Origin of the sequence: Nonomuraea ferruginea (assembly GCF_039540635.1) — a bacterium.
Classification (GTDB): Bacteria; Actinomycetota; Actinomycetes; order Streptosporangiales; family Streptosporangiaceae; genus Nonomuraea; species Nonomuraea ferruginea.
Genome location: NZ_BAABFD010000001.1, coordinates 683,808 through 740,146, shown reverse-complemented (window position 1 = coordinate 740,146; position 56,339 = coordinate 683,808). Strand labels below are relative to the sequence as shown.

Here is a 56,339-nt window from a genome sequence, read left to right as displayed (position 1 = left end):
GTCCACCGCAGAACCAACCGACGGACGCTCCCCCGCCGCCGCGCCACCGCCAGAAATCACCGGCGGACGCTCATCCCCCGCTGCGGCTGCCTGGTCCCCCGCCGAACCGAGCGACGGACGTTCCCCCGCCGCCGGACCACTCCCGGATCCTGTGGGGGGATGCTGGCCGACTTGGGCTGGGCGGTGCTTTGGCGCTGGGCGGTTGTGTGCGTGGACTACCGCGAGGCGTTCGTGGACTACCGCTTCCCTCAGGGGGTCGCCCGCTGCCAGGCCGAGGGCGGCTCGGAGCCGGTCGAGTGCGTCGTCCGGGTGGCCGGTGCGGAGGTCGGCGGTGGCGCGTACCAGGGCGATGGAGAACAGGGCGCCGATGTCGCCTTCGGCCACGGCGGGGCGCATCGCCAGGTCCAGTTCGGCCGAGGCCTCGTCGCAGCGGCCCAGCTCCACCAGGCAGGCGGCGCGCATCGTACGGGCGGCGGCCACGCGTTCGGGGGCCGCGAACGCCTCGGCGGCCGTCCCGAAGTCCTGGGTGGCCTGTTCCATCCCGGCGCCGGTGAATCCGATCACGCCGAGGTGGTAGCGCACGGCGGCGACCCCGTCCCGGTGGCCGAGCTGGTTGTAGGCGCGCTCGGCCCGCTCGAACGCCCGCCTGGCCCCGGGCACGTCGGCGCGGGAGAGACGGCGGCGGGCGATGTGGTACCACTCGTCGGCGGCCTCGCGCCGCTGGCCGCGCCGCCGGACCACGTCCACGATGGCGGCCTCGCACGCCGCCGCGTGATCCGCGTGCCCGAGCTCGTACAGCAGCACCGCGTGCCCGTCCAGCGCCTGGCAGGCGTCGTCCCACTTGCCGATGGCCTCCAGCTCGGACGCGCAGGTGCTGATCAGCTCGGCCGCGGCGGGCAGGTGGCCCAGCTCGGCACCGGCCCGCGCGCCCGGGATGAGCGCCCGCGCCGCCCGCTCGGCGTCGCCGCGGGTCAGGTGCAGCTCGCGGGCGCGGCCCGCACGTTCCAGCGCCTCCGCCCGGTCGCCCGCGTCGAGGTACGCCGCGGCGGCCCTTTCCTGGTACGTGGCCTCGTCCGCGTGCAGGCCCGCTTCCCGGCACAGTTCGGCGGCCCGCCGGTAGCAGGCGGCGGCCCGGCGTGGCTCCCCTGCTTGGGCGCAGGCGTTCCCCATGGCGGCCCGCTGAGCCGCCTCCTCCCGGGGGTGTCCGAGGGCTCCGTAGCCGTCGGCGGCGTGTTCGAACGCCCGTAACGCGGCCTCCCAGGCGCCGAGTTCCTCGTGCTCGTTCCCGATCCTGGAGTACGTGTCGGCTGCCTGGACCGGTTCACCCGCCTCGGCGAAGGCCCTTCCGGCCCGCTCCAGCAGTTCGATCGCCATTCTCCGGCGCCCACGTCCGGCCAGGCCCGTTGCGGCCCTCACCAGATACGTCGCGGCGCGTACCTTCTTGCGTTCGTCGCCGGGGCCTTCCTCCGCGGCTCTCCCGCCGATCCCGGCAGCGCGACCGGGATCGGCGCTGTCGCCGGTTCCGGCCTCGTCCCCGCTTCTGACGGCGACGTAAGTGGGTCCGGCAATGACGTCGGCGGGGCCAGGGATGACCTCGGGGGGGCTGGCGGTGACATCGGCGGGGCCGGTGACGACGTCGGGGGGTCCGGCGGTTCCGGCGACGTTCCAGGAACCGGCGCCGTCGTCGGTCCCGGAAACAGCGCCGTCGTGGGTCCGGGAAACGCCTCCGGCTCCAGCGACGTGGGCAGTAGCAGTGGTGTCGACGGAACTGTCGCTGTCGTCCGTTCTGGCGACGCCCTCGGTTCCGGCGGAGATGTCGGCGGTACCGGCAACGTCGGTGGTTGTGCTGGTATCGGTGGTGGCTCGTGACTGCGATGCGCCCGGGGTGTTGGTCTGGCCGCCGGTTCGGGAGTCTCTGGCTGCCTTGGCGTGGCGTTCGCCGAGGCGGAGCAGGTCTCGGGTGGTTGCCTCGTCGTCGCAGACCATGGCGAGCCGGGTCGCTGCCTCGGCCAGCGGCTTGTCCGGCGTCCCTGTCAGGGTGCCGAGCGCCAGGCGGAGCAGCGAGGTGAGCTCGGGATCGCCGCCGGGCACGTTCCCGGCGAGTTCCAGCGCCTCGACCAGGTCCTGCTCGTCACCTCGTACGGTGAACCGCACCAGCAACCCCTTGACCAGCGCAAGCGGTACGGGCGACGCTCCCGCCCCCGTGGGCGGCGGTGCTTCGGGGGTGCGTGGCCGAGGCGACGGCTCTCGCGCCGCACTCGCCGGGGTGCCTTGCGCCGAAGGCAAGCCGCCGAACGGGTCCCTCGGGGTTACCGTCTGCGATGCCAGTGGTTCGCCGGGCAGTGGTACTGCTGAGCGAGGGCCGGACGGAGGCGCGGTGGTTCCGGTGGCGAGGTAAGCCAGCTCTGCGGCTTTGCGAGCCGCCTGAACGGCAGCGTCCAGGTCCGCGATCTGACGGGCCGCCTGAACGGCACCCCCCGCGTCGGCGGAGCTGCGAGCCGGCTGGATCGAACCATCCCAGTCCGCAGAGCGCCCGGCCGCCTGCACCGCCACACCCGACTCGGCGGGTCCGCGTACCTCCCGAGCCGCAGGATCCCAGTCCGCAGGGCGCTCGACCGCCTCCACGGCATCCCAATCGGCGGGTCGGCGTCCCGCCGGGGCCGCAGCGTCCCAATCGGCGGGCTGGTGTCCTACCAGGGCCTCAGCGTCCCAATCCGCAGGGCGCCCGGCGGCCTGCACCGCCTCGTCCCAGGCGGCCGGCCGGCGTCCCGCCAGGGCCTCAGCGTCCCAATCCGCAGGGCGCCCGGTCGTCTGCACCGTCACGTCCGGCTCGGCGGGTTCGCGTACCTGCTGGGCTGCGCCGACGAGGGTGGCGCGGTGGCGTAGTACGTCGGAGAGGACTGTGTGCGCTTCCGCCTGGAAGCGCGGGTCCGTATGCGCCGCGAGTGCCTTCCGGAGGGTTGTCACGGCCTCGGCGGCGGTGTGCGCGGTGAGGTCCAGGCGTAGGGCTTGGCCGAGCAGGAGGAGGGCTCGGGGGCGCTGGGGGTGGCGGCCTGGGCAGGCCGCGACGGCGGCGCGGGCGGCGGTGATGGCGGTGCGGGCGTCTCCTGTTCGTGTGGCGCGGTGGAGGAGGGCCCCGGCCAGGCCGGTGAGGAACGCGGGCCGTTCCGGATGTCCCTCTGGTGCGCGTACCACCGCCTGCCGCAGGGTCTGTACGGCGATCTCCAGGTCAGCCAGGTCGCCGCTCCCCCGGTAGCGCCGCCAGCGGCGGCGGCCGAGCAGGTCGAGGCGGGTCGCCGCGTCGTCCAGCCTGGCGGCGGCGTTCCCCAGCGCCGATGGTCCCGAATCCTCCGGCCAGGCGGCGGTGTGACCGTACGAACCGGAAAGGCCCACCGACCAGGCGGCGGCGTAGCCGTACGATCCCGGATGGCTCGCCGGATCCTCCGGCCAGCCGTCGCTGTGACCGTACGAACCCGGATGGCTCAGCGAATCCACCGGCCAAGCGGCGCTGTGACCGTACGAACCCGGGAGGTCCACTGAATCCACCGGCAAGGCGCCGGCGTGACCGTACGGACCTGGAAGGCCCACAGGCTGGGTCGCGGAACGGTCCGGTCTCGGGGCGGTTTCCGGGGCATCCAGCGGGGCTGGGGATGCCGGGTCGTGCGGACGGGATGCGGGATGGGCGGGAGGCACCGGGAGGGTCGGAGCGGGGGGTAGGGCGGCGAGCATGTCGCGGCCGGCTTCGAGGGAGCGGAGGTCGCCCGTGACCACGTACCACTCCACCAGGGCCGTGCCGTAGCGGGACAGGACCGCCGGGTGCGCGCCGGCCTCGTGCCAGTGGTCGAGGCAGGCCTGGCCCACCCGCAGCAGCGCCAGCAGGTCGGCGTCGGCGCAGGACGCGGCGGCGCGGGTGGAGGCCAGGAAGAGGAGGTCCAGGAGCGCCGCGGAGCGTTCCGGTCCTGGAGGGCGGCCGGCGGCCAGGAGGTACGCCCTGATCAGGGGGGTGTCGCCGGCCAGCGCGTGTCCGAGCGCCGCCGCCAGGTCCGTCACGTGGCCTGGGCCGGCGAGCGCGGCCCGGAACAGGGCGTGCACCGCGTCGTCGAGCGCGCCGCCGTCGCCGGCCGTCCGGTACAGCCGCACCAGGCCGTTGCCCAGGATGGCCAGCGCCTCGGCGGCCCAGGCTGGTGCGGGCATGTCAAGGGCCTGCTCCAGCAGCACCTGCCCGAGCCGGTCACACACCTCCGCCGTGGGCGTGGCGAGCGCGCGGCGGAGTATGGCGTGCAGGAGCAGGCCCACGTGCGGGTACGCGTCCACGTCCACGTGGCGGAAGACCTGCTCCGCCAGCTCCGCCCAGGTCTCGGCGGTGGCGGAGGCCGGGACGTGCGTCCCGCGCAGCCGTTCCGGCAGCCCGTCGGGGTCGAGTACGGCGACGGCGGCGAAGAACACGCCTGCCACGGCCGCCTCGCCGTCCTCCTCGGGGGCGAGCCGGTAGCGGGCCAGGTGGAGCACCCCGGCGAGCCGCCAGACGGCGGCGTCGCGTGGCCCGCCGTCGCAGGCCAGCATGGCGTCCTCGGCGTCGTCCAGCGCCGCGTCGTCCAGCACCAGCCGGGGGTCCGCCGCCCGCTCGAACTCCTCGATTCGGGCAGCGAGCACCCTGGCCGGATCTTTCATGGGGCCTAGGCTCTCATCAGCCCGTCCTTCACGTACAGCACCGTTCCGGACGAACCGCCGCGAGCCTGGCCGATGGGGCGAACGCCACGAAGGAGGTCAACATCTCGTACAGGCCCCGGCGTGCCCGGGTGAGTGCCGGGCGCGCCGGGGTAGGTGCCTGGGCATGCTCTATGGCAAGGAACACGTCCGGCGCTACCGCGAGACCGGCGGCGCCGAAGGACACGACTGGAACGGCACCACGACCCTCCTGCTCACCACGAAGGGCCGCAAATCCGGCGAGCCGTACACGACGCCGCTCATCTACCAGCCGCACGGCGACGACTTCGTGGTGGTCGCCTCCAAGGGCGGCGACCCGTCGCATCCCGACTGGTACAAGAACCTGGCCGCCGACCCCGAGGTCGAGGTGCAGGTCAGGAGCGACCGGTTCAAGGCGCGCGCCCGCACCGCCACCGACGAGGAGCGACCGGAGCTGTGGCGGCTGATGACCGCCACGTGGCCCGACTACGACGAGTACACCAAGAAGACCGACCGCAAGATCCCGGTGGTGGTCCTGGAGCCCCAGCGCTGATCAGAACGTCACCAGCGGCTCCCCGACGAAGTCCGCGATGAAGTTCACGAAGAAGAACCCGAAGAACAGGAAGTTGAGCACCAGGATGACGTGGTGCCACCAGCGCGCCCGCGCCGGCTTGGGCAGCTTGCTGTTGAGATACATGAGCATGAACGGGTAGATCAGCGCGCCGAGGTTCGACATGTTCGCCGACCACTCCACCAGCGCCACCGGCAGTGACAGGTGGATGACGACCGCGATCACGATCAGCAGCACGATCATGAACGGGTAGTAGAAGCGTCGCGGGTCCCCCTCGATGAGCCTGCGCAGCCTGGGGCTGGTGGCATGGGCGGCGTCGGTGGTGACCCGCACCATCGCCTCGAAGATGCCCAGCTGCGTGCTGAACAGGATGAGCACGCCCATGATCAGCGCGAGGACGAACATCGCCTGCCCGTACTCGTCGCCGAGCGCGGCGGCGACGAAGGTCGGCACGGTCGCCCGGGTGGGCTGCTGTCCCGACAGGTTGACCGCGTGCGCCATGAGGATCGTCGGCAGGAGCATGCCGAGCATGGCGCCGACGAAGAACACGCCCCACATGTCGACCATGATCAGCCGGTACCACCGCCGCCACAGCCCCCGGTTGCGCTCGTCGTCGGGGAAGGTGACGCCGCTGGCCAGGATCTCCTGCCGGCCGCCGCGCAGGCCGGCGATGTAACCGGCGCGGTGGCCCATGCCGTAGCCCTTGTCGCGGTAGTGGCCCATCACGTACCAGTTCAGTCCGGAGGCCAGGGCGGTGAAGCCGGCCAGGCCGCCGAGCTGGGTGGCGGTGATCCCGGCGGGCGGCGCGGCCGGGGTGAAGAAGCCCCTGATGCCCTCCCACCACAGCTCCCACGGCACCACGAACAGGTCGATGAGCAGCAGGGCGACCAGGATGGAGCCGACCATGATCCAGTTGGCCAGCTCCAGGGCGCGGCTGACCCGCCGGGCCGCCGCGGTGATCAGGAAGACCAGCACGAGCAGCGCGATGGCCCACAGCCGGGGCTCCTCGGCCCCGGCGGGCGGGATGTCGCCGTGGACGAGCGCGTACACGCCCTGCCCCGCGGAGGCGGCCCAGCCGCCGGCGATGAATGCGAAGATGACGATGAACACCGACAGCGGGACCCACAGCTTCCAGCCCGGCGGCACCCTCCCCCAGCCGACCACCGGGGTCTCGCCGGTGGCCGTCACGTAGCGGGCGCACTCGACGTTGTAGAACGTCTGGAGCACGGCCGAGACCAGGATGACCCAGCCGACGCCGACGAAGCCGTACTGACCGACGCTGAGCGGGCCGAGCAGCCATTCGCCGCTGCCGATGGAGATGCCGAGGGCGATCAGGCTGGGCCCCACGGCGAACTTGAACAGCTCTACCTTGCCGATCCGGGGGACCTTGAAGACCTCCTCCGGCGTCGGCAGATCGGTGACTTCGAGGTCCGGGCGGCTGACTCCGAGGGGATGCGTCATCTCTGCCTCCTGCCGTTCAGGGTGATCCCGTACGGCGGGCAGGACAAGGCCCAAATGAGACCTACGTCACATAAGTGACGCGTACAGCTCCATCGTGCGGCGGGCGATCGCGGGCCAGGAGAAGTGTTCGACGGCCCGCGCCCGTCCGGCCAGCCCCATCGCGCGGGCCCGCGCCGGGTCCTCCAGCAGCGTGTTCACCCGCCCGGCGAGGTCGGCGGCGAACCGCTCGGGGTCGTGCGGAGTGCCGTCGGGGCCCTGGTCGATCGGTACGAGCAGGCCCGTCTCACCGTCGGCGACCACCTCGGGGATGCCGCCGGTGGTCGTCGCGACCACGGCGGTCTCGCAGGCCATGGCCTCCAGGTTGACGATGCCCATGGGCTCGTAGACCGACGGGCAGACGAATACCGAGGCGTGCGTGAGCAGCTGGATCACCTCGGGCTTGGGCAGCATCTCGGAGATCCAGAACACGCCCTTGCGGTCGAGGCCGCGCACCAGCCCGGCCACCTCGGCGGCGATCTCCGGCGTGTCGGGCGCGCCCGCGCAGAGCACGAGCTGCGCGTCGGGGGCGAAGGACCGCGCCGCGTGCAGAAGGTGGACCAGGCCTTTCTGGCGGGTGATCCGGCCGACGAAGATGACGTACGGTCGATCGCGGTCGATGCCGTACTTTTTCAGGATCTGATGGTCCTGGTCCGGGGCGTACTCGGCGGTGTCGATGCCGTTGTGGATCACGCTCACCTTGGCCGGGTCGATCCGCGGGTAGGCGGCCAGCACGTCGCGGCGCATGCCGGCCGACACCGAGACCACCGCGTCGGCGGCCTCCAGGGCGGTGCGCTCGGCCCACGAGGAGATCGCGTAGCCGCCGCCCAACTGCTCGGCCTTCCACGGGCGCAGCGGCTCCAGGCTGTGCGTGGTGACCACGTGCGGGATGCCGTGGAGGAGCTTGGCGGCGTGCCCGGCGAAGTTGGCGTACCAGGTGTGCGAATGGACCAGGTCGGCGCCCTCGCAGGCCGCGGCGATCTCCAGGTCGACGCCGAGCACCTGGAGCGCGGCGTTCGCGCCGGCCAGCCCGGCGGGCGTCCGGTAGGCCGACACCCCGGGCTCCTCCCTGGCGGCGCCGAAGCACCGCACCCGCACGTCGGCGAGCTCCCGCAGCTCGCGGGAGAGGTACTCCATGTGCACGCCCGCGCCGCCGTAGACCTCCGGCGGGTATTCGCGGCTGAGCAGATCCACTCGCATGACTCGACTTTACGAGGAATCGCGGGCGTCCGGACACGGTGACAGGCGCCCGAGCGGGAAACAACCGGTGCGCTGATGGCGGCACATAGAGGGATCACTCCGGACACCTCGGGAGAGGGCCGGACAGAGTTACGTCGATAGATGCGCCGATTGGGGGTAGCGTCCTGGACATGAGGTCCCGGAGGGTGCTTGCGGTCGTGCTGGCGGGTGGAGAGGGAAAGAGGCTGATGCCTCTCACGGCGGACCGGGCGAAACCGGCTGTGCCGTTCGGCGGGATGTATCGGCTGATCGACTTCGTGCTGTCCAACCTGGCCAACGGCGGCTACCTGAAGATCGTCGTGCTGACCCAGTACAAGAACCACAGCCTGGACCGCCACATCTCCCGCACCTGGCGGCTCTCGGCCATGCTGGGCAACTACGTCACCCCGGTGCCCGCGCAGCAGCGGCTGGGGCCGCGCTGGTTCTCGGGGTCGGCCGACGCCCTCTTCCAGAACCTCAACCTGATCTACGACGAGATGCCCGAGCACGTGATCGTGTTCGGCGCCGACCACATCTACCGGATGGATCCCCGGCAGATGGTCGAGCAGCACGAGCAGTCGGGCGCCGACGTGACCGTGGCGGCGATCCGCCAGCCGCTGTCGCTGGCCGACCAGTTCGGCGTGATCGAGACCGACCCGCAGGGCAAGCGCATCGTGGCCTTCCGCGAGAAGCCCAAGGACGCGGTGGGGCTGGCCGACTCCCCCGACGAGGTCTACGCCTCGATGGGCAACTACGTGTTCAAGACGCAGGCGATGATCGACGCGCTGCGCGAGGACGCGCTCGACCCGACCAGCAGACACGACCTGGGCGGCAACATCATCCCGATGATGGTCAAGTCGGGCGGGGCCGACGTCTACGACTTCGCCCACAACATGGTGCCGGGCTCCACCGAGCGCGACCGCGGCTACTGGCGCGACGTCGGCACGCTCGACGCCTACTACGAGGCCCACATGGACCTCATCTCGGCCCACCCGATCTTCAATCTCTACAACGACAAGTGGCCCATCCACACCGGTCACGACCCGCTGCCGCCGGCCAAGTTCGTGCACAACGACGGCGACCGGGTCGGGCGCGCCCTGGAGTCGCTGGTCTCCCCCGGCGTGATCGTCTCGGGCGGCACGGCCGTCCGGTCGATCCTGTCGCCCAAGGTCGTCCTCCACTCCCACTCGCTGGTGGAGGACTCGGTGCTGATGGAGAACGTCAAGGTCGGCCGGGGCGCGATCGTCCGCAAGGCCATCATCGACAAGAACGTCGTCATCCCCGACGGCGCCCGCATCGGCTTCGACCTGGAGTACGACCGCACCCGCTTCGCCCTGACCCGGAGCGGCGTGGTCGTGATCGGCAAGAACGAGATCGTCGACCGCTGAGGGCGTTCCCCTAAAGTGGGCGGCGTGCATCCTGATCTCCGCCGGTCCCTGGTCAAAGAGCTGAGCGAGTCGGAGCGGCCGCGGCGTTACTGGCGCGGCGACGACGAGCGCGGCGGGGTGTGGCTGTTCGAGAGCGTCGAGGGCGACGGCGAACACTGGGCGATCCGGCAGGCGGAGATCGACGGGGCCCGGCGGCTACGCCGCTACTGGTGGCGCCACCCGCAGGACGAGCACGGGTTCCTCACCGACCAGCCGCTCGACATCTGGGACCTGACCGAGATCGACGGGGCCGCGTTCGAGGCCGTCTGGGCCGCCGGCGAGTGACCCGCGCCGGGGCCGGCCGGTGGGCGTGGTCCCTGGTCACCCGCTAGCGTCCCAGGTCGGCGGGGTGAGCATGGTGTCGATGCGGCGCAGCTCGTCGCGGTGCAGGGCGCTCAGCAGAGCCAGGACCCGCTCCCCCTCGGCGGTCAGCAGCACGCGGACCGCCCGGCCGTCGTCGGGGTGGGCGCTCCGGCGTACGAGGCCCTGCCGCTGGGCGCGGCTGACCAGCTCGACCACGCTGTGGTGACGCAGGAGCAGCCGTTCGGCCAGCTCCCGCACGGTCGCCCAGTCGCGGCCGGGGAACCCTTTCAGCGCCAGCATGAGCTGATACTGCTGGGGGGCGAGGCCGGCCGCGCGCACCGAGTCCTCGCTGAACCGCAGGTAGCTGCGGATCCCGAAACGGAACCGGGCGAGCGCCTCGAAATCCTGCTTCGACAGCGGCTCGCTCTCTGCCGCCGCCTCCCGAATCCCCCCGTGACCATCCATGGGATCCATTTTATATCGTGCTACGATGTAAATCATTCAGGTGGGATACGAGATGAGATCGCACCTGGCGCGAGCGCCCAGGAGGTGTGTCGTGCTCGACGACCGCGAACGCGACGAGTTGCGTAGGATCCAGCGCCGGCTGCGCGACGAGGATCCGGATTTCACCGAGTCATTCCACAGCGACGCGCGGCACCTGCCCCGGCGAGCGCCCGACCTGTCCAGACGGACCTACACGGTCCTGCTCGCCATCAGCTCCACGTCCTGCCTGATCATGATGGCGGCCGGGTCGCCGTTCATCGCCCTGCTGTTCGCCGGGCTGGCCGCGTGGGTCTGGTACGCACGCGCCCACCCCTACGAGCACGACCAGTGACGACCGCGGACCTCGGCGCATGAGGATTTGAGGTCTTCGGCATCGCTCGGTGTTGTAGTACGTTGGCGGTGATTTCCTTTCATCCGCCTTTTCTGGGGGTCCGCTTGATGCGGTCGCGCCACGTCATGGTGGCTGCAACGCTCCTTCTCTCCGCCGCCTGCATGAATGACAGCTCTCCAACTCGGCCACAGCCGACCCAGGCCGCCGTCGATTCCGTCACCACGGCGCCGTGCGAGTTCCGGGCCGTCAAGGGCGAACCGCCATCCTGGGCCCGGACAGGATTCACCCCCGGCGTAGAGATGCATTATGCCTCCAGCAGCCGCGGTGACATGCTCGCCATCCTTTTCGGCTATCCGCTTTACAGCCCACCGCTGCCGGACCGGGGCAACAAAATTCTGTGGCGTTCCAGAGCGCCGCTGGTTCCGTCCGAGCCGTTGCGCATCGAGGCCCGGCTGAACGGCGTGGGCGCGCCGACGCGCATCACCGTCGAGGGCGGCCCCGGGCCTTCTGCGGTCGACCTGCCGAGCCCCGGATGCTGGCGCCTGGACCTCGCGTGGAGCTCTCACACGGACTCCATCGACCTGGAGTTCGTCAGTCGATGACCGGCTCCCCCGCCGCCGCGTCGAACAGCACCGTCCGCCAGTCCCCGACATTGGCGAAAACGGCGCCGCGGGTCCGGACACCGAACCGGCGGGTGACCCGCGCGGCCTTGATGTGCGCCGGGATCCTCCCCATCTGGTAAACCTGGCCGAGGTTGTGGAAGAGGGTGACGCTCAGCACCCTGCGTGCCGCCACGTCCGTACGGGTCGCGATGAAGACGAGCCCTTCGAGCCGCGGCGTGATGCGCGCCGAGATCCAGGCGTGCGCGATCCGGAAGGCGAGCAGCCGCCACAGCCCGCCACAGTCGAACCTGGTCACGACGACGACGCCACCGTCTGGATCCGGGGCACAGCGCCCGGCGGCGGCGGCCACTACACGATCTGGAGCAAACCCAGGCATATCAGCACTACTCCGCTCAAGGCCCGTACAGTACGGATGAACACCCGCTCTCCGCCCAGGAACGCCCGGCCGGGAACGTGGTTGAGTGCCGTCCCGATCACCGTCCCCGCCACCGAGCCGATCACCATTCCGACCAGGAACACCGGTGCCGCCATGGGGTTGAGCAGCACCGTGACCACGAGCGCGCCCCAGATGAGCGACGTGGTCTTCTGCGTGGTGAACAGCAGACCGAGGTCGACGCCCCAGAGCACACCGCGCCAGCCGGGCCGGAGCGCCCGCGCGTAGTCCTGGGGCACCTGCCGCATCACGTGCGGAGTGCGGTTCAGCACGTCCGCGACGCCCACCCCGACCAGCAGCGTGCCCGCCGCCACCTCGCGCCACCGGAGCGGGAGCACGCTCCCGAGCCCTTCCGCCACGACGGCGGCCAGCAGCGCGATGACCGTTCCGCCCACCACGAGACCCACGGAGTAGCCCGCGATGAAGCGGCGTGCTGCGCCAGGCGACCGCCTGGACAATGGACCGGCCACGCCGACCATCGAGCGGCCTCAAGGGCTCCAGTACTGCAGGACGAAGCCGGCCAGGGCCAGTGCCACGATCGCCGGGACGTCCATCAGACGAGGTCCTTTCCCGGCGCGACGCTCACGCCGCCCGCTGCGCCGGAGGGGTCGTCGAGGGAGGCGATCCAGCTCGACAGGGCGTTGAAGGAGCTGAACACCACAGCGGACCGCACGACCCCATCGGGGGAGAGCGCCACCGCCGCCGGGCTCATGCCGACGCCGAGCGCCGACATGCTGAATTGTCCTGAGACGTCCACGTAGCCGGGCAGGTCAGCCAGCCCGTACTGCGCCACGAACTCCCTCCCTGAGGCGGCCGACGCGCACGACACCACGACGCCGACGAGGTCCACGCCCGAGGAGGCGAAGAAGCCACGCGCCTCGGGAGCCAGTTCCTGGCACGCCCCGCAGGTCGTACTGAGGACGAGGAGCACGCCCGGCGGCCGGGCGAGCCCGTCGGGGAACTCGATGACCGTCGCGCCGAGCTTGGCGTCGGGCAGCGGCTGCACGGACTCGGGGCGCCTCGTCCCGCCGCCCGCGGACGACTCGGAGATCCGCGCGTTGAGCTCGCCCAGCATCGCGAAGAGGATCACGACCGCCAGGCTGAGCAGCACGAGCAGGGTGACCATCAGTGCCGTGATCATGTTTCGGTCCGTTCGCGCGCCATGGTCCCTCTCACGAAGACGATCAGATGGCGGCGGTTCGCCCAGACGGGGACGAACAGCGCCGTGTTCAGCGCGAGCAGCAGGACAGCCTGATCGTAGGCGGTCTCACGCAGCGCCGGCACCAAGGCCCAGGCCAGGATCGCGGCGCCGGCCAGCACGTTCCAGGCCCCGAACGACCGCGAACCGCTCCGGCCGAAACAGCCGCAGGGCAGTGAGCTCGCCCGCAGCCGTCCCAGGACCCCCACCACCGCGAATCCCGTTCCCAGCAGGGCCGCCAGCAGCAAGGTGAGCAGGTGCTCCTGGCCGAACACGGCCAGGACGGCCAGCGCGATCTCCGCGGCGGCGACCGCCCGGACCAGGGCCACAGGCGGCGGTCTCCGTGCGCCGGTCAGCTCACCGAGAGCCTCGGCCAGACCGTGCGGGCTGACCAGCTTGCCGGCGCCCGAGCTGAGCAGGGCCGCTGCGAGCAGCGCGCTGAGGACGGCAGGCAGCACCCCCATCGCCGGCTACGACCGGAGCCCGGCCGCGGTCAGCCCTTCGCCCACGGCTACCTTGCGGAGGTGGACCACGTGGTCCTCGCCGTAGACGGCGACGGGCGCGGTCGAGTAGCGGGCGCCCTTCTCCCCGGTCAGCTGAACGGCCGTATCGACCTTGATCTGCTTGGTACGGAAATGAATGGCGATGACGTCGACAGGCTTCTCGTCCTCGATGCGCGCGCATACCGCCACGTTCACCGAGCCTTCGTTCTCGAAGATGTAGGCGTAGCCGTGATTCGTCGGGGTGATCGACATTGCGGGCCTCCGGATCGTCCGTCCGTTGCTCAGGGATAGCAGCTGATGGAGGCCCTTCCGGAGGCCTCACAGCATTGACAGAAGGACGCCCCCGAATAGCAGCCCCAAATGTAGTACGCGTTGTTCGCGCACGTGCTGTAGGGGAAGGTCGGGCAGTAGACCAGGCGGCAGCACAGGTATTCACAGATGGCCTGTGCGGAAGCGGGCCGCGCCTGAGTGGCGACGGTCGTGGCGGCGGCCAGCGCGCTGGCGCCCATGGCCCGGGTGAAGAAGCGACGAGTCAACCGGCGGTTGCGCTGCGGGGGCTCATGAACTGCCACGGCCACTCCATCAGAGTCGATCGTTTTGAATTGATCTCTTCAGGAGAGTACAACATCATTCACCCATCAACAAGAATATCTTTTTGGAGGAGTCGGACTTTCTGTGTTAACGTAAAACACCTATTAAGGTCAGGCTGCAACGACCTTCAGGAATTCGATTCCCGCTCTTCTTCGGCCGGACAGCGGCCTCGCCAGCTGATCGGTCCGGGCGCCAGCGGTTTCACGGCGGAGCCGGGCTCGACGACCGCGAACGCGACGAGGATCTGCGTCAACCGGCGAGGCGGTGGCGGGCGAGCGCGTCGTAGAACGGCTGGTGGTGCTCGGCGACCCGGCGCAGGTGCTCGTTCGTGTCGGGCGTCTCACGTCGCTCGGGCGCCTTCCCGGCCACCAGGCCGCTGCTCTCGGCCACCTCCGCGTGCCACTGGTCGGTGCGCCGCCAGTTGTCCCGTCGACCGGGTTCCCAGCGCATCGCCTCGGGCTTGAAGTCGAGCCCGACCCGCTCGCAGTACGCCCGGACCGTCGGCTCCGGATCGGCCACGAGGTCGTCGCCGTCGATCACCAGCGGGATCTCGCCGGTGGCCGACCGCACGGCGTCGAAGATGGTGTGCAGGTACTCGAAGCCGTACTCGTCCAGGGTGGCCCCGGGGTTCATGGCGTAGTGCGAGGAGATCGCGGCCCGCGGCTCCCGGATCATGAACGTGTTGACGACGTCGCTGAACAGGCGCTTGTCCTCGAGCAGCGGCGTGTAGGTGTAGTCGGAGGTCTCCTTGGCGAACACCCGGCGCTCGCCGGCGCTGACGTCGAGCATCAGGTCGAGCATCTCGATCGGCGAGGTGACCCGCCTGCCGGCGAACTCGACGTGGCCGTCCGCCTGGAGGTACGAGAACGGCTCGTGGGCCACCTCCAGATCGCCGCGCTCGATCATGACGCGCAGGAACGCCGTGGATCGCGATCGGGGCACGGCCCACAGCAGGATGGGCTTGCGCGCGGCGCTCATTGCGACCACTCCGTGGGCCGGCGGTCCCAGCGGAATCCGCGCAACCGCGCCATCAGCTCCTCGCTCAGCGGTTCGGCGTCGCTGGTGGCGATGTTGGCGCGTACGTGCGTGAGTTTGCGCATGCCGGGGATGACGGTGGCGACGTCGGGGTTCTGGAGGATGAAGCGGAGCGCGAGTTCGGGCATGGTCATGTCCTCGGGCACGATCCGCGCCAGCCGTTCGGCGCGCTCCACGCTCGGGACGAGGTTCTCGGGGACGAAGTACGTGTTGCGCCAGTCGCCTTCGGGCCAGCGGGAGTCGCGGGTGAGGGTGCCGGTGAGGGTGCCCTCGTCGAAGGGCACCCGGGCGATCACCGCGACGTCCAGCTCCCGGCATGCCGGGAACAGCTCGTCCTCGGGGGCCTGGTCGAAGATGTTGTAGATGACCTGCACCGTGTCGATCAGCCCGGTGCGCAGGGTCTCCAGGACGTTCCAGGGCTCCCAGCGGTTGACGCTGATCCCGACGCCTCTGATGAGCCCGCGTTCCTTCATCTCGATGATCGCGTCCTGCCAGGCCGCGTCGTGCGCCCAGGCGTCCTCCCAGACGTGGAACTGGAACAGGTCGACGGACGGCGTGCCCAGCCCTTCGAGGCTCCGGTGCAGGTACTCCCACAGGTGATCGGGCGGGTAGACCTCGGACAGTTTGGAGTCGCGGGTGGACGGCCAGGCGCGGTCCATGGGCGGCGGCTTGGTGGCCAGGTGGAGGCGGCGTTCCGGGTGCCGTTCGACCAGCCGCCCGAGCATCCTCTCGCTGTGTCCCCGGCCGTAGATCCAGGCGGTGTCGAAGAAGGTGCACCCGAGCCGCACGGCCTCGTCCAGCGCGGTGTCGCCGGTCCGGTCGTCGGCGCCCGTCCAGCCGCCCTCGCCGCCCGCTATCCCCCACATTCCGTAGCCGACCTCGCTGACCTTCCAGCCGAGCCGGCCGAATCGACGCTCACGCATCACCTGCTCCTTCCTTGTCTGTAAGCCTTCTCTTGCCGTCTAGCTCCAGCGGTTCCCGCCGGAGCCGAACCGGGTCTGCCGCACCACGGGGCCGGCGACCTTCATCCGCTCGACCCGGACGACGCCCCGGTGGACGGACAGGGTCACGCTGCCGTCGATCTCGCCGACGAGCCGGTCCATCGCCTCCCGCGCCGCCCGCGCGGCGGGTTCGAGCCACCGCGCCTCGTACATCGCCGAGCCCAGGACGGCGGACAGCCGGTCGTAGAGCTCGCGGCTCGCCCCGTCGAGGCTCGCCTGCAGGACGCGGGTCCACGCGCGGTCGAGCAGCTCCAGGCCGGGCGCCTCGTAGACGCCCCGGCAGACCGTGCCGATGATGCGCCGCTCGACCACGTCGCGCAGCCAGACCCCGTGCCGCGCGCCGAGGTCGTTGGCGCGCTTCATCCACTCGACCGGGTCGGGCCCGCTCCCGTCGAGGTCGGCGACCCGTCCTTCGCGGAAGAGGACCGTGACGGTCTCAGGCTCGGCCGTGGCCTGCTCGGGCCACTCACTCCACCGGGGGTCGAGCCGGGTGACCGGCGTTTCGAGGTCCTCCAGCTCCGCCGACTCGTGCGAGACGCCGGCGAGGCTGGCATCGGTGGACCGTTCGGCGCCGCTGCCCGGGTCGAGGCTCAGCCCGTGCTCGGCGACGGCCGCGAGCATGGTCTCGCGGCCGGGGAACCGTTCGAGCGCCCGCGGATCGGTCCACGGCTCGACGACCGGCAGGTCCGGCGCGAGGTGGGCGCCGTAACGAGCGAAGCGGCGCTGGTCGTTGCCCCCGCCGACACAGCCGTGCGCGAGTGCCCCGCATCCGTCGGCCCGCATCAGCGGCGCGAGCCCGCTGACGAGCACGAAGCGCGCCGCGCCGGTCGTGTTCCAGTAGCCGCCGTCGTGGCGGGCGCGGTACCGCAGGAGATCCGACGCCACGGCGGCGATGGACGGCCGTAGATCCACGACCACGGATTCGTCCCCGAATCGTCGCACCGAAGAAGCGAGCGCGTCCAATTCCGGAGGATCCGCCTGGCCGATGTCGGCGATATAGTGCCTCGCCGGCGTCGGCAGTTCACGAAGCCAGACCCCGACGGCCAGGGAGGAAAGTCCTCCCGATTGGAATAATCCGACAGGTGCGTTGTCGCCGGTTTGCCGCACGACTCCCCCTTACGTCGACAGATGGGGCGCGATGCCGGCGCTGAATGGGCCGACCGTCACCGACCCTACCCATGGATTCGGGACCTTCACGTCCGGAGCGCCCGGGATCGCGGACGTGAACTGTCCGGCCCTTGTCGATTTTCAGCGCCGTCAAGGCGTTCTGCTGCGGCTCGCTTCCGGCCTCATTCTTCGGGCCGGGATGTGCGCTTACCTGGTCATTGACAGGAGACGATCATTTCGCGGACGTCCGCTGATCATTTTTCGCTCTTCGGCAGATTGTCACAAAACAGCGCGACCGCAGATTGGCGCGCGCCGCCTCGGGTAATGCCGAATATGCTCTTCGCGACTTCCCCCAGGCCGTGCCTGTCCGGCGTGCCCGGCGCCGCACGGCGTCCGGCCGGCCCGGTCGTCGCTCCACACCGATTTCAGTCCGCGGCACATTCTCGTTCCCGCAGGCCATACCGCCTCACACACCGGCATCCTGGCCCGCGGCGGCGACACCCGGGTTGCGCATCCCGGTCTCATGTTCCAAGATGTGAGTAACTTGTAATCCAACTGATATCGGTTACTTCGGTTCGAACGTGCGGCACTCCGGTCGTCTGACGAAAGGAGGAAACACGTGGTCAGCGCACGCCCGAAGGCACCACCCGCTTGATCGGCCGGGCTCGCGATATCCGGCGGGCCGCTCATGCCCGCGGGCAATTCTGTGGATTTCCGGCGCCCGTACCCGGCCGCCGAAAACTCCGAATCTCACCAGTACCCTCGCCATGCCTGCCGAAGGACCGGTTTCCGCTGTCCGGAAACCACAAATCCGAATGGTCACCGATCTGCCTGAAACGACGATCTGTTGCCGTCGAGAACATCGGGAGCACGATGACACGCCAACCGCATGAGAATCCAGACGAACACCATCTGGCCGCCATTCACTTATTCCTTGGGCCGCACCACGATTTCCCCCGGCGGAGCACCGTCCTCGATCTGTTCCACGCACAAAAGGAGAACGCGCCGGACCGTCCCGCGATCCGCTATCGGGACATCACGGTGAGTTATGCCGACCTCGACGCCTGGGCCAATGTGACGGCCGATCGACTGATCAGCGGCGGTGTCCGGGCCGGACAATTGATACCCGTGTTGATAGCGGACGGGCCCGAATTCCCGATCTCGCTCTTCGGGGTGATGAAGACAGGATCGGCGTTCGTACCGCTTGATCCGGCCTGGCCGGTCGACCGTCTCCGCGCGATCGTGGCCGAGTTGTCGCCGCCCGTCGTCGTGGTGTCGCCGGCGACCGCGGGCATCATCGGCGAACTGGAGCAGGCCCTCCCGACGGTGATCGTCGACTGCGCGGAGCCACCCGGTCCGGCCGACCGGAAACCGCCGCCGGCCGGCCGCGCGCCGGGGCCGGAAGACCTGATCTACGGGTTCTACACCTCCGGCTCGACCGGCGCGCCCAAGTGCGCGCTCAACCACCACCGCGGCCTGGTCAACAGGCTGACCACCATGTCGCGCCGGTTCGGTGACGGGGCCGATCACGTGACGCTGCAGAACAGCCGGTCCACGTTCGACTCCTCGATGTGGCAGGTGTTGTGGCCGCTGGTGTCGGGCGGGCAGGTCGTGCTGCCGCACCGCGACGGCATCCTCGACCTTGAGGAGACGGCCACGACCATCGGCCGCTACGGCGTCACGATGACCGACTTCGTGCCGTCCGTGCTGGAGGCGTTCGTGTCGCTGCTGGAGGTGCGCGAGGACCTGCGCGAGGCGACGTCGAGCCTGCGGCGCATGCTGATCGGCGGGGAGGCGGCGGGCGCCGGCGTGGTGCACCGGCTGCGCGCGCTGCTGCCGGGGCTGGAGGTCACCAACACGTTCGGGCCGACGGAGTGCTCGATCGGGTCGGTGTTCCACGACGTCACGGACGCCGACGCCGACCGGATCCCCCTCGGGCGGCCCATCGACAACACCGCCGCGATCCTGCTCGACGACGACCTCAAGCCCGTCCCGGTGAACACTCCCGGCGAGATGTATCTCGGCGGCGAGTGCGTCGGAGCGGGCTACCTCAACGATCCCGAGCGCACCGCGCGGGTGCTCGTGGCCAACCCGTTCCCCCAGATCCCGGGTGAGAAGCTCTATCGGACCGGCGATCTGGCACGGGTCGACGAGGACGGCCTGATGTACTTCATCGGCCGGCGCGACGAACAGGTGAAGCTCGGCGGGGTGCGCGTCGAGCTGGGCGATGTCGCCTCGGCCGTGGCCGACCATCCGCTCGTGGGCAACGCGGTGGCGATCGTGCTCGGCGAGGCGCCCGAGTCCACGCTCGTCTGCTGCGTCACGCCGCGCTCGCCGGACGACCCGCCGTCGCCGGAGCTGCTTCGCGGGTACGCGGCGGAGAAGCTGCCGGCCGAGCAGGTGCCGCACCGGATCGTGGTGCTCGACGCGCTCCCCCTCAACCACAACGGCAAAGCGGACCGCAAGGCGCTGGCCGCCCTCATCGTGGCCCAGACCGCGACGCAGGAAGGCCCGGCGGAGCCTGTCGAGCCGCCGGCCGACCCGATGGAGGAGCTGGTCTGCTCGGCCTGGCGCGACGTGCTCGACCTGGAGCAGGTCTCGGTGGTCGTGCCGTTCTCCGACTACGGGGGCACCTCGCTGCTCGCCTACCGGCTCACCGCCGCGATCAGCGAACGGCTGGGGAAGCCGGTGCCGCCCCGGGACCTGCTCGTCGCCTCGACCGTGCGCGCGCAGGCGGCGCGGCTCACCCAGGGCGTCGACGACGACTGCGCCGAGCTCGCCTACATCCGGCACGACCTGGCCTGGAGCCCGCCGCAGACCCTGCTGCTCACGGGCGCGACCGGCTTCGTCGGGGCACACGTCCTGGCCGAGCTGCTGACGCGCTCCAACGCCGGGCTGATCTGCCTGGTGCGGTGCGCCGACCCCGCCGACGGCGCCCGGCGGCTGACCGAGGTCCTCGAACAGTACGGGCTGACGTCCGCCTGGCAGCTGCTGCCCACGGCGCTCAAGACCGGACGGGTCGAGGTGATCCCCAGCGACCTGGGCAGCGAGCTGCTCGGCCTGCCGCAGCGGCGGTTCGACGCGATCGCCTCCACGGTGTCCGGCGTCGTCAACGCCGCGGGCGCGGTGAACTTCCTGTCCGGCTATCTGGACCACCGCCCCGCCAACGTGCTCGGCGTACAGGAGATCATCAAACTCGCCTCGGGCGGCGCGCGCGTGCACACCCTGTCGACCTTGAGCATCTTCCCGCCCGCCGGGCCGGACGCGCCGCCCGTCACCGAGGACCGGCTCCCGGCGACGGAGGAGGTCGCCGCGGACGGCTACAACCGATCGAAGTACGTCGCCGAGTCCCTGCTCGCCGACGCGCACCGGCAGGGCGTCAGATCCGTGGTGTACCGCCTCGGCGAGGTCTGGCCGCACCGCGCGACCGGCGTGGCCAACCCGGACTCGCTGGCGCACAACCTGTTGTACGCGTGCGCGCGCACCGGATGCGTGTTCCCGACCGGGGCCGAGATCGACGTGACGCCCGTCGACGTGGTCGCCGAGTTCGTGGCCCGCGCCGCGACCGGTGACATCGAGGTGCCCGACGGCGCCATGCACGTACTGTGGCCGGCCAGGCTGCGCTTCGCCGAGGCGTTCGGCGTGCTCGCCGAACGGTCCGCGCTCGACCGGGCCGGCTACCCCCGGTTCCGCGACCGCCTGGAGGCCATCGCCGAGACCGACGAGCGGCTCGCCGGGCTGCTCCTGCTGCTGCCGCCCCCGGTCGCCGACCAGGACGCGGCACCGGCCGAGTTCGACCGGATGTTCACCGACGGCTCCCGGCACTTCGACACCCGGCGGTTCAGCCGCCACGCGACCTCGCTGGCCAGGCCGGAGACGGACGGGCTCAGGACGCTCGACCGCTACCTCGGTGAACTGACCGGCATTCACGCCTTCGTACCACAAGAAAGGTGAGCGTCATGGAAGAGAGATTCGTCGTGGTGATCAACCACGAGGAGCAGTACTCGATCTGGCCCGCGGGCCGGGAGATTCCGGCCGGCTGGACCGAGGCCGGTGCGGAGGGAAGCAAGAGCGACTGCCTTGCACACATCGCGCGGGTGTGGACCGACCTGCGCCCGATGAGCGTGCGACGGTGAAGGAGGAGAACGAGATCATGTCCACACCCGACAAGCGTGACGCAGCCGACATCAGACGCGCCCTGCTGGAGAGGAAGGTCCGCCAGCGCGTGGCGGAGAAGGCCGAGCGGGAGCGGATCGTCCCCGTCCCGCGTACGGGCAAGATGGCCATCGCCGAGCAGCAGCGGTTCCTGTGGTTCCTGCACCAGATGGTCGCGGGCGCACCGGTGTACAACGTGCCGTTCGCGATGCGCCTGCGCGGGCCGCTCGACGTGCCCGCCCTCTCCAAGGCGCTGCGCGGCATCGTCACGCGGCACGAGAGCCTGCGCACCCGGTTCGGCGACGAGCACGGCGTGCCCTTCCAGACGGTCGATCCGCCGCCCGAGACGTGGGACCTGCCGGTGACCGACGGGACCGAGGAGTCCGTCCAGGACTGGATCGACGGGCAGGTGCGCGAGGAGTTCGACCTGCGCAACCACCCGCCGTACAGGTTCGCCCTGCTGCGGCTGGGCCCCGAGGAGCACGTGCTGTCCATCGTCTGGCATCACATCGTCATCGACGGATGGTCCTCGCGGCAGTTCGCCGAGGAGCTGACGGCCCGCTACACCGATCCGGACGGCTCGGAGTTCCCCGAGCTGACCCTCCAGCCCGCCGACTTCGCGGCCTGGCAGCGGCTCTGGCTGCTCAGCGACGGACCGGCCAAGCAGATCGACTACTGGCACTCCGCGGTGGACGGCATGGAACCGCTGGAGTGGCGCACCGACCGGCAGCGCCCGTCGGCGCCCACCGGGGCCGGCCGCATCCACGAGACCCGCCTGCCCGACGACCTGGCACGGAAGATCCGCGACATGGCCCAGGCCGAGGGGGTCTCCCTGCTCGCCCTGACGATGGCCGGCTACCAGGTGCTGCTGAACCGCTACACCGGTCAGCAGGACATCGCGCTCGGGTCGGTACTCTCCGGGCGGACCCGCTCGGAAGTCGAGCCCATGATGGGGTTCTTCGCCAACACGGTGGTGGTCCGCGGGAACCTGGAGGGCGATCCGGTGTTCCGCGACCTGGTGCACGCCGCCAACGACAACATCCTGGAGGCGATGGCCAACCAGGACGTGCCGTTCGGCCGCCTGGTGGAGGAGCTCAAGCCGGAGCGGCTGCCGGGGCGGAACCCGCTGGTCGCCCACCTGTTCACGCTGCTGCCCGAGCCGATGATCGCGCGCTGGCGCCTGCCCGGCGTCGAGGTCGAGATGCTGACCCCGCAGCCGGAGACGACCCGGTTCGACATCACGTTCCAGATCAACGACCTGCCGGACGGCGGCCTGGGCGTGTGGATCGAGTACTCCTCCGAGCTGTTCGACCACGAGCGCATCGAGCAGCTGGTGGAGCACTTCAGCACGGTCATGGCCGACGCGCTGTCCCGGCCGGACGCCCGGGCGAGCTCGCTGGACATCATGCCCGACAGCGAGTACCTGCGCGTGCTCACCGCGTGGAACCCCGAGCCAGGTGAGCGCGACGAGCGCCTGCTGCACGAGCTGTTCGCGGCGCGCGTGGCCGAGGCGCCCGACGCGGTCGCGATGCGTTTCGCGGGCGAGGACCTGACCTACGCGCAGCTGGACGAGCGGTCCAGCAGGCTGGCGCACGCGCTGGTCGAGGAGTTCAAGGTGACGCCGGGGCGCGTGGTCGGCGTGCTGCTCGAACGCGGCTTCGACCTGCCGGCCGCCGAACTCGGCGTGCTCAAGGCGGGCGGGGCGTGGCTGCCGCTCGACCCGCAGTACCCGGCGGAGCGGCTGGCCTACCAGCTCGGCGACGCCGACGTGGCCGCGGTGGTGACGACCTCGGATCTCGCCGACCGCCTGCCCGCTGAGGTGGAACGGATCCTGCTGGACTCCGACACGCTCGACGGACGGCCGGTTTCGCCGCCTTCCGTGCAGGTGGCGCAGGAGGACACGGCGTACGTCATCTACACCTCGGGCTCGACCGGCACCCCCAAGGGGGTCATGGTCCCCCACCGGGCGGTGGTGAACTTCTGCACCACCTTCCAGCGGATGTTCTCGGTGACGCCGGACGACCGGATCCTGCAGTTCTCCAACCCTGCCTTCGACGTGAGCGTGTCGGACGTGTTCTCGACGCTGACCGCCGGCGGGACCATCGTGGGCGCGCCGCGCTCCGAACTGCTCGACCCGGAGGCGCTGCAGGGGCTGCTGGCCCGCGAGCGGGTGACGATGGTGGACATCCCGCCCGCCGTCCTGGGGCTGCTCGACCCGTCCGAGCTGGACGACCTGCGGGTGTGCTTCATCGGCATGGAGCCGTTCGGCCCCGACCTGGTCAACCGGTGGAGCAAGCCGGGACGCGAGTTCCACAACGGCTACGGGCCGACCGAGGTCACGGTGACCTGCGTGGACTACCTGTGCCCGCCGGAGCCGCTGGAAGGGACGCCGCCCATCGGGCGGGCGATGGCCAACCAGCGGGCCTACGTCCTGGACAAGGGCCTGCGGCCGGTGCCGGTCGGCGTGCCCGGGGAGCTCTACATGGCGGGCGCCGGGCTGGCCGTCGGCTACCTCGGCCGGCCCGACCAGACCGCCGAGAAGTTCCTGCCCGACCCGTTCGCCACCACCCCGGGCGAGCGCATGTACGCCACCGGCGACCTGGTGCGCTGGAACGGTGACGGCAACCTGGAGTTCCTGGGCCGGGTCGACCGCCAGGTGAAGCTGCGCGGGCTGCGCGTGGAGCTGGGCGAGATCGAGCACGCCATCGAGAGCTTCGACGGCGTGCGGCAGTGCGTCGTGACCGTACGCGACGCGGGCACGCCCTCGGCCTGGCTGGCCGCGTACGTGGTCGGCGACGTCGAGCCGGACGAGCTGCGCGAGTTCCTGAGCGGGCGGCTGCCGCTGCACATGGTGCCCACCGACTACGTGCGGCTGGACCAGCTCCCGCTGACCTCGACCGGGAAGGTGGACCACGGGAAGCTGCCCGACCCCCGCCCCGACGGCGGCGCCGGTCAGGCCGAGCTGACCACCGAGACGCAGCGCAGGGTGGCCGAGATCTGGCAGAGCCTGCTGAGCCTCGACCCCGGCAGCGTCGGCGCGCAGGACAACTTCTTCCTGCTCGGCGGCAACTCCCTGCAGGTGACCCAGATGATCTCGCGGGTGCGCGACGCCTTCCAGGTGACGCTCGACCCGCGGCGGCTGTTCAGCTACCCGCTGCTCAGCCAGTTCGCCGCCCAGATCGACGACGCGCAGCACGCGCTGCTGGGCGAGGACGAGGTGGCGAAGCTGGAGGCGCAGGTCGCCGATCTGCCCGAAGAGGAGGTCGATCGGCTGCTGAAGGAGTCGAGCTGATGGCCGGGTCGCACCCCTCCGCCCTGGCGGAGAAACGGCGCGCGCTGCTGGACCTGCGGCTGCGGCGCCGGCGGGAGGAGGCCCTCGCCCGGCAGGAGGCCGCGCCGCCGGAAGGGCGGCCGCGGCCCTCCGGCCGGACGGTGTCCCCGCTTGTGCCGCTCGGCCCGGCGGGCACCGAGCCGCCGCTGTTCCTGGTGCACGCGGCCGGCGGATCGGTGGCCCCCTACGTCGCGCTGGCCGGGCTCCTCGGCGACGGCCGCCAGGTCTGCGCCCTGGAGGACCCCAGCCTGCACGGCGGCGCGATCGGGGAACGCTCGCTCGCGGACCTCGCGGCCACCTATCTGGCCGCGGTCCGCGAGGCCCGGCCCGACGGGCCGCTGCACGTGGGCGGCTGGTCGGTCGGCGGCGCGGTGGCGCTGGAGATGGCACGCCAGGACGGCGACGTCGCGCTGACGTTCGTGCTCGACACCGCCGTCCCGGACGCGCCGTCCCGTCCCGGCGACGACGAGCTGAGCGCGTGGTTCGCCTCCGACGTCGCGGCCATGGGCGCCGAACCGGGCGAGGCCGAGCTGGCCGAGCGGTTCCCGGTGTTCGCCGCGAACGTGCGCGCGCTCCTGACGTTCCGTCCGTCGCGGGTGGGCAGCAGGGTCGTACTGCTGTGCGCCGAGAAGTCCGAGGGCGAGAAGCTCAGCCGGTGGCGGCCCTACGCCGACGAGATCCAGGTGGTGCCGGGCGACCACTACACCATGCTCCGGCCCCCACACATCGAGGCGCTGGCGGAGGCCATGCGCCACAGATTGAGCGAGGTGAGTGTCCGATGATCCCGGCCTTCACGCCGGAACAGGACAACTTCCGGGAAGAAGTCTGCAAGCTCCTGTGCGAGGACGAGGTGCGCGCGGAGATCGCGCGGTCCCGGCGGACGCCGTACGGGCAGGAGACCGGCCTGCTCGACGTGCATCGGCGGCTGGGCAAGCTCGGCTGGCTCGCGATCAACTGGCCCGAGCGCTACGGCGGAGCGGACGCCACGATCGTGGAGAAGGCGATCCTCACCGAGGAGATGATCCGCCACGGCGTGCCCGACAACGTGCACTCGCTGGGCGTCGACATCGTCGGGAACGCCATCCACCTGTTCGGCACCGAGGAGCAGAAGGAGCGGTTCCTGCCGGGACTCGCACGCGGCGAGATCACGGCCAACGTGCTCTTCAGCGAGCCGGACATCGGGTCCGACCTGGCGTCGCTGACCACGCGCGCCGAACCCGACGGCGACGGCTGGCGCCTGCACGGCCGGAAGATCTACAACATGAAGGCGCAGCACAGTGACTTCGCGCTGTGCGCGGCCCGCACGTCGACCGGGCCGGTGAACTTCGCCGGGATCACGCTGTTCCTGGTGCCGCTGCAGTCCATGGGCGTGGTCATCGAGCCGGTGTGGAACCTGTCCGAGGAACGCTTCGACCTGGTGACGCTCGACGGGATCCAGATCGGGCCCGAGGACGTGCTCGGCGAGGCCGACGACGGCTGGCAGGTGCTGGGCAAGGTGCTCCCGCTGGAGCGCACCGGGCTCGACCACTCCGCCAAGGCGGAACGCACGCTGGCCGCGCTGCGCGAGCACGCCCCGCCGGGGTGCGAGCAGCGGCTCGTCGAGCTGGACACGCGGGTGCGCGCGGCCCGGCTCCTGGCCTGGCGGTGCGTGGCCAACCTGCACGAGGGCCGGCCCGACGAGGTCCACTCGGCGACCGCGAAATGGTACACGTCGGAGACGGCCAAGGAGGTGTCGGTGGCGGCGGTCGAGATCCTCGGGCCGCGGGCGCTGCTGGACGCACGCGATCCCGACGCGATCGCCGACGGCGTCCTGGACGCCGCGTTCCGGGAGGCGCCGGGGCTCACGCTCGCCCAGGGTTCCTCGGAGATCATGCTCTTCTTCGTCGCCACATCGAAACTGGGGTTGCCGTCATGACCACGATGATCGCCGACTTCTTCGACGAGGAACTGGCCCCGCTGGTGCGGCGGATGGCCGACCGGCCGCGCGCGGAGGGCTGGGACGACGACGACAGCCGGGAGACCCGCGCGATGGTGTGGCAGGGGCTGGCCGAGCTCGGCGCGCTCGACGCGTCCGGCCCCGACGCCGTGCGGCTGGCCGAGCTCCTCGGGTCCGTGCTGTACCAGGGCCCGCTGCTCGACACGCTCACCGCGCGGGAACTGCTCGGGGACGACCACATCGGCCGGTCCCCGGTGGCGCTGGCGGTGGCGGACGAGCCGCTGTCCGAGCAGGACGGTGTGGTCTCCGCGCGGCGGACCTTCGTCGGGTTCGCCGCGGAGGTGGACCACTTCCTCCTGGGCGGCGCCGGACCGCGCCTGGCGCTCGTGCCCGCCGGCCATCCCGCCATCACGACGCGCCGGTACGAGGAGACGGGCCGGGGCGAGGCGTACGAGGTCGTCTTCGACGGCGGCCCCGTGACCGCGTGGGCCGACCCCACCCGGTGGGAGGCGGCGCTGGCCGGCGCACGGGTGCGCCAGGCCGCGTACCTGGTGGGTCTGGCCCAGGCGGCGCTCGACCACGCCGTCGGCTACGCGAAGACCCGCCGCCAGTTCGGCCAGCCCATCGGCAAGTTCCAGGGCCTGGCGTTCCGGCTGGCCGAGCTGTCGATGCACATCGACGCGACGCGCCTGCTGGTGCACGACCGCGACGCGGCGGCGCACGCGGCGGCCGACCTCGCGGCGGCGTCGGACCTGGCCCGCACCGTCACGACGCGGACCATGCAGGTCCACGGCGCCGCGGGCATGCGGTCCGACGACGACGCCCAGCTGTACTACCGGCGGGCCGCGGCCGAATCGGTCCGCCTCGGCACACCGGACCAGTTGCGACGCGAAAGCCGGGAGACGCGATGACGATCGTCGTGGCGCAGGAAGAGGAAACCAATGGACCTGGTGATACAGAAGTACGGCGGAACATCACTGGGTGACGCGGGCAAGATCCGTCGCGTGGCGCGGCGCATCGCCGCCGCGGACGGGTCCGTGGTCGCCGTGGTCTCCGCGATGGGCCGCACCACCAACTCCATGATCGAGCTGGCCCGGGACCTCACCGACACGCCGCACGCCCGGGAGCTGGACCTCCTGCTCAGTACCGGTGAACAGGCCTCCGCCGCCGCGCTCGCCATAGCGCTGCACGAGCTGGGCGTGCCCGCCCGCTCGTTCAGCGCGCACGACTGCGGCATCATCACCGACGGAGTGCACGGCCGCGCGCGTATCGTCAACGTCGATCCCGTACGCATCCGCGAGTGCGTCCAGGACGGCCACGTCCCCGTCGTCTCCGGCTTCCAGGGCCTGTCCGCCGACAACGGCGAGCTCACCACCCTGAGCCGGGGCGGCTCCGACACCACCGCCGTCGCCCTGGCGGCGGCGTTACGGGCCAGGGTGTGCGAGATCTTCACCGACGTCGAGGGCGTGTTCACCGCCGACCCGCGACACGTCGCCGACGCCCGCAAGGTGGACCGCCTCTTCTACGAGGACATGGCCGAGCTGGCCGCCTGCGGCGCCACGGTGCTCGCGCATCCCAGCGTGGAGTACGCCGGCGCCCATCGCGTTCCCGTGCACGTCCGCTCCAGCACGACCGAGGCCGCCGGCACCTGGGTGACCGGCTTCCGCTCGGCCGCCCCGCTCGACGGGGAGCGGTTCACCGCCGTCGGCGTGGCGCACCGGACCGGTCAGCTCCGCTGCCGGCTCGACGGGGTCGACCCCGGCGCCCTGACCACGATCGCCGCCGCGCTGGCCGATCCGATGCCGCCGGTGGACATGCTCGGCCAGCCGGCCGCCGACGCCTCCGCCGGTTCGCTGGGGTTCATCGTGAACGCCGCCGACCGGGACAAGGTGGACGAGGCGCTCGCCGGCCTGCGCGCGGCCGACGCCTTCACCGGATGCCACTGGTCCGGCCCCATGGCGAAGGTGTCGCTGGTGGGCTGCGGTTTCTGTGCCCACCATCCGCAGGTGCGGCTCCTCGTGGACGCGCTCAAGGCCCGCGGCGTCACCGTGACGGACGTGATCGTCCGCGCCCGGCGCATCTCCATCACCTGCGCCGAGCACGACGTGCTCAACGCCGTGACGCATCTCCACCGCATGTTCCTCGGCCCCGGCACGCTCGCGGACGCCCATCCGCACGGCGGTCGCCGCCACGCGGAGCACCGCGCCCACGCGCCGGGACCGCAGCGGAGACATCCGGACCCGCAGTCGACAGAAGCAGAGGGGATACGCCATGAAGGAAGCATCGGCGCGCACGGCCGGAAGGGATGAGAGCACCTTCCGGTCCCGGCATCTCTGGCAGCTCACGGTCATCTGCGGCACCCAGTTCCTGGTCGCCCTCGACTATTCGATCATCAATGTCGCGGCTCCGAGCATCCGAGAATCCATGGACTTCTCCTCCGGTGGAGGCGTCGCGTGGGTTCTTTCCGCCTATCCGCTCGCCTTCTGCGGCTTCCTCCTTCTCGGGGGGAGGATCGCCGATCTGTACGGAAGAAAGCAGGTGTTCATCTGGAGCCTGGCCGGATTCCTGCTCGCCTCGCTGCTGGCGGGCCTCGCCTGGTCGCCGGCGGCTCTCATCGCGGGCCGCGCCCTGCAGGGGGTCGCCGCCGCGTTCATCGCTCCGGCGGGTCTGGGGCTGCTCCAGGCGGCCATCCCGGAAGGACCGCCACGGGAGCGCGCCCTCGGCATCTACGGGTCGGCGCTGTCGGCGGGATTCGTCTCGGGCATGGTCCTCGGGGGCGTCCTCACCGAGTTCGCCGGATGGAGGTCCGTCTTCCTGATCAACGTGCCCATCGTCGTGGCGTTCGGTCTGCTGGCCAGAGCGCATCTTGAGGAGAGCCGGGACAGGCACGCGTCCCGCCACCTCGACCTCACCGGCGTCGTCCTGGCGACCGTGGGCATGGTCGCGTTCGTGTTCGCCCTCACCGAAGGGGAGAAGTACGGCTGGTCGTCGGTCCCGATCCTCGCCTGCGCGGCGGTCGCGGTGCCGGCCGTCGCCCTCTTCGTCTGGGTGGAGTCCCGCAAGGACAACGCCCTCGTGCCGATCTCCATCTTCCGCACGGCCGCCATCGGCGCGGCCAACCTGGTCAACGTCCTGCTGATCTGCTCCTACGGGGGAATGCTCTTCGTCCTCACGCTCTATCTGCAGACGCATCTCGGTCTGGGCGCGCTCCAGACCGGCCTCACGTTCGCGGTCTCGGGCGCGATCGCCATCGTCGTCGGAATCTACGCGGGCAGGTACGTCGAGCGCTTCGGGCTCTACCGGGTCCTCCTGTGCGGGATCGTCATCGAGACGGCCGGCATTCTCATCATGGTGGGCCTGCCGGAAGGCTACGGGTTCGCCCTCGTCCTGATCGGCACCTCCGTGAACGCGTTCGGCCACATCATCGCCCTGGTCACGACGAGTATCGCCGGCACGAACGGCGCCGAGGAGGGGCGGCGGGCCACGGCCGGCGCGCTGCTCAACGTCTCCCAGCAGCTAGGACTGGCCGTGGGGGTGGGAGTCGTCACCTCGGTGGCGGCCCACTTCGCCGCGGCCTCCGGCGGAGCCGTCGACGGCTGGCGCTGGGCGCTCTGGTGCTCGGTCGTGTTCGCGGTGGGGGCGATCGTCGCGACCGTCCTTCTCCGGAAGCGTTTCCAGGGGGAGGCCACGGCTCCGGCCTGACGCCTAGCCAAGGGCCGCGTAACCATTTAAACTAGACGTAATGGTTACTCTAGCTATCAAGGCCCAGTCTCCCTGGCAGGACGCTCATTTCGTCGGCGGCCACCCGGTCCTGGACCTCACGAACACCGTCTTCGACCGCAACCACCCGGCGGAGGACGGCGAGCTGCTGAACACGCCCTCGGACGTCCTGACGTGGTGCGCGTCCGCCGGGCTGTTCGAGGAGACGCCGCCCTTGCCGGAGGCGTCCGCCAAGGATCTCGTACCCGAGGTCCAGGCCGTCCGGGAACAAGCGTGGGCCGTGTTCAGCGCGATCGCGCGCGGCGAGGCGGCGCCGGCCGGGCCCTTCGGCGCGCTTCTCGAACGGGCCGGAAAGGGCGTGGGAGCCGACCAGGTTCAGCGGATCGACGCCGCGCTCGACCGGTTCACCGCGGACTGGACGGCGCCGGGAGCGATTCCGGCCGTCCTGTCGCTGCTGGCGGTCCACGCGGTGTTCACCCTTCCGTCCGGCCGCGTCAGGGCATGCGGGAGGTGCGGCTGGTTGTTCCTGGATTCCTCGCGGGGCGGACGCCGCCGCTGGTGCAACATGAGCATCTGCGGGAACCGGGAGAAGGCGCGCCGCCACCGTCAGGGCCGGACGCCCTGACCGGCGCGCCTTCCCAGAGATCAGGTGAGCTGCCGCCGCATGATCGGCCGGTCCTTGCGCGGGCGAGCCACCTCGGCGAATCCGGCCTTGAGGAAGGCGCTGGCTATCCCCGTCATCGCCGTGTCCGAGCCCGCGCGTTTCCCCTCGGGAGGCTCGACCGGATATCCCTCCGCGGTCGTGTAACCCTCGGACGCCGCGTACGCGCAGACGGCTTCGAGGATGCCCGGCAGCAGCCCGGAGCCACGATGCTTCTTGTGGACGAAGACGCACGCGAGCGCGCAGACCGGCTCGTCGTCGACGCTCGACAGGAGCGGCGAGCGTTCGAGCCTCGGGAACGCGGAGCGCGGCCCGAGTGAGCACCACGCCACCGGCGCGCCGTCGTCGTAGACGATGACGCCCGGCACCGGTTTCCGCTGGGCGAGACGGCTCATGGCCTTCTTGTTCCCTTCGCCCTTTCCTTCCGTCCACTCCGCGATGGAGAGCCGCCAGTGCATGCACCAGCACCCCCGGGCGCCTCCGTTGTCGCCGAGAACCGTCTCGAAGTCGTTCCAGGTCTTCTTGGACAGCTCTTCGACGGTCAAAGAGCCGTTCCGCTTGCCACGAGCGTTCATCCGCCACACCGCCGATCTGGTTGTTCGTAGCGTTTCCGGCCGCGCGTCCTGGGAAGTTGATGACCTCTCCTCCGCTCGGCCGGTCCGGGTCTTGCGTGAGACCGAGTAACCCGATATCACCTATTTATAGGTTACTATAGACACGTACGGCCGCGAAGACGGTCTATCTGGCACAGCGACGACGGAGGGTCTGCACATGGCCGGAGAAGACGTCCTGGACATGCTCGAAGCCGAGGCGATCCATGTGCTGCGCGAGGTCGCCGGCGCGTTCCGCCGCCCGGTGCTGCTGTACTCGATCGGCAAGGACTCCTCGGTGCTGCTGCACCTGGCGATGAAGGCGTTCGCGCCGGGCCGGATGCCGTTCCCCGTGGTGCACGTCGACACCGGCTGGAAGTTCCGCGAGATGATCGCCTTCCGGGACGAGACGGCCGAGCGGCTGGGGCTCGACCTGCGGGTGCACACCAACCCCGAGGGAGCCACGCCGTTCACCCACGGCGCTCACGAGTACACCCGGATCATGAAGACCGTCACGCTGCGCCGGGCGCTCGACGACGGCGGGTTCGACGCCGCGATCGGCGGCGCGCGACGCGACGAGGAGCGGTCACGGGCCAAGGAGAGGATCTTCTCTCTGCGTGAGCCCGGTCATCGCTGGGAGCCGCGCTCGCAGCGTCCGGAGTTCTGGTGGCGGGCGAACACCGAGCTGGCGGAGGGCCAGACGATGCGGGTGTTCCCGCTGTCGAACTGGACGGAGCTGGACGTCTGGCGCTACATCAAGCGAGAGGACATCCCCGTGGTGCCGCTGTACTTCACCGCACCCCGCCCGGTCGTCGAGCGGAACGGCTCGTTGATCATGGTGGACGACGAACGCTTACCGCTGGAGCCCGGCGAAGAGCCGCGACTGCGCCACGTACGGTTCCGCACACTCGGCTGCTACCCGCTGTCCGCGGCGGTCGAGTCGAAGGCGGCGACCGTCGACGAGGTCATCGACGAGATGAGACGCGACCGCAGGTCCGAACGCGCCGGCCGGCTCATCGACGGTGAGGGCGGCACCTCCATCGAGAGCAAGAAGTCGGAGGGATACTTCTGATGATCTCCATGCTTCGAGTGGTCGCGTGCGGCTCGGTCGACGACGGCAAGTCCACCCTCATCGGCCGGCTGCTCGCCGGCACCGGCGGCGCCACCGACGACCAGCTCGACTACGCGCGGCGGACCAGACGCGGCGGTTCCACGATCGCGGCGGGAGCGGTGGACTACTCACTGCTGACCGACGGGCTGGAGGCGGAGCACGAGCAGGGCATCACCATCGACGTCGCCCACCGCTTCCTGGACCTGCCGTCCGGGCGCCGGGTGATCATCGCCGACGCGCCGGGACACGAGCAGTACACCCGTAACATGGCCGTCGCGGCGTCCACCGCGGACGTCGCCGTGTTACTCGTCGACGCCACCAAGGGGGTCCGCGAGCAGACCCACAGACACCTGGCGATCTGCGCGTTGATGGGTGTGCGGGCGGTCATCGCGGTGGCGAACAAGCTCGACGCGGTGGACTACGACCAGGCGGTGTTCGAGAAGCTCGCGAGCGAGGTCCTGGCGGCGGCGAACGGCCTCGACATGGCGGCGAGCGTGATCCCGGCCAGCGCCGTCCAGGGCGACAACGTGGTCGAGCCCTCGCCGAACCTGCCCTGGTACGACGGGCCGACGCTGCTCGGCGCGCTGTCGGAGTGGGAGCCGGCCGAGGGGTCGCGGGCGGACGACGCCGGCGGCTACCGGCTGCCCGTCCAGTACGTGATCCGGGCGGACGACTTCCGCGGTTTCGCGGGCACGGTGATCGGCGCCCCCGTCCGGCGGGGCGACGCCGTCGCGGTCGCCGGCAGCGGGGTCGCGTCCAGGATCGACCGGCTGATCGGCCCCGGCGGCGGCGACCTCGACCAGGCCGCCCCCGGCACCCCGGTGACGGTGACGCTGGCCGACGACGTCGACGTCCGGCGCGGAGACCTGCTGACCACGCCGGAAGCCCTCGGCGACGGGCTGTCCCCGGCCACGGCGTACTCCGCCACCCTGATCTGGACCGCCGAGGAGCCGCTGCGGCACGGCCGCTCCTACCTGATGCTGGCCGGGCCGCGGACCGTGCCCGCCACGGTCACGGCCGTGCGCGGCCGGATGGAAGTGGTGTCCGGCAAGCGGCTCGCCGCGCGCTCCCTCGGCCTCAACGACATCGGCACGGTCGAGCTGGCCACCGACACCCCTCTCTGCCTGGACGGTTACCAGGAGTGCCGGGACACCGGCAGCTTCCTGCTCGTGGACCGGGTCAGCAAGGAGACGGTGGCGGCCGGCATGGTCCGGCACGCGCTGCGGCGCGGCCGCAACGTCGTCCGGCAGACCTTCACCGTCGACCGCGACGCCAGGCAGGAGCTGAAGGGGCAGCGGGCCAAGGTGCTGTGGCTGACCGGTCTGCCGGGCTCCGGGAAGTCGACCATCGCCAACGCGCTGGAGCGGCGGCTCCACGGCATGGGGCTGCACACGTACGTGCTCGACGGCGACAACGTCCGCAGCGGACTCAACAGAGACCTCGGGTTCACCCAGGGAGACCGGGCGGAGAACGTGCGCCGGGTCGCCGAGCTGACCCGCATCCTGCTGGACGCCGGGCTGATCGTGATCGTCGCGCTGGTCTCGCCCTTCCGGACGGACCGGGCGGCGGCGCGGAGCCTGTTCCCGCCGGGTGACTTCGCCGAGGTCTGGGTGGACACCCCGCCCGAGGTGTGCGCGAGCCGGGACCCGAAGGGCCTGTACGCCCAGGCGAAGGCCGGCAGGCTGCCCAACATGACCGGCCTCGGCCAGGCCTACGAACCGCCGGAGCACCCTGACCTGGTGGTCGACGGCTCCGGATCGCCCGACGAGGTGGCGGAGAAGCTGGCCGGACTGCTGCAGGGTTGAGAGGTGGGCCCCGGGCCGGGCTGGCGTGGGCCGTGCCCGGGGCGGAGGGCCGTGTCCGGCCGGGGGTCGCCACTCCCGCCGGTCCAGATCAGTGCCCGCGGCCCTCTTCTTTCAGGGCCGGTGTCCGAGTGGCAGGATTCGAACCTGCGACGCTCCTGCTCCCAAGGCAGGCGGGCTGCCAAGCTGCCCCACACTCGGGTGGTGAAGAACCGCCTGTGAACCCCGGCGGCCCGGTCGGGTCAGCCGGATGCCGGGCAGGCGCCGGGAGACGGGGGAAGCGGTTCGCGCTTCAGGCCGGTCACTGCTCGCCCCCTTTCTCCTCGGTCTTGACGCTGTCAACGCTAGACCGATGATCGGCCGGAGCGCCAGCGGTTTTACGGCGAACCGGGCTCGCCGGGCCAGGGGACGTCCGCGCGGGTCTCGGGCGACTCGACGCGGAAGCGGGGCATGGCCTCGGGATGGTTCTCGCGCACGTACGTGATGAGGTGCTCGCGCACGTCGCACTTGAGATCCCACGCGGAGGCCGAGTCCGCGGCGCTCATCAGCGCGCGCAGCTCGACCAGGCCGTTCAGCTGGATGTCGGTGACCTGGAGGGTCCAGTCCTTCTGGTCCCACAGCGGGTTGGTCTGCAGGTAGCGGTAGAGCTCCTCACGCAGCTTCCCGACCGGCACCGACCAGTCGACGCGCAGGTAGACGACGGCGAGGACCCGGCTGCCGTGCCGGGTCCAGTTCTCGAACGGGGTCTGCGTGAAATAGGAGACCGGCAGGACCAGGCGCCGCTCGTCCCACAGCCGCACCACGACGTAGGTGAGCGTGAGCTCCTCGATCCTGCCCCATTCCTCCTGCACCACGACGACGTCGTCCAGGCGCAGCGCGTCGCTGAAGGCGAGCTGCAGCCCGGCGAGCATGTTGCCGAGCGTCGGCTGGGCGGCGATGCCGACGACCGCGCCGGCGATGCCCGCGGACGCGAGCAGACCCGCGCCCAGCGCCCGCACCTGCGGGAAGGTGAACAGCATCGCGCCGAACGCGATCACCACGACGGTCGCGGTGGCGACCCGGCGCACCAGCGTGATCTGCGTCTTCATGCGGCGGGCCCGCCGGTTGCGCTCCCCCTCCACGAGGTCCAGGCGCTCCAGGGCGACGTCCGTGAACGCGTACGTCGCCTGGATGATCAGCCAGGTCGCCGCGCCGATGATGAGCAGCGTGACGACCCGCTCGACGGACTCGCCGAACGCCCGCTGCTGCGGCTCAGGGCCGATCATCAGCGGGTAGAACATGATGTTGAACGTCATCAGCAGGACGGTCGTCACCACCGGCCAGTGGCAGTGCTTGACCAGGCGGCTGCTGAAGGTCCACTTGCGCCCGACCCTGAGGAGCACCTGCCGGGTCAGCTCCAGGACGATGACCGCCCCGATCATCGCGCCGGCCAGGTTCAGCCAGGCGCTGGAGAACTGCACGTGAGCGACCCCCCGAAGATTCAGAAGTTCTCGTCAAAACTCACATTGCCCTCAACCGCCACCTGATAAGCGGACACCCGGCGTTCGAAGAAGTTGGCCAGCTCCTGCACGTCCTGGAGCTCCATGAAGGCGAACGGGTTCTCGGTGCCGTAGCGGCGGGGCATGCCCAGCCTGACCAGCCGCTGGTCGGCGACGTACTCCAGGTAGGCGCGCATCTGCTCGGCGGACATCCCGGGCATGCCGTCGCCGCACAGGTCGCGGGCGAAGGCCAGCTCGGCGGCGACCGCCTCCTCCAGCATGCGGCCGACCTGCTCGCCCAGCTCCTCGTCGAACAGCTCGGGCTCCTCGGCCCGGACGGTGTCGACGACGCTGAACGCGAACTCCATGTGCATGGACTCGTCGCGGAACACCCAGTTCGTCCCGGTGGCCAGCCCGCTGAGCAGGCCGCGGGAGCGGAACCAGTACACGTACGCGAACGCGCCGTAGAAGAACAGGCCCTCGATGCAGGCGGCGAAGCAGATGAGGTTGAGCAGGAACCGCCGCCGGTCGCCCGCGTTCTCCAGACTCCGCAGGTCGCCGATGGAGTCGATCCACCGGAAGCAGAACTCGGCCTTGTCGCGGATCGACGGGATGTGCTCGATCGCGGCGAACGCCTTGACCCGCTCGTCCGGGTCGGGCAGGTAGGTGTCGAGCAGCGTCAGGTAGAACTGCACGTGCACCGCCTCCTCGAACAGCTGCCTGCTCAGGTAGAGCCGGGCCTCGGGGGCGTTGACGTGCTGGTAGAGGTTGAGCACCAGGTTGTTGGCGACGATCGAGTCACCGGTGGCGAAGAACGCGACCAGCCGGTTGATCAGGTGCCGTTCCTGGGCGGTCATCTTTGCCAGGTCGGCCACGTCGGAGTGCAGGTCGACCTCCTCCACCGTCCAGGTGTTGCGGATGGCGGCCCGGTAGCGCTCGTAGAAGTCCGGGTAGCGCATCGGGCGCAGGGTGAGGTCCATTCCGGGATCGAGAAGCATGAGGGGATCTCCTTACTGGCAGGCTTCGCAGACGTCGGGGTTCTCCAGCGAGCAGGCCACCTGCTCGACGGCGGCGGCCGGCTGGACGGTGGTCTGCGCGATGCGGGTGGCCGGGCGGGAACGCAGGTAGTAGGTGGTCTTCAGACCCTGCTTCCACGCGTAGGCGTACATCGACGAGAGCTTGCCGATGGTGGGGGCGGCCATGAACAGGTTGAGCGACTGGCCCTGGTCGACGTACGGCTGGCGGGCGGCGGCCAGGTCGATGAGCGCCTTCTGCGGCAGCTCCCAGGCGGTGCGGTAGAGCAGCTTGAGGTCGTCGGGGATGCCCGGCAGGTGCTGCACGGACCCGTCGGCGCGCTTCAGCCCGTCGCGCGTCGCCTGCGTCCACAGCCCGCGTTCCCGCAGGTCGGCCACCAGATAGCGGTTGACCTGGAGGAACTCGCCGGACAGCGTCTCGCGCTTGAACACGTTGGACACCTGCGGCTCGATGCACTCGTAGCAGCCGGCGATGGACGCGATGGTGGCGGTCGGCGCGATGGCGATCATGAGCGAGTTGCGCAGCCCGGTGGCGGCGATCTTCTCGCGGAGCGCGTCCCAGCGCGGCGAGCCGGCGGCGGCGTAGTGGTCGGGGTGCAGCACGCCCGCCGCGGCGCGGGTCTCGTCGTACGAGGGATGCCGCCCGCGTTCGGCGGCCAGGTCGGCCGAGGTGTCGTAGGCCGCCAGCGCGATCTCCTCGGCGATGCGGGTGGACAGCTCCAGCGCCCGCGGCGAGTCGAACGGGAGGCGGAGCGCGAAGAACACGTCGGCCAGCCCCATCACGCCGAGCCCGATCGGCCGCCAGCGCCGGTTGGCCGCCCCGGCCTCGGGCGTCGGGTAGAAGCCCAGGTCGATGGTGCGGTCCAGGAAGCGCACGGCCGTCCGGACGGTGGCGCGCAGCCGCTCCCAGCCGAGGCCGTCGCGCCCGTCCAGGTGGGCGGCGAGGTTGACCGAGCCGAGGTTGCACACCGCGGTCTCGGCGTCGCTGGTGACCTCCAGGATCTCGGTACACAGGTTGGACAGGTGGATGACGTTCTCCGGCCGGGCGGTCTGGTTGGAGGTGCGGTTGGCCGTGTCCTTGAACGTCATCCAGCCGTTGCCGGTCTGCGCGAGCGTCCGCATCATCCGCCCGTACAGGGTCCTGGCCGCGATCCGCCGGGTGTGCCGGCCCTCGGCCTCGTAGGCCCGGTAGGCGCGGGTGAACGCCTCGCCGTGCAGGTCGGGCAGGTCGGGGACGTCCTTGGGGTCGAACAGCGACCAGTCCTCACCGGCCTCGACGCGGCGCATGAACTCGTCCGGCACCCAGTTGGCCAGGTTGAGGTTGTGGGTGCGGCGGGCGTCCTCGCCGGTGTTGTCCCGCAGCTCCAGGAACTCCTCGATGTCGGCGTGCCAGGTCTCCAGGTAGACGCAGGCCGCGCCCTTGCGCCGGCCGCCCTGGTTGACCGCCGCGACCGAGGCGTCGAGGGTGCGCAGCCACGGCACGATGCCGTTGGAGTGGCCGTTGGTGCCCCGGATGAGCGAGCCGCGCGAGCGGACCCGGGTCCACGAGATGCCGATGCCGCCCGCGTACTTCGACAACCGGGCGACCTGCGCGTACCGGTCGTAGATCGCCTCCAGCTCGTCGCGCGGCGAGTCGAGCAGGAAGCACGACGAGAGCTGCGGGCGGCGCGCACCCGCGTTGAACAACGTCGGCGAGCTGGGCAGGTAGGACAGCGTCGCCATCAGCCGGTAGAGCTCGGCGGCCTCCGCGACGGTCTCCGACAGCCCGCAGGCGACCCGCAGGAAGAAGTGCTGGGGCCGCTCCAGCACGGTCCGGGTGACCGGGTGGCGCAGCAGGTAGCGGTCGTAGACGGTGCGCAGCCCGAAGTACTCGAACCGCTCGTCGGCGGCGTCCGAGACGAGCGCGTCCAGCTCGGCGGCGTGCGCGGCGACGAACTCCGCCAGGCCGTCCTGGATCAGCCCCGCCGCGTGGGTGGCGGCGATCGAGCCGGAGAACGAACGCACCCCGTGCGCGGCCGCCTCTTCGGCGATCTCCTCGGCGAGCAGCCCGGCGGCCACCCGCGAGTTCGCCGGGTCGGCGATCACCCGGGCGGCGGCCTCCTCGATGGCCAGGCGCCGATCACCCTCGACGATCTGTGTCACGTGCTCTCTCCTCGCGAGCTCATCCCCGTGAGGGCGCGCGAGAGCACGGCGGCGCACGCCGCTAGGCCCCCGGGCCCTCCCTCGAGGCCCTGGACATGGTCCATCGCCGGCAGGTCTTCGGGCTCGCGGGCGTCTCGCACTCTCCTACTGGCCGTCGCTTCCCGGATCTTTCCAGTGCTCGTTGACGGCGGTCGTTCCCGCTCACCGCTGCGGGGCAGCCCCGGAATCGCACCGGGTTCCCTTTTGCTCCGCCCCGGGCGGGGGCGAACCGGCGAACGATCGAGATCCTACATCTAGTGGCTGCTTTCGCAACCGCCACATCATGTTGTGCCCTTGCCGCTTTCGAGGAGGCCGAGATCGCGGAGCACGGCCTTGGTGCGGCGGACCTCGGAGACGACCCAGGCGGCGAAGCGGTCGCCGGCCAGCGGGATCGGCATCCAGTCGCCCTCCCGGCAGGTACGCTGCCAGCCGGGCGAGCCGGTCACCTCCTCGCACATGCCGATGGCCGCCTCCCGGCTCTCCTGCGGCATGCCGCCGGGCCCGACGGCGGCGCACCAGCTCGCGAAGTCCACCCGGACCCCGAGCTCCAGCAGGCTGGGCGCGTCCAGCCCGGGGAACCGCTCGGCACAGGACACGGCCAGCACCCGGACCCGGCCCCGGTCGATGTACGGGCGCCAGCCGGCGAGCGGGCCCGTCGCGGCGACGGCGCGGCCGGCGAGCAGCGCGGCGGCGACCTCGGAGATGCCGGGGTAGCCGGTGTAGTCCACCTGCCGGGTGTCGGCGCCGAGCCCGCGGGCGATGAGCCCGAACAGCAGATGGTCGGGGGCGCCCTGCGGCCCGCCGGCGAGCGGGGTGCCCGTGGGGTCGGCGCGCAGGCGGGCGCCGAACGCGTCGAAGGTGGCCAGACCCGAGTCGCGCGGCACCAGCACCACCTCGACCTCGCCGGCCAGCCGGGCCAGCGGGGTGGTGCCGTGCAGGGGCGACTCGGCCGCGTTCAGCTCGGCGGCGGCGAGCGCGGGCAGCCCGGTGATGGTGATCGTGGTGACCGGCCCGGCCCCGCCGACCGGGTAGCCGGCCCCGCGGGCCACCTGGGTGAACGCCTCGGCGACGCGGCTCCAGCGCTCGCCGCCGCCGAGGATCTCGTACGCGCCGGGCGCGCGTCCGGCGTGGCGGTCACCGCAGCCGGCCAGGCAGGCGGCCACTCCCAGGCCTGTCACGAGGAACCGCCTGCGCCGCATGACCCGCCTCCCCCGAAGTGTCCACTTCAGGTTATTTACAGATCACGCAGAGTTACACATGCCGGATATCACCTACTAAGGTTTCCAGGCCATCCCGGCCAGCAGCGGCAGCCGCGTGGCGCCGACCAGGCGTGGCCGGTCGGGCCGCCACTCGTGGGCCTGCACCAGACCGGGCTCGATCATGACGAAGTCACCGAAGAACGCCTGGATCTCCTCCGGTCCCCGGCCGGTGCCGCCCGCCGGGGCGTCGCCCGACGAGGTGGCGTGCGCGATCGCCAGGTGGCTGCCCGGCGCCAGCGCCTCCCGCAGGAGGGCGACCACGGCGTGCGGGTTCATGCTGTCGGGCACGAAGTGGAGCACCGACACCAGCAGCACCCCGACCGGCCTGGCCGGGTCGAGGAAGCCGGCGGCGCCGTCCAGCATCCGCGCGGGGTCGAGCAGGTCGGCCTCCACGAAGACGGCCCCGGCCTGCTCCTCCAGCAGTTCGCGGCCGTGCGCGGCCACCACCGGGTCGTGGTCGACGTAGACGACCCTGGCGTCCGGGACCACCTCGTGCACGTTGCCCTGGGTGGGCAGGCCGCTGCCCACGTCCAGGAACTGGGTGACGCCCTGCGCGGCGGCGTAGCGGACCGCACGCTGGAGGAACTCCCTGGCGGCGCGCGCCTGCGGCACCGCCTCCGGTATCAGGTCCGCCAGCCGGTCCAGGGCCTCGCGGTCGACCGCGAAGTTGTCCTTGCCGCCGAGCAGGTAGTCGTACATTCGGGCGAGATTGGGAGTGTCGGGGTCGGACTGGGGCACATTTTCGACCCTAGGCGCTCCCCTCCCGGGGCGACACCGGCCGGATTCCGACTATGACCCAGCCGAACGGTAAGGGTTTGCTAACCCCCTCTTGCCGCTATTCCACCGTGACACTCTTGGCCAGGTTGCGCGGCTTGTCCACGTCCCTGCCGAGGGCCACCGCGGCGTGGTAGGCCAGCAGCTGGAGCGGGATCGTGAGCAGGATCGGGTCCAGCTCGATCTCGTTCTTGGGCACCACGATGCAGTCCTCGGCCAGCTTGGTGTCCGGCTCGCGGTGGCCGACCATCAGCACGCTGCCGCCGCGGGCGCGGATCTCGCCGAGCGTGGTGAGGTTCTTGTCGAGCAGCTCGTCGTCGGGGACGACCGCCACCGTCGGCATCTCCGGGCCGATCAGCGCGAGCGGGCCGTGCTTGAGCTCGCTGGCCGGATAGGCCTCGGCGTGCACGTACGAGATCTCCTTGAGCTTCTGGGCGCCCTCGCGGGCCACCGGATAGCCGCGGACCCGGCCGACGAACATCATGCTCGCGTGCTTGGCGTACTTCTGAGCCAGCTCGGCGATCTTGTCGCCCTGGGTGAGGATCTCCTCGATCTGGCCCGGCAGCCTGCGCAGGCCCTCGCAGATGCGCCGGCCGTCGGCCGGAGACAGGTCGCGCACCCGGCCCAGGTGCAGGGCGAGCAGCGCGAACGCGACCGCGGTCGAGGTGAACGCCTTGGTCGAGGCCACCGACACCTCGGGGCCCGCGTGCAGGTAGACGCCGCCGTCGACCTCGCGGGCGATGGCGCTGCCGACCGCGTTGACGATGCCGATCACCCGGCCGCCCTTGCGCTTGAGCTCCTGCACGGCGGCGAGCGTGTCGTAGGTCTCGCCGGACTGGCTGATGGCGACGTAGAGCGTGTCCTGCTCGACGACGGGGTTGCGGTAGCGGAACTCGCTGGCGGGCTCGGCGTCGGCCGGGATCCGGGCCAGCTCCTCGATCAGCTGGGCGCCGATCTGGCCGGAGTAGTACGCCGAACCGCAGCCGATGACCTTCACCCGGCGGAAGGAGCGGGTCTCGCGGGCGTTCATGTTGAGCCCGCCCAGGTGGGCCACGTTGAAGCGCTCGTCCAGGCGGCCGCTCATCGTGCGGGCGGTGGTCTCGGGCTGCTCGGAGATCTCCTTGAGCAGGTAGTGCTCGTAGCCGCCGGTGTCGTAGTGGCCGGCGTCCCAGTCGACGGTCAGCGGCTCCTTGGCGGTCTCGCGGGCGTCGCTGGCGAAGGTGTGGAACCCGTCGGCGCGCAGCACGGCCAGCTCGCCGTCCTCCAGGTGGACCACCTGGCGGGTGTAGCGGACGAGCGCGGCCACGTCGGAGGCGGCGAACATCTCCTTCTCGCCGATGCCGAGCACGATCGGGCTGCCGTTGCGGGCCACGACCACCTCGCCCGGCCGCTCGGCGTCGATCACCGCGATCCCGTACGTGCCGACGACGCTCTTGAGCGACTTGCGTACGGCCTCCTCAAGGGAGTCGTTCTCGTCGACGGCGGCGGCGATCAGGTGGGCGAGCACCTCGGTGTCGGTCTCGGACCGGAACTCCACGCCGTCGGCGACGAGCTTGGCCCGCAGCTCCCCGGCGTTCTCGATGATGCCGTTGTGCACCACCGCGATGCGCTCATCGCCCGACAGGTGCGGATGCGCGTTCTCGTCGCTGGGCACGCCGTGCGTCGCCCACCGGGTGTGGCCGATGCCGAGAGCGCCCTTGAACCTGGCCGGCACCACCTTGGCCAGGTCGGCGACCCTGCCCTTGACCTTGCGGACCTTGAGTCCTTTGCTGGAGACGACGATCCCGGCCGAGTCGTAGCCGCGATACTCCAGCCGCTGCAGCCCTTCGAGCAGGATGGGTGCCGCGTCCTTCGGCCCCACGTACGCGACGATTCCGCACATCCGAGTCTCCTATCCGTAGACGATCCGGCGCAGTTGCCGCAGCGACAGCTCGGGCGCCGCCACCCGGCGGGCCCTCAGCTCGGCGGCGATCCTGGGAAAGATCTCATCGTTGGTGAAGCCACGGGCCTGCAACTCCCCGTGGCGACGCCGGACGAACTCCTCCGAGGGCTCGGAGAAGTACGACAGCACGTCGGCCACCACGCGCGCCGCCTCGCCGGGCCCGAGCGGGCTCGTCCGGGTGAGGTGGACGATGAGGTCCTCGTAGGGATGCCGCGCCGTAGACACAGACGAGGACATTACGCAGATGGAACGAGACACGCCAACATCCTGCCCGATATCGGGCAGAAATCAGCTCCGGCGAGGGCTCAGCTTCTCCCAATCAGGTGTGCGGCTTTAGGTAGATCCCATGCGGGCGCGGGAATGGTGACGCACAGTGTTCGCGTCGTACCGTCGCGTGGAGGTCCGTCATGCTGTTGCAGGTCGCCGTCGCCGCCGCCGTCCTGGCCGGCCAGCCGGGGGGACGCCAGGACGACTTCGCCTCGGCGGCCCGGGAGTACGGGGTGCCGGTCAGCGTGCTCCTGGGCGTGTCGTACCTGCAGTCGCGCTGGGACGCGCACGCGGGCGAGCCCTCCACGGCGGGCGGTTACGGCCCCATGCACCTGCTGGACCCCGCGCTCATCACGGGCGCCGGCCCCCGCTCCGGCGGCCGGCCGCACGGCCACCTCCCCCGCGCCGCCGCACCGGGCCACCAGCACGGCGACGCCCGCGGCGACTCCGCCCGCCCCCGCCCGCACCTGGATCCCCCGGGCAAACCCGCCGCACTGTCCGGCGCCCTGACGACGGTCCCTGCGGAAGACAAGGGGACGACGCCCCACGAGACCACCCGGCCGGCATCCGGCTCCCCGCGAGCGACCTCGAAAGAGGCGGCGCGGACCGGAAACGGCGATCGGCGAGAGGCGGCGCGCCCTGGAAGCGGCGATCGGGGCGCGACCCGCGGCGAGGCGGCACGGTCCGGAAGCGGCGGCCAGGGCGCGACCGCGGGCGAAGCGGCACGGTCCGGAAGCGGCGGCCAGGGCGCGACCGCGGGCGAAGCGGCACGGTCCGGAAGCGGCGATCGGGGAGTGACCTCGGGAGAGGCGGCCTCGTCCGGAGGCGACTGGGGGGCGACTCTTGGGGAGGCCGCGCGGTTGACGGGGGTCAGCGTCGAGCGGCTGCGGAGGGACGCCGCCGCGAACATCCGGGCCGGCGCCGCCCTGCTCGCGTCCTACCAGGGCGTGCCCAGCGCCGACCCGGCCCGCTGGCACGCCGCGGTCGCCCGCTACTCGGGCTCACGCGCGTTCGCCGACGAGGTCCTGCGGGTGATCCGCGACGGCGCGGCCCGACGGGCGGACGACGGCTCCCTGGTCCGGCTGCCCGCGCACCCCGCGCTCCGCTCCCCCGTCCGTCCGACCGATCCGGGGGAGGGGGCCGAGTGCCCGCCGTCGCTGGAGTGCCGGTGGATGCCCGCCGCGTACGCCAGGACCGGCGAGCAGGACTACGGCAACCACGACCGCATGAGCCGCCCCCGCCGTATCGACTACATCGTCATCCACGACACCGAGGGCCCCTTCCGGGGCATCCCACGCCTGATCCGCGACCCGGAGTACGTGAGCTGGCACTACACGATCCGCTCCCGCGACGGCCAGATCGCCCAGCACGTGAAGACCCGCGACATCGCCTGGCACGCCGGCAACTGGGACGTCAACACCCGCTCGGTCGGCATCGAGCACGAGGGCTACCTGGCCAGGGGCGGCACCTGGTACACCGAGGCCATGTACCGCGCGTCGGCCCGGCTGGTCCGCCACCTGGCCGCCGAGCACGACATCCCGCTCGACCGGGCCCACATCCTGGGCCACGACAACGTCCCCGGCACCACCCCGGACACCCTCGCGACCATGCACGAGGACCCCGGCCCCTACTGGGACTGGGCCCACTACTTCGACCTGCTCGACGCCCCCTTCGACAAGCGCCCCCGGCGACTCGACACTCTGAGGAAGGCAGCCACCGACGAGCCCGCCACCTCGTACGGCGAAGAACCAGACCACCCCGACACGACCAGTCCCTCCCACGCCCAGCCTCCGGCGGCCCCAGCCATACGCGACCACACCACCGCAGACCTGCCCATGCACCACACCGCCGCGGACCCGACCGCGCACGACGGAACCGCCGCGGACCACCACACCCCTGCGGATCCGGCCGCACATGACCAGACCACTGCGGACCCCGCCACCCACCACCACACCCCTGCAGACCTAGCCGCGCTTGACCGGACCGCCGCGGATCCGGCCGCGCGTGATCAGACCGCCGCCGACACCATCGGGCTTGATCAGGCCGCGGCGGACGCGGTCGTGCACGGTCAGAGCGGCCCGGTCGTGCGCGACCAGACCTCCATGCGCGACCAGACCGCCGCAAGCTCGGTCGTGCGTGATGGGGTCGGGTTCGGCAGGGTTGTGCGGGAACGGCCCGGGCGTGGGGGATCCGTCCTGATCCTGCCGGAGTACGACGAGCACCGGCCGCGTTTCACCGGCTGCAAGAGCGCCAAGCCCGACCGCCCGTGCCCGCCGCACGGCGCGTCCGCGGTGTGGCTGCACACGGCGCCCCGCCACGACGCGCCGCTGGTGGACGACATCGGCAAGCGCGTCGGCGAGCCCAGCACGTACAGCGTCTACGACCACAGCGCCCGCGCCTCCGCCGGGCAGCGGTTCGCGGTGGCCGGGCGGCGCGGCGACTGGACGGCCATCTGGTATCTCGGCCGCCGTGCCTGGTTCCACGACCCGCACGAGCACCCGACCGCCGTCCGCGCCCGCGGCCCCGTGGTGGTCCCGCGCAACCCGGACGTCAAGGTGTACGGGCGCGCCTACCCGGAGAAGTCGGCCTATCGCGGCACGGGAGTCGCCTACCAGCCTCACGTCGCGCTCCCGTACCGGATCGGCCCCGGCGAGGCGTACACGGTCGGCGACACCCTGACCGGTTCGTACCATGCGGCCGGATACAAGCCCGCGAGCCACGTCACCGTGAGGGGCAGGCAGCGCTACCACCAGATCCAGCTCGGCCACCGCGTCGCGTTCGTCAAGGCGGAGGACGTCCGCCTCATCCGCTGATTTTCGCCCCGGGAGCTGCTCCATGGACACGGGCACTCCCGGAAAGCGATATGGTTTTCTTCGTAACCGGCTGGCGCCGGAGACACGCGGAAGTGGCTCAGGGGTAGAGCATCACCTTGCCAAGGTGAGGGTCGCGGGTTCGAATCCCGTCTTCCGCTCGGAGTTCAACTCCTGGTGGAGTGGCCGAGAGGCGAGGCAGCGGCCTGCAAAGCCGTCTACACGGGTTCAAATCCCGTCTCCACCTCGGCAGGTTCGGCGGATCTCACGAGAATCCGCTAAGGTAAGAGCAGTGCCATGCGGAAGTGGCTCAGGGGTAGAGCATCACCTTGCCAAGGTGAGGGTCGCGGGTTCGAATCCCGTCTTCCGCTCTGAGTGACAACTCAATACGGACGATTAGCTCAGCGGGAGAGCGCTTCCCTGACACGGAAGAGGTCACTGGTTCAATCCCAGTATCGTCCACCCCACAAAGCCCCAGATTCTGGCACCCGCCAGGTCTGGGGCTTTCTCGTTGCACCGGGCCAGGGCGAATCATCGAGCGGCCTTGACCTCAAGGGCGTCCATCATCACGCTCTGTTTACCATTTGGCCGCTTCTGCGCAGATTATGTCACGCTGCGTGCATATAGCCACTCCGAGCGGGTAGCGCGCTGACATTGGCTCCTCGGAGGGGGAAACCGTGGACATCAACATAGGCCAGGGCATATCCGATGCCTGGCGAATGATCGCGACATTCGTACCAAGACTCATCGCGTTCCTGGTCATACTCATCATCGGCTGGATCGTGGCGAAGCTACTGGAGAAGGTCGTCGACAAGGTTCTGGAGCGGGTCGGGTTCGACCGGGCCGTCCAGCGCAGTGGCGTGCAGAGGTGGCTGGAGCGCAGCCAGTACGACGCGAGCAGCCTGCTCGCCAGGATCGTCTTCTATGCGATCATCCTGGTCACCCTGCAGATCGCGTTCAGCGTGTTCGGGCCGAACCCGATCTCCGCGCTTCTGAACGCCGTGGTGGCGTGGCTGCCCATGGCGATCGTGGCCATCGTGATCATCGTGGTGGCCGGCGCGATCGCGAAGGCCGTCGGCGACATCATCAGGGGCGCGCTCGGCGGGCTGTCCTACGGCCGCCTGCTGGCCGTGGCCGCGGAAGTGTTCATCTGGGCGCTGGGTATCATCGCCGCGCTCAACCAGATCGGCGTGGCCACGGCGGTCACCACCCCGGTCCTGATCGCGGCGCTCGCCACAGTGGGCGCGATCGCGGCCATCGGCGTCGGCGGCGGGCTCGTGCGGCCCATGCAGCAGCGGTGGGAGCGCTGGCTCAGCCGGATCGAGGAGGAGGCGCCGCAGGCCAGGGCGCACGCGGAGGCGTACCAGCAGGGGCGTGAGCACGCCCGTGCCATGACGCCCGAGGAGATGGCCGAGCGCGGCACGTCGGAGCAGCGGATCACGCCGCAGACCGGCACCGGGACGGTCGGCTCCACCCGGCCGGACATCCGGGAGCCCTGACTCCTGCCGCCCTCCGGGACGATGCAGGGGCGGCCGGGCCGACTCGGCCCGGCCGCGACCCCGGCGTTCACCGGGGGCCGTGCTGGTCACAGGCGACGGAGCCGCACCCGAAGGCTGAACGAGCTCATGGCAGAGGCGAGCGGGCGGTTCGAGATCCCGCCCACCGACCTCTCCGCATCACCATCAGGCGGTCAGGAGGTCTGGACGCTGTGACACCGCGCCGACCCTGGGCAGGGGGAAAGCAGAGCGAGCGCTTCCTGAGAGGTGGGTCAGATGTCCGAGCCCCAGCCTGACGTGGTTTCTTCAGAAGAACGAACTCATGCGCTCGAGGCCGAGCTGAACGCTCTCAGGGCCCGGGCCGACAAAGTCGACCAGCAGCTCCAGGCGTTGGCGGAGGCGAGTCTGGCCCTGGCCCGCGGCCTGGAGAGCCCGCCGGTGGAGGAGCCCGGGCAGCCGCATGCGGAGCGGGCCGCACGACTCGCCCACGAGCTGCTGCTCGCAGCCGGCCTGGGCCGGAGGGGGAGCGAGGGCAGCGAGGGGTAGGCGCCCCGCCAGGAGCGGAGGTGGACCACACCGATGACACTGCAGATCGTGGCGGGAACGGCCAACCACGTGCTGGCCGGCTCCGTGGCCGGGATTCTCGGCATCGCGCCGGTCTCCGCGGCGGTGGAGCGATTTCCGGACGGAGAGCTCCGGCCCGTCGTGGGCGGGATGCGGGGTGCGGACGTCTATCTGGTCCAACCCACGAGCCCGCCGGTCAACGAGCACGTGATGGAGTCGCTGTTGCTGATCGACGCCTGCCGTCGGGCGGGCGCGGCGCAGATCACCGCGGTCATGCCGTACTTCGGGTACGCCCGTCAGGACCGTCGTGGCCGGTCCGGGCAGGCGATCGGAATCCGCGTCGTCGCGGACGCGCTCGCTTCGGCCGGGATGCGGCGTCTGATCGTGACGGATCCGCACACGACCGCGCTGGAGGCGATCTGCGCTGTTCCGGTGGAGATGCTGACGGCCGTGCCAGCCCTCGCCCGCGTGCTGGGGGAGCAGGTGCCGGACGAGGCCGTGGTGGTGGCGCCTGATCTCGGCGCGGTCAAGCTGGCGGAGCATTACGGCGCTCTGCTGTCGTGTCCTGTGGCGGTGGTGCGCAAGACCAGGCTGAGCGGGACACGTGTGGTCGCCGAGGAACTGGTGGGGGATGTACGGGATCGTCCGGTGGTCATCGTCGACGACATGATCAGTACCGGCGGCACTATCGAGGCTGCCGCGGAGGTGGTGGCCGGCCACGGTGCCGCGCCGGAGATCGTGGTGGTGGCGACGCACGGGTTGTTCGTGGCATCGGCGGCCGAGCGCCTCAGCCGTGCCACGATCCGGCGGATCCTGGTCACCGACACCGTCGCGCAGCGGCCCGACTCGGGGATGCCGCTTGATGTGTGCTCGGTGGCGCCGCTCCTGGCCGATGCCATCGGGCGCCTGTACCGGAACGAGCCGCTGGACCAACTGCCGGCGCGGGCATGACGGTCCGGCGGACGGCTCAGGCGGGGAGGTCGCCGGTGAGGAAGCCGTGCCGGTGGGCGAGCCAGCACGCGGCCGTCAGGCGGAGCGCCGGGGGGTCGGGCAGGCCGTCGTAGAACCAGCCCCACTCGCGCAGTCCGTCCAGGAAGCCCAGCACGTAGTCGCCCAGGATCTCGGGGTCGAGCGGGATCGTGTCCCGCAGGATCGCGGCGTGCTGGTCCACCGCGGCGACCAGCGCGGGGTCGGTGGCCATCCTGGCGAGCTGGTCCTGGCCCAGCTCCCCCATCACCCACTGCAGGGGCGCAGCCGCCCACCCATCCTCGAAATGCACCTTTAAACCATAAACCACCCCAAAACCCCTTTACCCTTCGGCGTCGATGTCCGCGAGCGTGCGCTGCGCCACCGCGAAGGCCGAGTTGGCCGCCGGGACCCCGCAGTAGACGGCGGTCTGCAGCAGCACCTCCTTGATCTCCTCGCGGGTCAGACCGTTCCGCAGAGCCGCCCGTACGTGCATCGCGAGCTCTTCCATGTGACCGCGCGCCACCAGCGCGGTGAGCGTGGCGACGCTGCGGGCGCGCCGGTCGAGGCCGGGACGGTTCCAGATCTCGTCCCAGGCGTAGCGGGTGATGAAATCCTGGAAGTCGCGGGTGAAGTCGGTGATGGCGGCGTTGGCCCGGTCGACGTGCGCGCCGCCGAGCACCTCGCGCCGGGTCCGCATCCCGTCGGCCCGGCTCTCCCCCGCGGCCTTGCCCGCGCCCGCCGGCCAGGTGTCGGAGAGGTGGCGCAGGATCGCGGCCGTCGCCGGGACCGGACGCTGGACGGTCGCCAGGTGCGAGGCCGCCGGGATGGCCGCGAGCAGGGCGCCCGGGATGCCGGTGGTCAGGGTGAGCGCGTGCTCCAGCGGCGTCGCCGGGTCGTCGGCCCCCGCTATGATCAGCGCGGGCGCGGCGATCTCCGGCAGCCCGGTCCTCAGGTCGTAACCGGCCAGCGCCTCGCAGCAGGCGGCGTAGGACTCGTCGTCGACCTGGCCGAGCATGTCGATGACCCAGCCTCCGTCGTACCCGTCGGTGAACCAGCGTGAGGCCAGCACGGGCCCGAGCGACCGCACGCCCGCGGTCCGTACCTGTGCCGCCCGCTCCCGCCAGGGGCCCGGCTCGCCGAACCTGGCGGACGAGCAGCACATGATCAGGCTCCGCACCCGCTCCGGCGCCCTGAGCGCGGCGGTCGCGGCGACCGCGCCGCCGACCGAGATCCCGCCGATGGCGAAGTACGGCTCGTCCACGAGGTCGAGCACGGCCAGGGCCAGGTCGTCGAGTGTGAACCCGCCGGCCGCGGGCGAGCCGCCGTGCCCCGGCAGGTCGTACCGGAGCACCCGCCACCGGTCGGTCAGCGCCGGCAGCTGGGGCTTCCAGACGTCCAAGGTGGTGCCCAGCGACGGGCCGAGCACGAGCAGCGGCCCGCCGGCGGGGCCGTCGACGCGATGATGGAGCTTCACTGGTGTCCTTCTCTGTCTCGGTACGCGGCCAGGACTCGGTCGGTGAGGGCCGGGGCCGCGCCCAGGTAGCCGGACGGGTCCAGCAGGTCGGCGGGGGCGTCGAGGGAGCCGTCCCGGCGGAGCGTCTCGGTGAGCGCGTCCCGGCCGAGGTGGGCGGCCAGGCGTTCGGAGACGATGCGGCCGCCGGTGAGCCCGGCGTTGGCGCGCATCTTCCCCGGGAAGACCTGGAGGCCGGCGGTCAGTTCCGCGGCGGTCTCCGCGGCGCCGCCGGTCAGCCGCAGGCACTCGCGGAGCGGGCTCCACTCGGCCTGCCAGGCGCCCGCCGCGCGTTCGTGCTCCCCCACCTGGGCCAGCGCCTGCGCGTAGACGGGGACCTGGAGCGAGGCGGCGCGGATCAGGACGGACAGGGCGGGGTTGCGCTTGTGCGGCATGGCGGACGAGCCGCCCGGTGACGCCTCGGCCACCTCGCCGACCTCGGTCTGCGACATGAGCACGACGTCAGCGGCGATCTTGCCGAGCGCCGTCGACACACCGGCCAGCGCCGCGCCCAGGTCGGCGACGACCGACCGTTCGGCGTGCCACGGGATCTCGGGCGCGACCAGCCCGGTCTCCTGGGCGAACAACTCGACGACGCGCAGGGCCCGTTCCCCTACCGAAGGCGGGTGTTCACCGACGCCAGAGGCCGCCCGCCCTTCACTCGTACGACCTTCGCCGGGCTGGTGTGGAGTGGGAGAGGGGGTCTCTGCGGCTCCCGCTCCTTCGGAAGACTGCGCCCTCGCGGAAGCGCCTTCGGCGGCTTCGGTGAGGGCGGAAGGGGAACGGCCTTCGCCGGGCTGGTGTGGAGTTGGAAGGGATGTCCCCGCGGCCTCCGCTCCTTCGGGAGACTGGGCGCTCGTGGGAGGGCCTTCGGTGGCTTCGGTGAGGGCGGAGAGGGTGCCGGCGGCCCCGCCGAGCTGGGCGGGGAGGGGGACGGCCGCCAGGCGGTCGCGGGCGCGCAGGACGCCTGCCAGCCAGGTGGCCGCTTTCAGGCCGAAGGTGGTGGGGACGGCCTGCTGGCCCAGTGTGCGGGCGGCCATCACCGTGGTGCGGTGCCGTTCCGCCAGCCCGGCCAGGGACGCCGCGACGGCGTCGAGGTCGGCGAGGATGGCTTCGGACGCCCGGCGGGCGACCAGCATCGCGGCGGTGTCCAGGATGTCCTGGCTGGTGGCGCCCAGGTGCACGTGGGAGGCCGCCGCGCCGGCGGCCTCGCGCAGGTCGGACACCAGCGGCACGACGGGGTTGGCCGACCGGCGGGCGCGTCGGGCCAGGGCGGGCACGTCCACGTCCAGCTCCGCCGCCGCGCGGCCGATCAGCGCCGCCGCCTCCTCCGGCACCAGGCCCGCCCGCGCCTGCGCTCGGGTCAAGGCCGCCTCGGCGTCCAGCATCGCCCGTACCCAGGCCTGGTCGGACGTCAACTCCTCGACGCGGACGCCCGCACGCACCGGCGCCAGGAGCCCGGTATCGAGCGCCCCCGAAACCTCTCCGGAGCTACCCGCGCCGGCGGCGGTCCCCCGGGAGGCGGCACCGGAACCTCGGGACGCGCCCGCTGCCGCACCGCCGAAACCCCCGGAAGCGGCACCAGAACCTCGGGAGGCGCCCGCTGCCGCGCGACCGGAGCCCCCGGAGGCAGGACCGGAACCCCCCGACGCGCCCGCTACCGCACCGCCGGAGGCAGCACCAGAACCCCCGGAGGGAGCGCCGGAACCCCCCGACGCGGTGTCGGGGGTGTCGTCAGAAGTCAAGGAACACCGTCTCCCCTTCGCCCTGCAGGCGTACGTCGAACTCGTAGGTGTCCCCCTTCCCCGTCGCGAGGAGTGTCGCACGCCTGGCCGGGTCGAGTCCGTCCAGGAGCGGGTCAGGAAGGTCCTCCAGGTACACGCGGGTCAGGACGGAGCGCAGCAGGCCGCGGGCGAAGATCTGCAAGGAGAGGTACGGCCCGGAGGGACGGATGGTTCGAAAGCGGTAGCGGCCGTCGGGATCGGTGGCGCAGCGGCCGAATCCGGACACGCCGCCGTCGCCGCGGCGGAGCGCGCCCCGGTCGCCGGTGCGGCCGAGCCACAGCTCCAGCAGCGCGTCCGGGACCGGCTCGCCGGCGCCGTCCCAGACGCGGCCGGTGAGCGTGATCGCCTCCGGGTGCCGCTCGGGGACGAGCTCCCAGTCGTGCTCGTACGGGAGCGCGTGCGCGAAGAAGGGGCCGACGGTCTGCGAGGGGGTCGCGGGCATCAGGACTCCATGGGGGTACGGCCGAGGACGACGTCGAAGGTGTAGCCGAGCGCCCACTCGGGCTGGGTGACGTCGTGCGCGTACGAGGACACGAGCCGCTGGCGGGCCGCCTCGTCCGGGATGGACTGCATGATCGGGTCGAACGGCATGAGCGGGTCGCCGGGGAAGTACATCTGGGTGACGAGCCGCTGGGTGAAGGCGGTGCCGAACACCGAGAAGTGGATGTGGGCGGGCCGCCAGGCGTTCGGGTGGTTGCGCCACGGGTACGCGCCAGGCTTGATCGTGACGAACCGGTAGCGGCCCTCGTCGTCGGTGAGGCAGCGGCCGGCGCCGGTGAAGTTCGGGTCGAGCGGGGCCGGGTGCTGGTCGCCCGCGTGCGCGTACCGTCCGGCGGAGTTGGCCTGCCAGACCTCCACGAGCGTGCCGCGGACCGGGCGTCCGCCGTCGTCCAGGATGCGGCCGGTGACGATGATCCGCTCACCGATCGGCTCGCCGGCGTGCTGCCGGGTCAGGTCGGCGTCCAGGGAGCCGACCTCGTCGTGCCCGAAGACGGGGCTGCTCAGCTCGATCGCGTCGGGGTCGGCCTTGAACGCCACCGGGGGCCGCGACGGGGCGCGCAGCACGGTGCTCTGGTAGCCGGGATACAGGTAGGGCGGATGAGTCATGGTCTGTCCTTCGGTCACCATTCGTAGCCGACGTAGTTCTCCGCCAAGGTGGTCGCCGCCGCCTCGGACGAGGTCACGTAGTCCAGGTAGGAGAGCTGCAGCCGCCGCCCGTAGGCGTCGTCGGAGTCGAACGTGTGCAGCAGCGTCGTCATCCACCAGGAGAAGTGCTGGGCCCGCCAGACCCGCTTGAGGCAGGCGGCGGAGTAGCCGTCGAGCAGTTCGGCCGAGCCGTCCTCGAAGTACGCCGCCAGCGCCTCGGTCAGCACGCGCACGTCGGCGACGGCCAGGTTGAGGCCCTTGGCGCCGGTGGGCGGCACGATGTGGGCGGCGTCGCCGGCCAGGTAGAGCCTGCCGTACTGCATGGGCTCCACGACGAAGGAGCGCATCGGTGTGACGCCCTTCTCCACGATCTCGCCGGTGGTGAGGGTGAAGCCCGGCACGGTCTCCAGGCGGGCCTTCAGCTCGTCCCAGACGCGCCCGTCGGGCCAGTCGTCGACGTCGGCGTCCGGCGGCACCTGCAGGTAGAAGCGGCTGACCGTGGGCGAGCGCATGCTGTGCAGGGCGAAGCCGCGCTCGTTGCGCGCGTAGATGAGCTCCTCGGACGAGGGCGCGACGTTGGCGAGGATGCCGAGCCAGGCGAACGGGTACTCGCGTTCATACGCGGTCAGCACGCCCTCGGGCACGGCCGGTCTGGACACGCCGTGGAAGCCGTCGCAGCCGGCGATCACGTCGCAGTCGAGCCGTTCGCCGCCGAAGGTCAGGTAGGGCCGGTCCTCCAGGGAGTGCAGCGCCACGTCCTCGACCTCGAACCGGATGTCGCCGCCCGCCTCCAGCCTGGCGGCGATGAGGTCCTTGACCACTTCCTGCTGCCCGTACACGGTGATGGCCCGGCCGGGCACCAGCTTCTCGAACGGGACGCGGTGTCCCGCGCCGCCGTACCTGAGCTCGATGCCGTGGTGGGGCAGCCCCTCCCGGAGCATCCGCCCGCCGACGCCCGCCTCGACGAGCGTGTCCACCGTGCCCTGCTCCAGCACCCCGGCGCGGACGCGCCGCTCGACGTAGTCGCGGCTACGCCTCTCCAGCACCACCGAGGAGATGCCGCGCAGGTGGAGCAGGTGAGACAGAAGCAGGCCGGCGGGCCCGGCTCCGATGATCCCTACCTGAGTCCGCATGCGGAAAGCATCCTGCCTTCCCGCCCCGCGGATCGAGGGGGCGCTTCCACTGAGCGGAAGAATCCTGCGAGGATGGGCGCATGGCAGGTGGAGCACGGGAGCCGGGCAGGAGCGTGACGTCCAAGGTCCTGGCGATCCTCGGCGCGTTCGACGCCGCGCACCCACGGCTGACGCTCACCGAGGTGGCGGCGCGCAGCGGGGTGCCGCTGACGACGGCGCACCGGCTGGTGGGCGAGCTGGAGCGGTGGCAGGCGCTCGGCCGCGGCCCCGACGGGCGGCTGAGCGTGGGGCTGCGGCTGTGGGAGCTGGGGCAGCTCGCGCCCGGCCGGCTGCAGGACCTGGCGCACCCGTGGCTGCAGGAGGTGTTCGCCGGCACCGGCGAGAACGTCCACCTGGCCGTCCGCGAGGGCCTGGAGGTGCTGTACGTCGACAAGGTGTACGGGCGGCGGGCGGTGCCGATCGTGTCCAGGGCGGGCGGGCGGCTGCCGATGCACCCGACCGGGGTGGGCAAGGCGCTGCTGGCCTACGAGCCCGACTGGTTCGTCCGCGCCTATCTGGCGCGCGAGCTGGAGCGGCCCACCCCGCACACCATCACCGAGCCCGGCCGGCTGGCCCGCGAGCTGTCCACGGTCCGCGCCCAGGGATACGCGCTCACGTACGAGGAGATGACCTTGGGCTCCTGCTCGGCCGCCGCCCCGGTGCTGGTGGAGGGCCGGGCCATCGCCGCGCTGGGCATCGTGCTGGCGTCCCGCCGGGCCCGCGAGCTGCCGCGCCTGGTCGACATCCTGCGCACGGCGGCGGGAGGCATCGCCGAGTCGTACTCCGCCGCCGCCTGAACCCGCAGGTCGGGGGTAGTAGCCCGGCATGCGCATTCTGATGTCGGGAGCGGGCGGGGCGCTGGGCAGGGCGACCGTGCCCGCCCTGGTCAAGGCGGGTCACGAGGTCCGCGCGCTGGGCCGGGGACCCCGTGAGGGCGGGGACTCCCGGTGGTTCCCCGGCGAGCGGGTGAAGGACGCCGTGCGCGGCTGCGACGCCGTCCTGCTCCTGCCTGAGCGGCGCGCGGACCCGGCGGCCGCTCGCGCGCTGGTGGCCGCCGCGTGCGGGGCGGGCGTGCCGCACCTGCTGCGGGTGGCGGCGCCGGCGACCGGGCGGGAGCGCCGGCGCCGGGAGGACGCCGAGCGCGTCGTCAGGAGCAGCGGCCTGGGCTGGACCCTCGTCCGCCACAGCCACCTGCACCAGTCGCTGGACCTGCTGCTGCGGCAGTGGGCCGCCTCCCCCGTGCTCCCGGTGGACCCGTCGCTGCCCTGGCAGCCGGTGGACGCCCGGGAGGTGGCCGGCTACCTGACGGGGCTGCTGGCGGGCGAGCCGCGCCGGGCGGCGCTCGCGTACGGAGGGCCGGAGGTGCTCAGCACCTCCGAGCTGGTCAGGACCTGGCTCAGGGCGCGCGGGCTGCGCCGTCTGTGCCCGCGGGTGCGCTATCCCGGCAAGGCGGCGGCCGAGCAGCGGGCGGGCTGGCTGATGGTCAGGAACGCCCCGCTGGGCACGCTCGGGTGGCGGGAGTGGCTGACGCCGGCGGCCGAACTGTCGGACGACTTCGCCGAGGAGCACACCGCGTCGCCGACCAGCCCGGCGAACCAGCCGGAGCGCGATCCGGATGT

At 71.4% G+C, this 56,339-nt stretch carries 47 protein-coding genes, 5 tRNA genes, 1 pseudogene and 1 riboswitch (1 of these 54 only partly in view); of the genes and pseudogenes, 26 read left to right on the top strand and 27 right to left on the bottom strand.

The window, feature by feature from the left end:
* A pseudogene (locus ABD999_RS03255) lies at window positions 1–4,671 on the bottom strand (hypothetical protein); the annotation flags it as partial.
* A 163-nt stretch (window positions 4,672–4,834) separates the two neighbouring features.
* On the opposite strand from ABD999_RS03255, the gene ABD999_RS03250 reads away from it, so the two are divergent.
* Window positions 4,835–5,239: a nitroreductase family deazaflavin-dependent oxidoreductase gene (locus ABD999_RS03250; RefSeq protein WP_148030697.1), complete on the top strand. Its 405-nt coding sequence runs from the start codon at window positions 4,835–4,837 to the stop codon at window positions 5,237–5,239.
* Here the strand turns inward: ABD999_RS03250 and ABD999_RS03245 are convergent, their stop codons facing one another.
* Entirely contained in the window at window positions 5,240–6,718 is a 1,479-nt protein-coding gene (locus ABD999_RS03245; protein ID WP_271277407.1) for an Nramp family divalent metal transporter, read from the bottom strand.
* A gap of 66 nt (window positions 6,719–6,784) precedes the next feature.
* Window positions 6,785–7,954 carry a glycogen synthase gene (glgA, locus tag ABD999_RS03240; RefSeq protein WP_271277408.1) on the bottom strand — a complete coding sequence of 390 codons (1,170 nt, stop codon included), beginning with the start codon at window positions 7,952–7,954 and terminating at the stop codon, window positions 6,785–6,787.
* A 170-nt stretch (window positions 7,955–8,124) separates the two neighbouring features.
* Here glgA and glgC point away from each other — a divergent pair, with 170 nt between their 5' ends.
* Window positions 8,125–9,360 (top strand): glucose-1-phosphate adenylyltransferase, encoded by a 1,236-nt coding sequence (gene glgC, locus ABD999_RS03235; protein WP_271277409.1) that lies wholly within the window; start codon window positions 8,125–8,127, stop codon window positions 9,358–9,360.
* A 24-nt stretch (window positions 9,361–9,384) separates the two neighbouring features.
* Complete coding sequence (locus ABD999_RS03230; protein ID WP_271277410.1) at window positions 9,385–9,684, top strand: hypothetical protein; 300 nt, start codon at window positions 9,385–9,387, stop codon at window positions 9,682–9,684.
* Between the two features lie 36 nt (window positions 9,685–9,720).
* Here ABD999_RS03230 and ABD999_RS03225 read toward each other — a convergent pair whose 3' ends face one another.
* Window positions 9,721–10,167, bottom strand: a complete 447-nt coding sequence (locus ABD999_RS03225) for a MarR family winged helix-turn-helix transcriptional regulator (protein ID WP_271277411.1) — start codon at window positions 10,165–10,167, stop codon at window positions 9,721–9,723.
* A gap of 91 nt (window positions 10,168–10,258) precedes the next feature.
* Between ABD999_RS03225 and ABD999_RS03220 the strand changes: the two genes are divergently transcribed.
* Both ABD999_RS03220 and ABD999_RS03215 read left to right on the top strand, forming a co-directional pair.
* The gene (locus ABD999_RS03220) at window positions 10,259–10,537 is read left to right on the top strand and encodes a DUF3040 domain-containing protein (protein ID WP_271277412.1); all 279 of its coding nucleotides are present in this window, start codon (window positions 10,259–10,261) and stop codon (window positions 10,535–10,537) included.
* A 62-nt stretch (window positions 10,538–10,599) separates the two neighbouring features.
* Entirely contained in the window at window positions 10,600–11,139 is a 540-nt protein-coding gene (locus ABD999_RS03215) for a hypothetical protein (RefSeq protein ID WP_271277413.1), read from the top strand.
* On the opposite strand, the gene ABD999_RS03210 is transcribed toward ABD999_RS03215, so the two are convergent.
* The 8 genes from ABD999_RS03210 to ABD999_RS03175 all read right to left on the bottom strand — a co-directional run bounded on the left by ABD999_RS03210 (window position 11,129) and on the right by ABD999_RS03175 (window position 17,028).
* A complete protein-coding gene (locus ABD999_RS03210; protein WP_148030689.1) occupies window positions 11,129–11,455 on the bottom strand; it encodes a hypothetical protein in 327 nt (108 codons plus the stop codon). The genes ABD999_RS03215 and ABD999_RS03210 overlap by 11 nt on opposite strands.
* Before the next feature lie 53 nt (window positions 11,456–11,508).
* Window positions 11,509–11,991 carry a hypothetical protein gene (locus tag ABD999_RS03205; RefSeq protein WP_148030688.1) on the bottom strand — a complete coding sequence of 161 codons (483 nt, stop codon included), beginning with the start codon at window positions 11,989–11,991 and terminating at the stop codon, window positions 11,509–11,511.
* Window positions 11,992–12,146: 155 nt separating this feature from the next.
* A complete protein-coding gene (locus ABD999_RS03200; protein ID WP_271277414.1) occupies window positions 12,147–12,734 on the bottom strand; it encodes a thioredoxin domain-containing protein in 588 nt (195 codons plus the stop codon).
* Complete coding sequence (locus tag ABD999_RS03195; RefSeq protein ID WP_271277415.1) at window positions 12,731–13,255, bottom strand: MauE/DoxX family redox-associated membrane protein; 525 nt, start codon at window positions 13,253–13,255, stop codon at window positions 12,731–12,733. The genes ABD999_RS03200 and ABD999_RS03195 overlap by 4 nt, the downstream gene beginning before the upstream one ends.
* Before the next feature lie 6 nt (window positions 13,256–13,261).
* Window positions 13,262–13,546 carry a hypothetical protein gene (locus tag ABD999_RS03190; RefSeq protein WP_148030685.1) on the bottom strand — a complete coding sequence of 95 codons (285 nt, stop codon included), beginning with the start codon at window positions 13,544–13,546 and terminating at the stop codon, window positions 13,262–13,264.
* 588 nt (window positions 13,547–14,134) lie between these two features.
* Entirely contained in the window at window positions 14,135–14,863 is a 729-nt protein-coding gene (locus ABD999_RS03185; protein ID WP_271277416.1) for a sulfotransferase-like domain-containing protein, read from the bottom strand.
* Complete coding sequence (locus tag ABD999_RS03180; protein WP_219547545.1) at window positions 14,860–15,843, bottom strand: aldo/keto reductase; 984 nt, start codon at window positions 15,841–15,843, stop codon at window positions 14,860–14,862. The genes ABD999_RS03185 and ABD999_RS03180 overlap by 4 nt, the downstream gene beginning before the upstream one ends.
* 39 nt (window positions 15,844–15,882) lie before the next feature.
* A complete protein-coding gene (locus tag ABD999_RS03175) occupies window positions 15,883–17,028 on the bottom strand; it encodes an argininosuccinate synthase domain-containing protein (RefSeq protein WP_271277417.1) in 1,146 nt (381 codons plus the stop codon).
* A gap of 873 nt (window positions 17,029–17,901) precedes the next feature.
* Here ABD999_RS03175 and ABD999_RS03170 point away from each other — a divergent pair.
* The 9 genes from ABD999_RS03170 to ABD999_RS03130 are packed head-to-tail and all read left to right on the top strand — an operon-like array spanning window position 17,902 to window position 30,795.
* Window positions 17,902–20,982 (top strand): non-ribosomal peptide synthetase, encoded by a 3,081-nt coding sequence (locus tag ABD999_RS03170; RefSeq protein WP_271277418.1) that lies wholly within the window; start codon window positions 17,902–17,904, stop codon window positions 20,980–20,982.
* A gap of 5 nt (window positions 20,983–20,987) precedes the next feature.
* Window positions 20,988–21,164, top strand: coding sequence for an MbtH family protein (locus tag ABD999_RS03165; RefSeq protein WP_148030680.1), 177 nt, complete (start codon window positions 20,988–20,990; stop codon window positions 21,162–21,164).
* A 17-nt stretch (window positions 21,165–21,181) separates the two neighbouring features.
* The gene (locus ABD999_RS03160; protein WP_219547553.1) at window positions 21,182–24,475 is read left to right on the top strand and encodes a non-ribosomal peptide synthetase; all 3,294 of its coding nucleotides are present in this window, start codon (window positions 21,182–21,184) and stop codon (window positions 24,473–24,475) included.
* Window positions 24,475–25,296, top strand: a complete 822-nt coding sequence (locus tag ABD999_RS03155; protein WP_271277419.1) for a thioesterase domain-containing protein — start codon at window positions 24,475–24,477, stop codon at window positions 25,294–25,296. The genes ABD999_RS03160 and ABD999_RS03155 overlap by 1 nt, the downstream gene beginning before the upstream one ends.
* Window positions 25,293–26,429, top strand: a complete 1,137-nt coding sequence (locus ABD999_RS03150; RefSeq protein WP_271277420.1) for an acyl-CoA dehydrogenase family protein — start codon at window positions 25,293–25,295, stop codon at window positions 26,427–26,429. The genes ABD999_RS03155 and ABD999_RS03150 overlap by 4 nt, the downstream gene beginning before the upstream one ends.
* The gene (locus ABD999_RS03145; protein ID WP_271277421.1) at window positions 26,426–27,361 is read left to right on the top strand and encodes an acyl-CoA dehydrogenase family protein; all 936 of its coding nucleotides are present in this window, start codon (window positions 26,426–26,428) and stop codon (window positions 27,359–27,361) included. The genes ABD999_RS03150 and ABD999_RS03145 overlap by 4 nt, the downstream gene beginning before the upstream one ends.
* 30 nt (window positions 27,362–27,391) lie before the next feature.
* Window positions 27,392–28,759, top strand: coding sequence for an aspartate kinase (locus tag ABD999_RS03140; RefSeq protein WP_148030675.1), 1,368 nt, complete (start codon window positions 27,392–27,394; stop codon window positions 28,757–28,759).
* Entirely contained in the window at window positions 28,722–30,152 is a 1,431-nt protein-coding gene (locus ABD999_RS03135) for an MFS transporter (protein ID WP_271277422.1), read from the top strand. The genes ABD999_RS03140 and ABD999_RS03135 overlap by 38 nt, the downstream gene beginning before the upstream one ends.
* Before the next feature lie 40 nt (window positions 30,153–30,192).
* Window positions 30,193–30,795 carry a CGNR zinc finger domain-containing protein gene (locus tag ABD999_RS03130; protein WP_148030673.1) on the top strand — a complete coding sequence of 201 codons (603 nt, stop codon included), beginning with the start codon at window positions 30,193–30,195 and terminating at the stop codon, window positions 30,793–30,795.
* Window positions 30,796–30,815: 20 nt separating this feature from the next.
* Here the strand turns inward: ABD999_RS03130 and ABD999_RS03125 are convergent, their stop codons facing one another.
* Window positions 30,816–31,376, bottom strand: a complete 561-nt coding sequence (locus tag ABD999_RS03125; RefSeq protein WP_187281072.1) for a GNAT family N-acetyltransferase — start codon at window positions 31,374–31,376, stop codon at window positions 30,816–30,818.
* A 226-nt stretch (window positions 31,377–31,602) separates the two neighbouring features.
* On the opposite strand from ABD999_RS03125, the gene cysD reads away from it, so the two are divergent.
* Both cysD and cysC read left to right on the top strand, forming a co-directional pair.
* A complete protein-coding gene (gene cysD / locus ABD999_RS03120; RefSeq protein ID WP_148030671.1) occupies window positions 31,603–32,493 on the top strand; it encodes a sulfate adenylyltransferase subunit CysD in 891 nt (296 codons plus the stop codon).
* Window positions 32,493–34,337, top strand: a complete 1,845-nt coding sequence (gene cysC, locus ABD999_RS03115) for an adenylyl-sulfate kinase (RefSeq protein ID WP_271277423.1) — start codon at window positions 32,493–32,495, stop codon at window positions 34,335–34,337. Before cysD ends, cysC begins: the two co-directional genes overlap by 1 nt.
* A 123-nt stretch (window positions 34,338–34,460) precedes the next feature.
* On the opposite strand, the gene ABD999_RS03110 is transcribed toward cysC, so the two are convergent.
* The 8 genes from ABD999_RS03110 to ABD999_RS03075 all read right to left on the bottom strand — a co-directional run bounded on the left by ABD999_RS03110 (window position 34,461) and on the right by ABD999_RS03075 (window position 43,227).
* Window positions 34,461–34,535 (bottom strand) — tRNA-Pro (locus tag ABD999_RS03110).
* 176 nt (window positions 34,536–34,711) lie between these two features.
* Window positions 34,712–35,794: a mechanosensitive ion channel family protein gene (locus tag ABD999_RS03105; protein ID WP_271277424.1), complete on the bottom strand. Its 1,083-nt coding sequence runs from the start codon at window positions 35,792–35,794 to the stop codon at window positions 34,712–34,714.
* 20 nt (window positions 35,795–35,814) lie between these two features.
* Entirely contained in the window at window positions 35,815–36,810 is a 996-nt protein-coding gene (locus tag ABD999_RS03100; RefSeq protein ID WP_148030669.1) for a ribonucleotide-diphosphate reductase subunit beta, read from the bottom strand.
* A gap of 12 nt (window positions 36,811–36,822) precedes the next feature.
* On the bottom strand, window positions 36,823–38,988 hold the full coding sequence (locus tag ABD999_RS03095; protein ID WP_271277425.1) for a ribonucleoside-diphosphate reductase subunit alpha: 2,166 nt from the start codon (window positions 38,986–38,988) through the stop codon (window positions 36,823–36,825).
* 91 nt (window positions 38,989–39,079) lie between these two features.
* Window positions 39,080–39,276, bottom strand: a riboswitch (cobalamin riboswitch).
* A gap of 32 nt (window positions 39,277–39,308) precedes the next feature.
* Window positions 39,309–40,226 (bottom strand): tripartite tricarboxylate transporter substrate-binding protein, encoded by a 918-nt coding sequence (locus tag ABD999_RS03090; RefSeq protein WP_271277426.1) that lies wholly within the window; start codon window positions 40,224–40,226, stop codon window positions 39,309–39,311.
* Between the two features lie 75 nt (window positions 40,227–40,301).
* Window positions 40,302–41,024 carry an SAM-dependent methyltransferase gene (locus tag ABD999_RS03085; protein ID WP_261808453.1) on the bottom strand — a complete coding sequence of 241 codons (723 nt, stop codon included), beginning with the start codon at window positions 41,022–41,024 and terminating at the stop codon, window positions 40,302–40,304.
* A 97-nt stretch (window positions 41,025–41,121) separates the two neighbouring features.
* Window positions 41,122–42,942 (bottom strand): glutamine--fructose-6-phosphate transaminase (isomerizing), encoded by a 1,821-nt coding sequence (gene glmS / locus ABD999_RS03080; RefSeq protein ID WP_219547579.1) that lies wholly within the window; start codon window positions 42,940–42,942, stop codon window positions 41,122–41,124.
* Window positions 42,943–42,951: 9 nt separating this feature from the next.
* Window positions 42,952–43,227 (bottom strand): hypothetical protein, encoded by a 276-nt coding sequence (locus ABD999_RS03075; RefSeq protein ID WP_261808452.1) that lies wholly within the window; start codon window positions 43,225–43,227, stop codon window positions 42,952–42,954.
* A 182-nt stretch (window positions 43,228–43,409) separates the two neighbouring features.
* Between ABD999_RS03075 and ABD999_RS03070 the strand changes: the two genes are divergently transcribed.
* The 8 genes from ABD999_RS03070 (at window position 43,410) to ABD999_RS03035 (ending at window position 49,090) form a co-directional block, all read left to right on the top strand.
* Window positions 43,410–46,082, top strand: a complete 2,673-nt coding sequence (locus tag ABD999_RS03070; protein WP_345482547.1) for an N-acetylmuramoyl-L-alanine amidase — start codon at window positions 43,410–43,412, stop codon at window positions 46,080–46,082.
* Between the two features lie 86 nt (window positions 46,083–46,168).
* A tRNA-Gly gene (locus tag ABD999_RS03065) sits at window positions 46,169–46,240 on the top strand.
* Window positions 46,241–46,255: 15 nt separating this feature from the next.
* Window positions 46,256–46,326, top strand: a tRNA-Cys gene (locus ABD999_RS03060).
* 52 nt (window positions 46,327–46,378) lie between these two features.
* Window positions 46,379–46,450: transfer RNA gene (locus ABD999_RS03055), tRNA-Gly, on the top strand.
* A gap of 19 nt (window positions 46,451–46,469) precedes the next feature.
* Window positions 46,470–46,541, top strand: a tRNA-Val gene (locus ABD999_RS03050).
* A 221-nt stretch (window positions 46,542–46,762) separates the two neighbouring features.
* On the top strand, window positions 46,763–47,578 hold the full coding sequence (locus tag ABD999_RS03045) for a mechanosensitive ion channel family protein (RefSeq protein WP_148034451.1): 816 nt from the start codon (window positions 46,763–46,765) through the stop codon (window positions 47,576–47,578).
* Between the two features lie 273 nt (window positions 47,579–47,851).
* On the top strand, window positions 47,852–48,121 hold the full coding sequence (locus ABD999_RS03040) for a hypothetical protein (protein WP_219547583.1): 270 nt from the start codon (window positions 47,852–47,854) through the stop codon (window positions 48,119–48,121).
* A 48-nt stretch (window positions 48,122–48,169) separates the two neighbouring features.
* A complete protein-coding gene (locus ABD999_RS03035; protein ID WP_271278177.1) occupies window positions 48,170–49,090 on the top strand; it encodes a ribose-phosphate diphosphokinase in 921 nt (306 codons plus the stop codon).
* A gap of 16 nt (window positions 49,091–49,106) precedes the next feature.
* Here ABD999_RS03035 and ABD999_RS03030 read toward each other — a convergent pair whose 3' ends face one another.
* From ABD999_RS03030 to ABD999_RS03005, 6 genes are all read right to left on the bottom strand, one after another.
* Window positions 49,107–49,418, bottom strand: a complete 312-nt coding sequence (locus ABD999_RS03030; protein ID WP_219547587.1) for a DUF6401 family natural product biosynthesis protein — start codon at window positions 49,416–49,418, stop codon at window positions 49,107–49,109.
* 30 nt (window positions 49,419–49,448) lie between these two features.
* Complete coding sequence (gene pcaDC, locus ABD999_RS03025; RefSeq protein WP_271278176.1) at window positions 49,449–50,582, bottom strand: bifunctional 3-oxoadipate enol-lactonase/4-carboxymuconolactone decarboxylase PcaDC; 1,134 nt, start codon at window positions 50,580–50,582, stop codon at window positions 49,449–49,451.
* Window positions 50,579–52,063, bottom strand: coding sequence for a lyase family protein (locus tag ABD999_RS03020; protein ID WP_271278175.1), 1,485 nt, complete (start codon window positions 52,061–52,063; stop codon window positions 50,579–50,581). The genes pcaDC and ABD999_RS03020 overlap by 4 nt, the downstream gene beginning before the upstream one ends.
* 289 nt (window positions 52,064–52,352) lie before the next feature.
* Window positions 52,353–52,844, bottom strand: a complete 492-nt coding sequence (locus ABD999_RS03015) for a dioxygenase family protein (protein ID WP_148030660.1) — start codon at window positions 52,842–52,844, stop codon at window positions 52,353–52,355.
* Window positions 52,844–53,509: a protocatechuate 3,4-dioxygenase subunit beta gene (gene pcaH, locus ABD999_RS03010; RefSeq protein ID WP_148030659.1), complete on the bottom strand. Its 666-nt coding sequence runs from the start codon at window positions 53,507–53,509 to the stop codon at window positions 52,844–52,846. The genes ABD999_RS03015 and pcaH overlap by 1 nt, the downstream gene beginning before the upstream one ends.
* Before the next feature lie 14 nt (window positions 53,510–53,523).
* Window positions 53,524–54,681 (bottom strand): 4-hydroxybenzoate 3-monooxygenase, encoded by a 1,158-nt coding sequence (locus ABD999_RS03005; protein ID WP_148030658.1) that lies wholly within the window; start codon window positions 54,679–54,681, stop codon window positions 53,524–53,526.
* 80 nt (window positions 54,682–54,761) lie between these two features.
* Here ABD999_RS03005 and ABD999_RS03000 point away from each other — a divergent pair, with 80 nt between their 5' ends.
* Together ABD999_RS03000 and ABD999_RS02995 are read left to right on the top strand one after the other, a co-directional pair.
* On the top strand, window positions 54,762–55,517 hold the full coding sequence (locus tag ABD999_RS03000; protein WP_148030657.1) for an IclR family transcriptional regulator: 756 nt from the start codon (window positions 54,762–54,764) through the stop codon (window positions 55,515–55,517).
* A 28-nt stretch (window positions 55,518–55,545) separates the two neighbouring features.
* Window positions 55,546–56,339, top strand: partial view of an SDR family oxidoreductase gene (locus ABD999_RS02995; protein WP_271278174.1) — the 5' portion only. 49 nt of this gene lie beyond the right edge of the window; the window shows 794 of its 843 coding nt (coding positions 1–794); its start codon is at window positions 55,546–55,548; its stop codon lies beyond the right edge, outside the window.

Coding starts and splice junctions, on each gene's coding strand:
- ABD999_RS03250 (WP_148030697.1), top strand. CDS start 4,835: ATGCTCTATGGCAAGGAACACGTCCGGCGCTACCGCGAGACCGGCGGC.
- ABD999_RS03245 (WP_271277407.1), bottom strand. CDS start 6,718: ATGACGCATCCCCTCGGAGTCAGCCGCCCGGACCTCGAAGTCACCGAT.
- glgA (WP_271277408.1), bottom strand. CDS start 7,954: ATGCGAGTGGATCTGCTCAGCCGCGAATACCCGCCGGAGGTCTACGGC.
- glgC (WP_271277409.1), top strand. CDS start 8,125: ATGAGGTCCCGGAGGGTGCTTGCGGTCGTGCTGGCGGGTGGAGAGGGA.
- ABD999_RS03225 (WP_271277411.1), bottom strand. CDS start 10,167: ATGGATGGTCACGGGGGGATTCGGGAGGCGGCGGCAGAGAGCGAGCCG.
- ABD999_RS03200 (WP_271277414.1), bottom strand. CDS start 12,734: ATGATCACGGCACTGATGGTCACCCTGCTCGTGCTGCTCAGCCTGGCG.
- ABD999_RS03195 (WP_271277415.1), bottom strand. CDS start 13,255: ATGGGGGTGCTGCCTGCCGTCCTCAGCGCGCTGCTCGCAGCGGCCCTG.
- ABD999_RS03190 (WP_148030685.1), bottom strand. CDS start 13,546: ATGTCGATCACCCCGACGAATCACGGCTACGCCTACATCTTCGAGAAC.
- ABD999_RS03185 (WP_271277416.1), bottom strand. CDS start 14,863: ATGAGCGCCGCGCGCAAGCCCATCCTGCTGTGGGCCGTGCCCCGATCG.
- ABD999_RS03180 (WP_219547545.1), bottom strand. CDS start 15,843: ATGCGTGAGCGTCGATTCGGCCGGCTCGGCTGGAAGGTCAGCGAGGTC.
- ABD999_RS03170 (WP_271277418.1), top strand. CDS start 17,902: ATGACACGCCAACCGCATGAGAATCCAGACGAACACCATCTGGCCGCC.
- ABD999_RS03165 (WP_148030680.1), top strand. CDS start 20,988: ATGGAAGAGAGATTCGTCGTGGTGATCAACCACGAGGAGCAGTACTCG.
- ABD999_RS03160 (WP_219547553.1), top strand. CDS start 21,182: ATGTCCACACCCGACAAGCGTGACGCAGCCGACATCAGACGCGCCCTG.
- ABD999_RS03155 (WP_271277419.1), top strand. CDS start 24,475: ATGGCCGGGTCGCACCCCTCCGCCCTGGCGGAGAAACGGCGCGCGCTG.
- ABD999_RS03150 (WP_271277420.1), top strand. CDS start 25,293: ATGATCCCGGCCTTCACGCCGGAACAGGACAACTTCCGGGAAGAAGTC.
- ABD999_RS03145 (WP_271277421.1), top strand. CDS start 26,426: ATGACCACGATGATCGCCGACTTCTTCGACGAGGAACTGGCCCCGCTG.
- ABD999_RS03140 (WP_148030675.1), top strand. CDS start 27,392: ATGGACCTGGTGATACAGAAGTACGGCGGAACATCACTGGGTGACGCG.
- ABD999_RS03135 (WP_271277422.1), top strand. CDS start 28,722: ATGAAGGAAGCATCGGCGCGCACGGCCGGAAGGGATGAGAGCACCTTC.
- ABD999_RS03130 (WP_148030673.1), top strand. CDS start 30,193: ATGGTTACTCTAGCTATCAAGGCCCAGTCTCCCTGGCAGGACGCTCAT.
- cysD (WP_148030671.1), top strand. CDS start 31,603: ATGGCCGGAGAAGACGTCCTGGACATGCTCGAAGCCGAGGCGATCCAT.
- cysC (WP_271277423.1), top strand. CDS start 32,493: ATGATCTCCATGCTTCGAGTGGTCGCGTGCGGCTCGGTCGACGACGGC.
- ABD999_RS03100 (WP_148030669.1), bottom strand. CDS start 36,810: ATGCTTCTCGATCCCGGAATGGACCTCACCCTGCGCCCGATGCGCTAC.
- ABD999_RS03090 (WP_271277426.1), bottom strand. CDS start 40,226: ATGCGGCGCAGGCGGTTCCTCGTGACAGGCCTGGGAGTGGCCGCCTGC.
- glmS (WP_219547579.1), bottom strand. CDS start 42,942: ATGTGCGGAATCGTCGCGTACGTGGGGCCGAAGGACGCGGCACCCATC.
- ABD999_RS03070 (WP_345482547.1), top strand. CDS start 43,410: ATGCTGTTGCAGGTCGCCGTCGCCGCCGCCGTCCTGGCCGGCCAGCCG.
- ABD999_RS03040 (WP_219547583.1), top strand. CDS start 47,852: ATGTCCGAGCCCCAGCCTGACGTGGTTTCTTCAGAAGAACGAACTCAT.
- ABD999_RS03015 (WP_148030660.1), bottom strand. CDS start 52,844: ATGCCCGCGACCCCCTCGCAGACCGTCGGCCCCTTCTTCGCGCACGCG.
- pcaH (WP_148030659.1), bottom strand. CDS start 53,509: ATGACTCATCCGCCCTACCTGTATCCCGGCTACCAGAGCACCGTGCTG.
- ABD999_RS03005 (WP_148030658.1), bottom strand. CDS start 54,681: ATGCGGACTCAGGTAGGGATCATCGGAGCCGGGCCCGCCGGCCTGCTT.
- ABD999_RS03000 (WP_148030657.1), top strand. CDS start 54,762: ATGGCAGGTGGAGCACGGGAGCCGGGCAGGAGCGTGACGTCCAAGGTC.